The following is a 57,671-nucleotide window of genomic DNA, read 5'->3' as shown; positions in this document are numbered from 1 at the left end:
CAAAATCTTTGCCGAACCTGGTGAATCCGATGGTTGGATGTACGCTTTTGGTTTTGAAGATTTGGACGGGCACCGATGGAGCATGTTGTATATGGACATGGAAAAAATGCCCGGGTAAATTGTAAAAAATGATACAACAAAAGTTTAAAATAACAATCAACGCCCCGACCGATAAGGTGTGGCGAATACTATGGAATGATGACACCTATTGTGAATGGACAGCAGTTTTCTCCGAAGGGTCTTATGCCAAAACAGACTGGAAAGAAGGAAGCAGGGCTTATTTTTTAACTCAAGATGGAAGAGGAATGGTAAGTAGTATAAGACAAAATGTTCCTGATAAATACATGTCCATAGAGCATTTGGGAATTATTACGAACGGAGTAGAAGATTATAAGAGCACAGAAGCAAAACAGTGGGCAGGGGCCATGGAAGATTACATCCTCGAACATATTAATGACAAAACTCTATTACATATAGAAATGGATGTTGTTGAGGGATACAAAAACTTCTTTTTGGATACTTGGCCCAAAGCCTTGGAAAAAATAAAAGCGTTGGCGGAAAAACAATCATAAAATCACACATAAACATTAATACTATAAACCTGTTGTACATTTTGAAGGTTTCATATGCCAAAAGCCGTCAATTCGAGTGAAATTCAAAAGGAATTTTGTATCGAGAATCGGGTTTTGACTTGAAATTCTGGTTTTCGATACGATTTTTCGGAAGAAAAATCACTCAAACTGACGAATTTCAATCATAATGGACAACGGGTTACTAAAGATCAAAAACAATGAAAGTAAACACGTATTTAAATTTTGACGGAAAAGCAGAAGAAGCATTCAACTTTTACAAAGGGGTATTTGGCGGGGATTTTATAGCAAATATGAAAATGGGAGATGCCCCTGATGCCGAGAAACTATCTGAAGAAGAGAAAAATCGCACCATGCATATCTCATTGCCGCTATCAAACGATACTATTTTAATGGCATCGGACATTGTTCCCTCCATGGGACATTCCCTAAAAAAAGGCAATAACTCCTACATTTCCATTCATCCGGAGAGCAAGGAAGAGGCAGACCGTTTGTTCAATGGTCTATCAAAAGGAGGAGAAATTGAAATGCCAATGGCCAATCAATTTTGGGGCGATTATTTCGGGAGTTTTGTTGACAAGTTCGGTATTCACTGGATGGTAAACTATAATCCACAAAGCTAGTAACCCCATCAATTTTATAAACCGCAATATGGGCAACAGTTTCAATGGACAACAAACAACAATTGTAGAGGTGTTTTGTACCTCGGTAACCACTATTGAAAAAGCGGAATTCCTTTTGGGCAAACTCCAAAAGGAATTTCCTTCTTGTGAAATTAATTTTGATTTGGAAGATTGTGACAATATACTTCGGGTAGCCACAGCAGGAAGTACAATGGACACTGCTCCGATTATTAAGTTGGTAAAAAAATATCAAGAGGATATACAAATCTTACCCGATGAAATCCCTGTAAAGGGCACTGATACCCCCAATGGAACATCTAATTTCCATGACCATTACAATACAATTGCTTAAAATTGACTACTGGTAACAGCAATAATCCATCAAAAGTGAAATTGAATATAAAGCCCGACTGTGGAAATGCCCCAAAAAGAGAGTTGGTTAAACGCCTTAGCTGCTATTTTGCCTCCAACGATATCGAAAAGGCCATGGAGTTTTTGGATACCCATATCACATGGACCTTAGTCGGCAATAAAACCATAAATGGAAAAGAACATTTTAGAACAGCATTACAGGAAATGCGTCAAAATAAAGTGCGCGAGTTAACAATTCACAGCATAATCACCCACGGAAAGGAAGCCGCCATAAATGGTGAAATGTTATTGGAAGATGGAAGTGTATTCGGTTTTTCCGATTTCTACGAATTTACAAGTGCCAAAGGAACCCGTGTCAAGACCATTGTTTCCTATCTGATTGAGAAAAACTAACCTAAATACTGACAGTACCAAGGAATCCAATCCCCATTCCTCCTAATCAAAAATTAAAAAGGAGATTTTGTCTTTGAAGACTCTTGATGGAGTTAGGGTGTTCACACCATGTATTCCTTTAAAAACTCAATATTTGAAGATTTTCTTAAGCGCGACAAAGCCTTTACCTTTATTTGTCGAACTCTTTCCTCGCTCAGTTTTAACGCTAAAGCAATTTGTTGAATTCCCATGGATTCGCTGTTGCCAACGCCAAAATACATTTTGATCACAAAAGCTTCCCGATAATCCAACATGTTCAAAATACCATCTATTTCGGCATGTAACGATTGGCCGATCATGTTATGTTCAGGACTTTCCAACTGGTTTGATGGAATAATGTCGTACAGATTTAGCTCCCCATCCCCGACTTGCAATGATTCGTCCATTGAAATAGGCCATGAAGCATGCTGCATACAAACTTGGATCTCGGATAATGAGAAATCAATAAGTTCCGATACTTCCTCTGCGGTGGGCGGTCTTTGGTGCAATTGTTCAAAATGGGAAGAAGCTTTCTTTATTTTATTTATGACATTTATTTTGTTCAGGGGCAATCTAACCATCCTCGATTTTTCGGAAAGTGCCTGAATAATGCCTTGCCGTATCCACCAAACCGCGTAGGAAATAAATTTGAAGCCACGGGTCTCGTCAAATTTTGTGGCCGCTTTGACCAATCCGAGATTGCCCTCGTTGATAAGATCATGGAGGTTAAGCCCTCTTGATTGGTATTGTTTGGCGACGGATACTACAAACCTCAAATTGGCGGACACCAATTTTTCCATGGCCCAAGTGTCCCCATGTCTTATTCGTACAGCTAGAGCCACCTCCTCGTCTTCCGTAATCATCGGGATACGGGCTATGTCGTTTAGGTATCGCGTAAGCGATGGGGTATCCCTGTTTGTTATCAGTTTTGATATTGAAAGTGGTCTCATAGCTTATCTGTCTCATTAGGACTTCGTCCTCACGTAAATCAAGTTTCCATTGCCCTTTGGATTTTTTCTGGAGCCAATTTCAATTTGGTCTAGGGATTTGACCAAAGGGGTCAGTTTTCGGAACCCGTAGTTCCTGGCATCAAAATTGGGTTGCTTTTTTTGCAAGAGTGTGCCAACTTCGCCTAAAAAGGCCCACCCCTCCTCATCCTCCACATCTGCAATGGTAGTTAGGATAAGGTCTATCACCTTGGGAGTGATCTTATCTATTTTACTCTTGTTGTTTTTTTCCGTGTCGTTGGCATCGCCTACTGGGGCTTTATGTAATATTTCAAGGTATATGAACTTATCACAGGACACTATAAAAGGATCTGGGGTCTTTCGTTCTCCAATTCCAAAAACTGTCATACCGGCCTCTCTTAATCGTATTGCCAAACGCGTAAAATCACTGTCGCTCGACACCAGGGCAAAACCATTTACCTTTCCGGTATACAAGATGTCCATCGCATCTATGATCATCGCGCTGTCCGTAGCGTTTTTGCCGGTGGTGTATCCGTATTGTTGAACAGGTGTTATCGCATTTTTAAGAAGGACATCCTTCCATTTTACCAAACTTGGCTTGGTCCAGTCTCCGTAGATTCTTTTTATGCTGGGGTTTCCATATTTTGCAATTTCCTCCAGCATTTCTTTGACATATTTGGAGGGAATGTTATCGCCATCTATTAGTACGGCAAGGCTTAAATCTTTATCCATAATAAATATTACTCCTCGTTTCTTTTTAAATATTCATTCTTATAGACGGCCTTTGCAAGTTCTTCCCTTTTCTCTTTGGATTTTTTGGTAAACCTTTGGTTTTCCCTAATATGTTTTAACTGTTGGGTGTTCCGCACCTTGTTCCTATATCTTTTCAAGGCTCTTTCAATATTTTCACCGGGAACTATTTTAATTTTTAGCATATGTTTTGTGCTTTAAGGGTTCATGTAATTACAGGCAATCTAAAACATAGGCCTGTTGTCCAAGGATATGTTTGATCCTTGGAAATGCATATAGGGACTTTAGCCATGCAAGCATCAAAAAGATGAATATTCAAACAAAAAACAACCTAAGAAATAGCCTCTTCTGAACTAGGAATCAATAGGGAGAGAGCTGTCTTGATATTTAAGGATTGGAGTACTGATTGTCCATTATCCGCAATGCACAATAAAGGAAAGGATTTAAATTGGATTTAAGCCGCTTTTGTCCTTTTATTTTAATTCCGGTGGAAGGTTCTTTTGCATTTGTGCCGGTTAAAATCCCAACAAGGGTTATGCTATACAGCCAAAGATGCGGAAGAAGTCCAAAATTTGGCTGAGGAACCATCCTATCAAAAAAAGAAAGAACAACTAAAAACAAATCCTGCTGCATAAGATATTTTAACTGATTAAGTTGATTTTAAAAACATATCAAAAAGAGTGTACATAACGGAGCTCAAAAAAAAAAATGTCGAACAGAGCTATACCAGAGGCGACGACGTAGATGATAAACCTGACCGTCCTATCCACTTAGCACTGTATTGGAACTAAGTTTTATGTGGCACCGATTTTCCGTAAAATTCTTATATTTAAGACCATATCCCCCAGAGACTTATTGAATTACAGAAATGCCTTGCTTTGCATTAAAAACAGAAGACTTGGGCATAGCCAACCTATTTGGTGTTGTATGCAAAAGAAAGTTGGGCAAATAAACAAGTTGAGCCACATAGAACCAATAATTATGATATGAATAAATTGCTAATTTTCAGCCTAATCGCTTTAATTCTGATGGGCTGTAACGAACCGCCCAAGTATGATTTAGTCATTGAAAAAGTTAATTTATTTGATGGCCATGAAGACCTAGGCACTGTGAATGTGGCTATAAATGATGATACAATAGCCGCAATAACCGCAAACAAATTACATGCAGGTTCAACTATAGATGGGTCAGGTAAATTCATGATTCCTGGACTAGTCAATGCCATGTACATGCCAATAGTTTGGAAGATTTACAAGAAGGCTACCCTTTAGGTATTTTGACTCTTTTGAATATGCATACCGGATTGGAAGAAAGGGAACTTGGCTGGAAAACAATGACAAAAGATTCAATCGGTTTTTCCACTCTTTATGGAGCTGGTCATGCAGCCACAGTACCAGGTGGGCATCCTACTCAATTCAGCCCAGATATGGAAACAATTAATGATTCGCTTTCTGTTGAGGACTGGATAAATCATCGAATCTCCAAAAAGGTTGATTACATAAAAATAGTTCACACTTTAGGTGGATGGATGGATGAGCCAGCAGCCCCAACTTTAGACTATGATAAAATTAAGAAGCTTATAGGACTCGCACATAGTAATGGATTCAAAGCTGTGGTGCATGTCGGGGAAGTTGAAGAAATGGAAACCATTGCAAAATTTAAACCCGATGGTTTTGTGCATATGCTGAGCATGAAAAAAGATATTCCAGTCCCGGACAGCTATTACACCACAATTTCGTCTAGCGGTACTTTTGTTGTACCTACTGCAGGTATTAATTTAAAACCGATGGATGGACTTCCTCCGTTTATGCGGGAATGGATTTCAAATAATCTATTGGACGCAAAAGAAAGTGCCGAAATAATAAAAAAAATGCATGAAGCTGGGATATTGATCGTGGCAGGTACTGATGCACAAGAAGGTCAAATGAATTTTGGGGAAGATTACTTTTTGGAACTAGAGCTATACAAAATGGCAGGCTTGTCCAACCTTGAAGTACTTAAAACAGCTACAGGAAATGCAGCCAAGGCTTTTGATTTACCTATTGGAGAAATTAAAAAAGGAAGTAAGGCAACTTTTGTCCTTCTCAATGCAAACCCCTTAAATGACCTTGCAAACCTTAGAAAAGTTGAACAGGTTTGGAAAAATGGTAAGACCAATTAATAAGTACTGAAACAACACCTAACCCATGCTGGAATTTAATGGGCATGGTAAAACCACTTATAAGTTACTGTATATGTCAACTAGATTATAATTAAAGTGGCTAATATTAGGTTCTCGGTATCCGGGCGATCCATTTCTGGTAAAGAAAATTACGGTGAAAGTGTGTTTTGATTTCATTTTTCATGACTTTGGTTAAACAATAAATTGTAAAGACGAAAGTCAAATCGTACTCTAAAGTCCTTTCAAGTTAGTACATTCCGGATTAATCGCTGTACACCGAATTGCACACCTTTTATTTGGTTTTAAATGAAATCAGATGAATGCATAAAAAACAAAAGGCACTGTCAATCAGTCAGTTGACAGTGCTTTGATACCACCTATTTAGTGGTTCGTCGGGGTGGCAGAAACCACACCCGATTTATATATATTTGAAAATCAATGTATTGACACCTTAATCTTAAGGGCACTCCCGTTCAGAACACGGAAAGCAAAAAACAACTTTTGAACACATTTTTCATGTGTTTAATCCGTAGCAAAAATAATAACATTTCGTGTACACAACAATTCTGAGTTAACTATTTTCCTACCCCTTTAAAATCTTTGATTATCATATCCGCTGTAAAATCATTTTAAACATTAAAATGAACATCTCTAAATTTCTTGCGGTTAATTTCTCAAGTATAGGATTCAAATTTAGTCATACAAAAAGATGGCCCATTGTGGGCCATCTCAAATTAACTAAATCAAAAATCAACTATTCTTGAGTTTCTCTTAAACTGTAATAACCTTATTCAAATTCCAAAAAATAGTCCTTGAACTCAGGTGAATTGAACATTCCGTTGCCATCATGGGCCACATTGGGCACAATTATTTTTCTGTGGTTATGATCGTTCGGATAAAAGCTTTCCATGTATTGAAATATATTCTCACCTCGATTAAATCGATTGGATCCCAACAAAGTTGCTTGACAGTCCGTAGTGTTGAGAGTTCCTTCTGTTGATGTATCATCACTTCCCAAAAAGTAAACCGTATTTCGGGAAACCTGCTGTTGGGTCAAAGTGGATGCATCAACGCCATCCAAATAAGGTACTGCAAACTCATATCCATAGGGCCAATAATCATAGCCCGCGCAATCCATAGGTTCATAGAAGCTCGAAGTATCCTCATTGTAGCGCTGGCCATCAGGATAATAGAAATATTGATTGTTTGCCACTACGTACTGAAAATCAATGGTTTCTATTGTGGCCTGAACTTTATTGGCCAAGGCATAATGTTGGGTATAAGCGGCGCCGGATGAATGCCCAGCAATAAAAACAGTTTCTAGGTTAGGAAACTTCTCTTGGTTTGAAAAACGATTGACCAAGCTATCCAATACGGTAAAGGAACTTATTCCTGAGTTATTGTTTCCTGCGTTTGCTCCTTCACGCCATCTGGAATCGTTCCATATCAGTCCATTTGCAGGGGCTGTACCATTATCTTGAAAGTATGGTGCAATAATAAGCGTGTTCCTTTCCATCTTCATACTTTGCAACGAATTGACCATATAATTGTAATAATTATCTGCATCTCGATTAGCTCCGTGGACTACCACAACAACCTTCTCTATAAAGTCCCATACAAACTCGGTGTCTTCGATAAAATCATAATTTGAATAAACATCAAAGGATAAAGATTGTTCGGAATCATCCAAAAACTCCAATCGTTGCATACAATCTTCAGATGCCGACAGGCATGGGGTCTTTGCATTCGTTTCCGCATTTTCTGTTGTAAAAGAATAGGAAACCGACTGTTGGAGCATTTTTCCCTCGACACCAATTCGACCAGAATCAATATTAATTGTATAGGCCGTATTGGGTACCATGTCGTCCAAACCAATCAGCACCTTAGTGGATTGGTTAAGGTATTGCGCCATATAGGTCACATTCTCCTGCCCTGCACTTATATACACCGCATTTTCAAATGCATCGGGTTCCACTACGGACGAAAAAACAATCTCAAAAGTACTGTTCAATGGAACACCCTGCATATCATCGGTAAATACCGTGTCGTTCAATTTAACGGAAATCACGTTTAACGAGCCCGCCGTAGCATCATCATCTTCACTACAAGCGGTGAACCAAAGCACAACCATGCCCATAAGTACACGTTGAAGGTTCTTGACTATATTTTTATTCATCTTATTCTTTTAATAAATTAATTACATGCCGGATAGGTACAGGCCGACTCTTGTGTTGTGGTGGAACCAGCTGCGCAATCCACACCACCTGTCATCCAAGTTGTACCCTCCTTATAGGCCCAAGATCCCGAATATTCCCAGGCTGCTCCTGTTCCATCCACATCAACATCACCAAAGGTTTCAACCACGGTATTCCCATTGAACAGTTCTATGGCATCATCACCGTTTTGGTTCATGGACTCCGTCTCAATAATGTGTTCAAATGAATCTATGCAGCCACCAAAATAGGCCGCTATTGTTGCTTGCTCGCGAGCCAGAAGAATATCGTCCCCCTCCTCAACGGCAATAGCAGGCAATGTAAATTCGATACCGTCGGTACCTCCTCCATTGTTGGCAACACCGATACTATAGATGCTCAAATCGGGGATGTTTTTATTAACCTTTAAGTGTACGGCCTTTCCTCCGTTGGTTCCGCTGCCGTCCCACGATAGGGCCAACACTCCTTTTAAAGAAAGAGCTTCGTTACAAATAGGGTAAGGACAGTTGGAATCAGCAGAAGTTGTGGAGCCGATGGAGCAATCAAGTCCTCCCGTGGTCCAGAAACCATCAAATTTATAGGCCCAAGAACCAGAATATTCCCATGCTTCTCCCGTACCATCCACATTAACGTCCCCATAGGTTTCGATAACGATATCTCCTTGGAACAGTTCAATGGCATCATCCCCATTTTGGTTGATGGCGGATTCAGCTTGGAGTACATATTCAAACTCATCGGTACATCCTCCAAGATATGTGGACAACAAAGCTGTTTCCCTTGCCACCAGAATATCATCCCCTGCAGCAACAGAAATCGCAGGTAAGGTAAACTCTTTACCATCTGTTCCCCCTCCATTGTTCGCTGTTCCCAAACCATAAAGGCTTAAGTCAGCAATATCCTGATTGGCCACAAGATGAACGGCTTTACCATCATTAGTCCCGGAACCATCCCATGTAAGGGCCATAATCCCCTTTAATGATAAGGCAGGTAATTGTTCAATAATCGCCATGGTTATGCCTTCTGAGCCACTTGAGGCATTGGTTACTTCTCCCAATGAAATATCAATCACCTCATTGCCTTCATTTTCGCCATCCAATACCGTGGTAATCTCAAAAGAAACGGATAGGGAGCCTTGAGGAACAATGATTGTTTCCTCCTCAGAAACAGTATAGTCCACGTCTTTGGTGGCACTTCCATCAAAAATGATGGTAGCGGTCACATCATCATTTGCGACTTTATTCAAAGTTGCCGTGATCGTAGCCGTTTCACCATCTTCCTGTAATTCGGAAACATCACTAGACAAGGTCAAGGTCGGTGGCACAAAAGCTGCAGTAGTGAAATTAATGGTAAATGGGTTGTCCAAGGATTCTCCTTCAACACCATACGTTCCCTCTGGCAATGTTACCGTATAACTTGTTTCATAGTCCAACTCACTTGGAATCAAACTAACATTTGAGTCGGTGTTTGAAAATTCAATTTCGTAATCCACGTTTCCGGAGCCTGAAGTAAATTCCAAGGCCGATACCATAGCGTCGGTATTTAAACTATGGGAAAAAATCAAATCGACAGAGGTGTTCACCGGAACATTTTCGACACTGGTTCCAAAATTTGTTTCGGTTATATTGGTGGTCAATACTCTCAAGGAGCCATCATCTAAAATAGTTCCTTCTTCGTCATCGTTACAACCAATAAATAAAAACACCATAAAAAAGGCTATGTGCAATATTGGGTTTTTATAAGTTTTCATGTTTAGTAATTTTTAGTTTGTCATTTGGTAATCTTTTCTGAAATAAATGCACTGAACTCCCTTGGATGAAAATCCCATATAAATGGTAACAGATAGTACACCATAAGAGACAGGAACACAATGGAAACAATATTCATCCATATCCCACTTTTGGCCATATCGGATATTTTTAAATATCCCGACCCAAAAACAACCGCATTGGGCGGCGTTGCCACTGGAAGCATAAAAGCACAGGAAGCAGCTACTGTGGTAGCAACCATCAATATGTAAGGGTTGATGTCGAGTCCTATGGCAATTGGCGCCAAAATAGGAAGTAACATGGCGGTCGTAGCCAAGTTTGAGGTCACCTCGGTGATAAAGTTTACGGAGGCAACAATCACTACAACCAATACAACAAGGGCCAATCCTTGCAACAGACTCATTTGACTGCCCAGCCATTCTGCCAATCCAGTCGTTTCAAAACCAGAGGCCAAGGCCATTCCCCCTCCAAACAGTAATATAATTCCCCAAGGAAGCTTTACAGCGTCTTCCCAATTGATCAAAGGCTCTTTTTTGTTGTCACTTTTAATCGTAAACAGCAAAATGCCAGCGCACATGGCTATTATGGTATCATCGATGGCCGGCAACAAGGGTTGAAGCACAAAAGAGCGGGTTATCCATGCAAAAGCGGTAAGGACAAAGATGCCCAAGACTATTTTTTCTTCCTTCTTCATGGGCCCCAGCTCCTTTATCAATGAATTGATTTCCTCCCTTCCACCCGGAAACTCTTTCTGTTTAAAGGTAAAGGCAAATTTGGTCAGGTAGATCCAAGCGATGACCAAAAGTGGTATAGCTATGGGCAATCCCCACTTGGCCCATTGCCAAAAAGTAATCTCTATCCCATAGACCTCTTCTACATAACCGGCGAAGACCAAATTCGGAGGTGTTCCAATCAAGGTGGCCACCCCTCCAATGGAAGCACTGTAGGCTATTCCGAGCATAAGTGCCTTCCCAAAAATCAAGTTTTCGTCTTCCCGGGTAGCAGGGTTGTCCTTTAGTTGTGTTACAATGGACATGGCTATGGGCAACATCATTACGGAAGTGGCCGTGTTGGAAATCCACATGGACAAGAATGCTGTTGCCACCATAAAGCCCAGAATAATCTTGGAGACATTGGTCCCTATGATACGAATAACCTGCAAAGCAATCCGTTTATGCAGATTCCATTTTTCTATGGCAATGGCCAACATAAAGCCGCCCATGTATAAAAAAATGTACTTGTGTCCGTATGAAGCAGTGGTACTCGATAAGTCCACAGCTCCCGTCAATGGAAATAAAATAATGGGCAAAAGTGCGGTCACCCCTATTGGGATAGCCTCGGTCACCCACCATATGGCCATCCAGAGTGTAATTCCCAACATGCTAAAAGCACTCTCTGGCATACCGGAAGGAGGGTCAAAGGTTTGCAGTATCAAAAAGACCAATGGCCCCAGTACCAAAAAAATATTTCTTTTTACCAAACTCATTTTTGGGTCTTGTACGGTTCAAAATTCATTTCATCTACCAATTGTCTCAAAAAGTTACCTGTTGTTGGCAAGACAAACGATAGATATAATTTTTCGTCGTTCGCATCCTTAGTGATCAAACGGTCTGGGACCTCAAGAATGGATTTGTCCGTAAGCAATTTGGTAATGGTCAAAGCAATCAAATATGTACCATCTGAAGAAGGGTGTTTGTCATCAAAATAGAATTCCAAATCAGGCCTCGCAGTTCTGGCCTTCATGTACACCGGCCCCACGGGCAACACTTTTGCCTTTAGCGATGTGGCCAGATCCATGTACTCTTTGGTAATGGTCTCTTGCATCAATGGATTGGATTTATAGGCCCAGGTCATATAGAAAATGGGCTCCGCTCCTTTGGAACGGACCAATTCAGCAAACTTGCTTCCATATTCCTTAAAACGTTCCGGGGTGTCTATGGTACTAAGGCTATGGTCTCCGAACACAACATAGTCCCATTCTTTCTCTTCAAGCAGTTGGCGGGTAACCGTTCCTTTTTCACTTTTCCAGTGCTGCTCCAAATTACTGCCTCCCACAGTGGATTGATGTGCAGAAATATCAACCCCCTGTGTTTCGGCCATGGCGTCCACCAATTGGGGCATATTCCAAAAGTAGGTAAAGCTATTTCCAACAAACAATATTTTGATGGGACCTTCCTTTTCTTGGGCACTTAACTGAACCGGAATGGTCAGCACCAGTGCAACAATCCATATACTCAGATTCTTGATATGCTTATTTCTCATAATTTGATAATGCAATTCTTTATTATTTATTGATTGACCTTGGTTTCATCAAAGAAGTCGGGGATAGGGTTGGGAACATTATCGTTCCTGTCTATTTCGGATTGTGGATACAAAAAACGTTGCGGTAACTGATTGCCCGTGTTCGGGGTAATAGGCACCCTGACCACTGTTTCTCCCTCAGTTCTTCTGGTATCGTTGAATGTCTCTATTTGACCGAACAAGGTAATGTAACGTTCTTCCAGGATTTCGCGAAGTAGCGCATTTTCTGGACTGATACCATCCGTGTTTTCCATACCTCCCGCTTCAAAGTCAGCAGGCACATAAGGTTCATAATTTACTTGGGATGGGTCTACATTTCTCAGGTACCCTCCGGTATCCATAAATGCCCTATACTCGTTCAGGTTGGATAGACCTGTCCCAAAACCATTGACTCGTAAGCCTGCCTCAGCCAAAATAAGTAGGTTTTCCTCATAAGTCACCAAAGGTGCGGGAGCATCTTGTGCAGCAAAACCTTCCTCTATATTGGGTTGTATCCCTGTACTATTTATGGTAAAAAGAAAACCAAATCGTCCTGTTTCATCCGTCTTGGCATTTCCCCTATAATTGGAAGGTATCGGATTGCCTGCGCTTGGATCCACAAGGCTTGCCATAAAATCGGATACTATGAGATCGGACTGGCGTACTTCTATGGCAAAAAACTGATAATTGAGATTGGAGTTTTCCGCCGCAGTTCCATGCGGTCCGTACATACTGTTCGCCATGGAGCTAATTCCGTTGCCCGCGGCATTCAATGCAGCTTGATAGTTCTTGGTATGCATGTAAAAACGTGCCTTAAGCGTATAAGCTGCCTCTATCCATGCATTGGCGTCTCCATCAAAATAAATATCGGAACCGGCACTTGGTCTTCCCGTTCCTTGGCCCAACAATGAAATTGCGGCATCCAAGCTGTTCTGTATTTTTCCATAAACCGAGGTTTGGCTTTCAAACACAGGGTCTGTGATCGCAACATTCCCGGCTTCATCAAAAGGGATGTCGCCATATAAGGATGCGATAGAACCTGCAACCTGAGCCTGTAAAACCAAGGTTATTCCCTGAGCAATCGGTCCAATTTCATCTTTGAGAGAGGTCTCTTCTGCAATCAAAGCGTTTCTATAGCCATTCACAAAGGCATCGTTCCAAAGGGCGTCAAAATCACTGGTAGTCACGGAATAATTATAGAACCCTTCATGCTGTCTATCTATTCCTCTATATTGACCTGCAAAAATAGCTGCTCGACGAGCTGATTCCCCACTCTGGAACAATAGGTTTCCGACTTCGGCACCTGTAAGAACCGAACCAAAAGAACTCTCCGTAAGATTATTGGGGTCGTTGTTCAAATCATCGACCAAGTCACTACAGGATATCAGTAGTGCGCAAAGTATTACGATTGATATATAGCGTTTCATTATAATAGTTTTTTTGATTAGAAGTTAAGTGTTAGGCTAAACAAGTAGGATTTCGTGCTTGGGTTGTTGAAATAATCTATCCCCCTAGCTGCACTTACCCCCGAAAGATTGGTATCGGGGTCGTTTCCTTCAAATGGGGCCCATAAGAACAGGTTTCTTCCGGTCACTGAAAATTCAGCGGATTGAATTCCCATGGAATCCGCCATCCATTCATTTTTTAAGCGATAAGAAAGGCTCAATTCCCTTAAACGGGTCCATGAACCATCTTCAATATACAGTTCATCGTTCCCATTGCTGAAAAACCCTCCATCTCCATTGTACCATGCTTCAGTAAGTGCGACCGGGCCTGCGCCAAAATCCTGTACATTACCCCTGAAGGTTTCTCCGATATTGATAATGTTACCGTCCGCAGTAAAGTAATTTCGTGTCGCCGTGACCTCATTGGCCGTATCGTACCAGGTTCCCAAATCCCGCATCACGGATTTGGTTCCAGCATAAATATCGGCACCTTGATAGGTCTCTAACAGGGCCGTCAATCTAAAATTTTTATAGGAAATATTGGTGGCCAATGACCCTTGCCAATCTGGGTTGGGGTCACCGATCACACCTTCCACTTGGTCTTGCTCGGGGAATCCGTATTCATCATAAACAATGGAACCATCCTCGTTCCGGAGGGTTCTGGAGCCCCACAAAACACCCAAAGGCTCTCCTTCTACCGCACGGGAACTAACTGCAGAAAGGCCTCCTAGGTTCAAGGATTCGATTCCTGCCAAATCGGTCACTTTATTACGAACCTGTGTGAAATTCGCATCCATCGACCAGCTAAAATCTCCCGTATCTATGATACGATAGCCCAAATCCAGTTCGTACCCTTTATTTTCGATTTCCGCACCATTGGTATATACGGATGTGTAGCCAGTTGAATTGGCCTGTGGAAACTCCAACAACACATCTTCCGTAACATTGGAAAAGTAAGTACCACTGATGGAAAGCTTGTTTCTAAAAAAGCGTAGGTCCAAACCTAACTCCATTTCCTTTTTCCTTTCCGGTTTCAAATTGGTATTTCCACGACTGGCACTCGGTACAAAAGCTCCATTACCGAACAACCCTAGATTCAACCCTCCTCCGTATGAATCTCCAAATGTGGGGGAAACATATACATTTGAGGTGTTGTATCGGGCGGGCTGTACACCGACCTCACCATAGGAAGCCCGTAATTTTCCAAAAGAAAAGAAGGTACTTTCCATAAAAGGTTCCAACTCGGAAAACTGCCAAGCCACAGAAGTAGATGGAAAAATGAAAGCCTTGTTGTCCATATCCCCAAAAGTAGATGCGGTCTCGCCCCTGACCGTGGCATTTACATACAACATCTCATACAATGCAAATGATGCCGACGAATATACCCCCACGGTACGTTCCTGTCCTTGCGAACTATTGGTCACTATATTTTCGGGCAGTATGTTATCCGAATCCCTTATACCACTGTCCACATCGAGGAACTGAACAAAGTTGGTCCCGACATATCCATTTACCGCTCTTGATTTATCGTTATAATTGAATCCCAACAAAAAATCACCACTGACATCGTCCGTTAGGTCAAAATTGGTCTTGGCGATGTAATCCATATTAAAAATGGTATTGGTAGCCAACTCCTGACTTATAAAACCAGATCTGTAGGATCCTGACGCTGATCCTGGTGTAAAAAATTGATTTCTTTTCTCACTATAATGATCAAGCCCCACTCTACCGATCAAGGTCAACCAAGAGTTGGGCGTAGCGGTCAACTCCACATTGGTGATAAAACGATCTACCTTGGCCAAATTTTCCTGCTCGTTTATGGTCCACAATGGGTTATTGTATGTAGGTGTACCGTCCGCCCCCAAGGGTTCCCTGTATGATCGATGTCTGTCAGATACCGGAGTCGCATTACCATTTGCATAATAGTCACCCCGATAACCCGATATATCAAAATCCACTGGGTTCCTCAGCAATCCGAGATATAGTCCTGAACTGTTAGCTCCTTTTAAAATTCTATTGGACTTGGTACGGGAATAGGATGAGCTGATCTTCAAACTAATTGCATCGGTAAAGTTTTGTCTGGCATTAAAGCGCATGGTCGTTCTATTATAATCGGAATTGTTCCTGATGATACCTTGTTGGTCCAGATTTCCCAAGCTAAAGAACATGGAACCTTTTTGATTGCCTCCACTAACGCTCAAGTTGTTTTCCAAAAAGTGGCCATTATTAAAAATCTTATCAAAATTGGAATCATGGAAGGTCTGCCTTGAGTTTTTGTTCAAAATAGGATAATATACATTCCGTTTTGATCCAAATAAAATTCCCCCGAGGTATCCAACTCGTCCAGGCCACCAGAGCGTTCGGAAAGTTTATCGCCCCAAGAATCCCTTGCCCTTTGATCATATACCCCATTGTCACCCTGTCCATATTCATCCTGTTGTGGATATCTACGATTGATTTCATCGTAGGAATAGGTGTTCTTTAAACTTACAGAAAGTCGACTGTTGAACTTACCGGTTTTGGTGGTAATATTGATGACACCGCCCAACGCCTGGGTACCCCATAGAGCCGCTGCCGATGCTCCTTTGAGTACGGTAATGCTCTCGATATCGTTCGGATTGATATCGTTCAGCCTTGATTCTTGGTTCACTCCACCGCTATCGCTGTTTCCTCGCACATCGTTACTAATGGGAACGCCGTCCACAATAATAAGCGGTTGACTGTTTCGGGTGATGGAAGACACCCCCCTGATCTGAATGTAGGAACCTGCCCCCGGATCGCTCGAGTTCCGTGAAATACGTACCCCGGAGGATTTACCCGATAAACTATTGAGTACATTGGTCTCCCCTGCCTCGGCCACCTTGTTCCCAGAAACCGTGGAACTGGCATAACCCAAATCGTCTTTCTGTTCCTTAAACCCCAAAGAAGTTACGACAACCTCATCAAGGGCCTCTGCACTCTCTTCCATTACAATATTTAAGGTAGCACCGCTCCCCACCGTTTTGGTTACCGTGGTAAACCCAATATAACTGAATAGAACTTGTGAGGATTCATCGCGTACCGTAATGGCGTAATTACCATCAAAGTCTGAAGTTGTTCCATTGGTTGTCTCTCGCTCAAGTATAGAAACCCCTGGCAATGGCTGTCCATTTTCGTCAGTTACTTTTCCGGAAATTTGTTTTTGAGAAGATACAATTTGAAAGGAAAGGACCCCAAGAAGCAAAAATGCATGCTTAAGTCTGAATTTCATTTTAAATGTTTTAAGTTTGATTAGTTTAGAGTAAAAACTACCAAAAAAACAAAAGTTGTTGTTTTGATATTATTGTGCTTATGTGATTGACAATTATATAAATAATCATCATTTATATTGTCACTTTAATAACTTTTATCAATTTTTATCAATTTTTAACCGACTTACATGCATACAGAAGACGAGATAAATAAAATTCATGCGGAATTTATCTCAAAACTAGAACGCCATTATGGCAAATACGATCCGAACACGAACAAATTCGAATCCACAAGCAATTCAAAGATTGCACGTGACCTATTTTATAGTGATTCACAATTCTCTAGATTAATAAACAATACAGCATCGGAAGGTGAGCTTACCCGGGCCCTACGAAATGTTCAGCGTCTCTTGGACGTAAATGAGCTTCGCGGTAAGGTGAAGAAGTTAGGTGAAAAGCCTAGCGATTCCTCTTTCAGCAATAAAAAGTACCTTTTTGGTATCGGGCTTTTACTATTAGGTTGTATCCTGACCACCTACATGATAACACGTTCAAACGAAACAATTGACCAAACCGAGGAACTATCCGAGGAGACCCGATACGAAATGTTGCGATGGGGTTTTGAAAATAACTACGTAAAACCCTATGTTCGACTAAAGGAACTACCTGAAGATTGTTACTACCCCTGTTACAAGTACCAAGGTAAATGGAAGCTCAAAGAAGAATATAAAATTCCTTTTTTTAGGGAAAGAAACGGATTTCATTATGTAGCAAAAGAAGTGGTCATGTATGCCAGGTGCATGGATGAACGGGATGATCGCGGAGAATCTTTCGAAGGATATGAATACCAAAAACATGAGATTTGGTATGATAAACGCGAGGTTCCCATCGATTCATTTCTAACTAAGGACGCCAATCCCAAATTGATTTCATCCTACATGAACTCCAACTTTGAAGATGACCCCAATTATGTGAAAATTGCTTATGTGCATACCTTTTTCAAAACCGAGTTCAGTATTGATGGTGAACAGATACAGCGATCCGGCAAGGCCATTGGACGTGACATTGAGTTTGTCCCTCAAGAAGTTCTGGAAAAAGAGGCCGTATCTGCAAAGTTATTGAACGAACTAAAAAGCGAGACCAACTCCATAGCCAAAAATCTATTGGAGGACTTTTCAAAACCCATTACGTGTAATCCGACGATGGCTCCCAATGTGGATTTTAACCAAATCAAAAAGGGGGATGTCTTAAGTTTTGACTGCCAGTTCAGCACCGGGAGATTTCTTGTTGACTATAACAAATCTTACATTTTCACAGATCAATACATCAGTACCTTCTGTAGATAGACCAAAGATTTAGAATGCGTACCGTTGTGGTCCTCCCCTCCGGATTTCCTCACTGGCATGCTCCTCGAACTTTTTAAAGTTCTCCCTAAAGGCATTGGTAAGCTTAAAGGCCGTTTTGTAGTAGGCATCGTCATTGTCCCATGTGGCCCTTGGGCTCAGCACCTTGGTCGGAACTCCAGGACATTCCCTCGGTTGGGCCACCCCGAACACGGAGTGGATGTGGTACTTCTCATAATTGTACAGTCCCAGCTCCCCGTTCAATGCGGCGCTGATCATTGCCCTGGTGTACTTCAGCTCCATGCGCGTGCCCACTCCGTAGGGACCGCCCGTCCAGCCCGTGTTGACCAACCATACGTCCACACCGGACTCCTTCATCTTCTTGCTCAGCATCTCCGCATACCTGGCCGGGTGCAAAGGCATGAACGGCGCCCCGAAGCATGCCGAAAAGGATGGCTGTGGCTCCACAACGCCGGCTTCCGTTCCCGCTACCTTGGCCGTATAGCCCGATATAAAGTGATAGGCGGCCTGTGCAGGGGTCAGTTTCGAAATGGGGGGCAATACCCCGAAAGCGTCCGCCGTAAGGAAAAAGATGTTCTTTACGTTTTTCCCTATTGATGGCCACTGTATGTTATCGATATGATGGATGGGATAGCTTACCCTAGTGTTCTGGGTGATCGAGGTATCGCTGAAATCGACCTCGCCGTTGTCGTCCATCACCACGTTTTCCAATATCGCCCCTTTTTTGATGGCCCCGTAGATTTCCGGTTCCTTTTCTTTAGATAGGTCGATGACCTTGGCATAACAGCCGCCCTCAAAATTGAATACCGTATTGTCCGGCGTCCAACCATGCTCGTCGTCGCCGATGAGCCTTCTGTCCGGGTCCGTGGACAAGGTCGTCTTTCCAGTTCCCGACAGGCCGAAGAATATCGCCGTGTCCCCAGATTCCCCCACATTGGCGGAACAGTGCATGGGAAGAGTGCCCTTGTAAACGGGAAGGATAAAGTTTAGCGCGGAGAAAATCCCTTTCTTGATCTCCCCGGTATAACCAGTGCCCCCGATAAGGGCAATCTTTCTGCCAAAGTTCAGTATCGCAAAGTTGTGCTGTCTGGTGCCGTCCTCCTTTGGGTCGGCCATAAAGCCAGGTACGTTCACAACGGTCCACTCGGGGTCAAAGTCCCCCAATTCTTCCTCAGTGGGCCTTAGGAACATATTGTACGTGAACATATTGGACCATGGGTACTCGTTGATTACACGGATGTTCAAGCGGTAGTCATGATCGGCACAGGCGTACGCATCTCGGACATATAGCTCTTTGGTGTTCAGGTAGGCGATTACCTTGTCGTACAGCTCATCGAACTTTTCGCTGTCGAAGGGGATGTTGATGTCTCCCCACCAGATCTTGTCCTTGGTGATATCATCCTTCACAATGAAGCGGTCCTTTGGGGACCGTCCCGTGAACTCCCCGGTATTGACTGCCAAGGTACCGGAGGAGGCCTCTTCGCCCATTCCATTGTCGACCGTTATTCCCTGGAGCTCTTCCGGGGACAGTTGGTAATGGATGTTGTTGGAGTTAAGGTTTAATTTTTCAAGCGACACAATAACGTCGGCGGAAGGTGATAAGGACATGATTTGTTGTTCTTTTGATTTATATATGCCTTCAAGAATATCAAAAAAATGGAAGGTTAAAAAGCTTTAACAACGTTTACTGAATTTTATCGACTTTAATGTCAATTGGAGTCGCTCCTTTCTACTATGATCTCATATTAATAATTTTCAATTACGTTCTGCTTAAAAGAAATGAAGTTAAGGTATTTACTAAATTCCAAAATAAGAATCCCCAAATCTTACCCCAACTTTTGCGCTTGGATCCTATCGGGTTTTTGTAGCGTTCCGGTAGATAAGCGTGAAGCAAAAACCCGGTAGGGCGCAACCTACTTTTTGGATCTCAGTAGCCCATGTCCTCACCTGTACCCCTAGCCTTATCAATGCCCCTTCCAAGTGCCTTGATGATCTTAGCGGCAATCTGTACTTTATTGGTCGGTATGCTTGGAGCCTTTACCCCCATCGTTTTAAGTAGCTTAAAGGCCATGTCCTTTTCCTTGGTGGGCAATCCCATCACCTTGGCAAAGAACTTCCCCGGTTCCTTGGCATGGGCCTTTCTCCCAATATAGGATTCCACATAGTTCCTTTTGAAGCCCGTTGTCCTGTCAAAGGTCTTTTCTGCTGCTTGGTAAAAACTGTCCCTATCAAAACCTCTCTTTATGGTCTTTCCGTTCAGTTCCACTTCGGATGCCTTATGTTTTGCCATTGGTGAAAGGGTGTAGGTGTTCGTTACATCCCTTCTACTGACAATGATATGGATATGGGTCTGTGGCCCCTCCTTTTGCATTCCGGCTGCCACCAATTGCCCGTTCTGTTTATTTGGGGCCAATCTTTCTTGCTCTTTGATTCTTTTTTCAAGCTCATTGACATTCCCGATGGATTCGCCCCGTTCCACTTTCCGTATCTCGTTCCTTAGCCTTGCTATTTCCCCTCGGAAAGGCGCATTCTCCTGTACCTGTCTGTCAAATCCCCGATAGGTGCGTTCATGCTCGATCTTGGCATAGTATTTCAAGTTCTCTGCTTTGACCTCTTGGTTGCGATGGAAACTCTTTGCATAGTCCTCCATGAGCTTCCTTGTGTATTCTCTTAGCATGTTGGGATCGTTGCCGAGGGCCTTAAGCTCCCTTTGGTTGGGACTTACCACTATGGAATAGAATTTTGGGTCTTTCTGCCTTAGTTTGGCCGTGTTGGCATCTATTTCATCGATGACCATTTGGGGGCTTACGCTGTCGTTTTCTTGGTCAAAGAATTCCTCCCTTTGTTCGGGCGACCTGTCCTCGTTTTCCTTTTCCAGATAGTCCACGTAGTTCCCTACACTAGAGTTGTAGGTACTGCCCATTTTCTGTGCCGAGATGGTAAGGTACATGAACGTTATTTTAATTGGTATTTAAGGCTTTCAAAATCCCCGATGCCCATATTGATTTTGAGATATGGCTTTCCCATCATGGGTTCCACCTTCTCAACATTTTGAAGCATTTCATTGCAATGCTTTTTATAGCTTTCAAATTCTTTTAGCATTCTGTCGTGCTCTACTTTCGGAACGGTGTTTCTAGGCTCCAAAAAAACCATTCGCTCTTCCCGTATCTTGACGGGTTCACGTTTAGGTCTCCTCCCATCCTTTACATAGCCTTCGTAAAGAATGAGCATCATTTCATAGGTGGGCGGGATACTGGTCTTTTCCATGTTCTTGATAATGGCGATGAGCCTATCGAATTTTTTCATCATCTGACGCTCCAACTTTTTGATACTGTCAAGGACAATCTTTGTTCCCTCTCCAAAAGGGTCAAGGTTGTTCTCCTTGAAGTATTGTATCATCCCGTCCAGTACCTCACTATGCGATTTGCTGAACCTTTTGGAATAGCTCCGAAAACGAGTGGCCGTTTCCTTCTTTACCATGATATTGGAATAACCACCGGTTCCTTTCTTTGTTCTGCCATTTGTGGATTGCTTTTCCATAGGTGCGATTTTGTTTTTTTAGTGAAATTGCGTCAATTTTTTCGTCAAAAATTTCCAGTGTTTACAGGGCTTCCCAAAGGGTTTACTGTAGATTTCGGAAAATTCTACTGTAGCCCCTGTTTTTGTACGGTATTCCAAAATCGTCTCAATCATCTGGTTTTCAACTTGTTGAAGACCCAAAAACAAACGTGATGGCGCATTCTGCGCATCACCCTCTTGCTATTCCCTACGTCCCGCAAGCGGGACCGAATAAATACATCCTTATCATCCTTCGGCTGCTTTTTTGATCTGCATATGTTCGATAAGGTTTTGCATGTCCTCCCCTATCTTGTGTTCCAATACCCTAGCATAGATTTGTGTGGTGGACAGTTTTGAATGGCCGAGCATTTTGGAAACGGTTTCTATCGGGACTCCATTGGAAAGGGTTACTGTGGTTGCAAAAGTGTGCCTTGCTGTGTGGAATGTGACCCTTTTTCGGATTCCACAGGCTTTACTGATTTCCTTTAGATAGAAGTTTACCTTCTGGTTACTGAAAACGGGTAAAAGGATATTGTTGATTTTCCTTTCAGAAGATCCTTCATATTTCTTGATGATATCCCTTGCCTGAGGCAGCAATGGTATTTTGAGTCTTTCATCGGTCTTCGTCCTTGTGGTAAACAACCAATCATTGCCGTCTATACCTTTGATAAGATTGTCGGGACTAAGTGTTTTTACATCAATATAGGATAGGCCTGTATAACAGGAGAACAGGAATACATCCTTCGTCTTTTCTACGCCTTGTTTTGTAAAACTGGTTTCTTCTATGAGTCCAAGTTCCCTTTTCGTCAAATGTTCTCTTTGGGCTTTGACAAAGTGCAGTTTATAGTTCTCAAAGGGATCCTTTGAAAGCCATTCCATCCTTACCGCTAATCTTGACATTTTCTTTAGGCGTTCCATGTGCTTCATGGCCCCGTTATTGGTACACTTGGTTCGTGTAGATGGCCTGTACTTTCTCAGATACTGTTCAAAGTCGGACATAAAACGGTAATTCAATTTTTTGAGCTTTATGTCCTCTACCCCATATTCCTCTTTTAAAAAGAGGTTTATGCACCGTTCGGTAATATGGTAGTTCTTTCTGGTTCCGGGGCGCAATGAAGTATGCATGGTTCCATTATGGTAGGCAATTAATTGTTTCAATGTTTTGCCTCCCTCATCTTCCCCAAAGAATCTTGCTTTTATAGCCAATGGAGTAATTACCTTATCTTCTGCCATCAATAGCCTATGGGCCTCATGTAAGCCTGTATATATTTGGTCAAGATACTTGTTAAGGGAAATGACATAACTGGAAAATCCCTTGCCCCTTTTACGGCTATTGTCCCATAAATTGGTTTTGATTTCCCGATTTATGCTAAAATCGGTGCGCTCACCGTCAATGGTGATCCTACAATAGACAATCCGGTTCTCGGATTTCACCTTGTGCTTCCTTGTAAAGAAATTGATTGTTAAACGATTGTTTTTCTGCATGTTGTAACCTTTTAGAGTGTGAATACTGTGAAAGTCAAAACACAAGAAAAATGGTTCTAAAAGTCATTTAAAGTTACAACAAGAAGTGTAAGTGTTTGCTCCCGATGGGAACACGCTTGATATGATTTTAGATGGTTTTAAATGAATTCAAACGATATGTCTAAAAACACAAAACACTGAAAATCATAAGATTAACAGTGTTTTGATTTCACTTAAATAAGTTAAGTCGGGGTGGCAGAGCCTGAACCCATGACCTTAACCCCATATAAACCAGATGTTTATGTCTTGTTTTCCAAAATAGGACATCCTATAGGACATCTTCGTGTGAGAGTTGAGTCTTTCACGGATATAAATATACCAAATGGTTTTAATTCAATACAAACAAAAACAAATAATTTCAAATTTAAATACCCTGCATATTCTCAAAAACAATTAAAATACAGATTATGTGTAAACTTGGATTATAGCATTTGGGAACCTTCTATATAGAAAACTCAAAAGTTTAGGGAATTATATTGCGGTGATTTTATACAAGCTTTCCAATTCGATTTTGGTGGTCTGTACCAACGGATGTAACGGTCTAGCCAATAGAATCAAGTGATAAAATAGGAGTTATTAAAGGGTCTGTTTTTGCATTTCAGCAAAAAAATTAAATCAATTAAGAATTATGTACACTTGGTCACAACCATCAGACTTTTGCCACAGGTGTACCTTTCAAACCTTCACCGACCAGCCATCCCATGAACTTTGCAAATGGTCCGATGTCCTCTTTCACACTGGCCGATTCCAAGGCTTTCATATATGTTTCACGTTCTTCCACAGGTATTACGGTCCAAGGGTAGCCGCCTGAGGCCAACATTACATTCATCAGAAATCGCCCCATTCGTCCATTGCCATCCATATATGGGTGAATGAACACAAATATAAAGTGCCCCAATACGGCCCTTACCGCTGCATTTTCTTCTTTCTGCAACAGTTCGAACAATTCGGGCATGGCATCCCGTATTGCATCCTTGTTCAAAGGAACGTGCATCGACCCTCCTATATATACCTGGTCATTTCGATATCCTGCCAGATCGGAGGCTTTTAGGATACCCGAGGTCACGCTGGGCGCAAAAAGTTCCCGGTACCAATCCCCATGGTCATTGTCCACCACTTTTCCGGAATTCTCCCCTTGTAGAATACTTTTGATGCTTTCACGCACGCGCTGGGAAGCCAACCAATATCCACGGGCCGCCATGGCATCGCGATGCCTTCTGTCCGCCTCATTATCTTTGGGGTCCCATTTGCCGCTCCTTACCCGTTCAATCAGTTCCACGGTAACCCTATAGCGTTCTATGGATAAGGAATGATATGCATCGGTTACGTACATATCCTCAACTTCCTTCATATATTTATCATGATCTTGTGGAATGCCCGGGGCTTCTGGAAAATGTGAGATCACCCCATTGCGCATTTTGTGCCACAGTAAACGAATCCTGTTCACATAGGGAGATTTATCCCTTATGGAGAGGGCAACCGGGGGTTTATCCCCAAATGGATCGTTTTCTCGAACATCGTAACCAGCCTTTTGCATTGTCTTGACGATTTCATCCGCTAGTGCATCACGCCCAATATTTCTAAAAGCTCCTGCCAATCTCCCGGCAATGGTGGAATGTCCCCCGTCCAACAATAAACCAAGTATTTCGGATGCATCCGGTACCATGGCCAATATGGTGCGCACATCCGTGGTGTTTCCTTTGAACATCCCCGGTGAACAATTTACCAGGGCCGAAGCCAAAGTCAACATTCTGATACCTTCCCACACCATAATCTCCGCTTTTGCGGGCAATGTGGATTTCATGGTGAACATAGAGGTGCCATGCAGCAGTTCCGTGTTGGAATTCGTGCCATTGATCGCACGGATGATCAATTGCTTGGGAACAGTTTGGTTGCCGGCATGAAGCAATAGGGATTGTTCCGCTGAAATACAATAGGAATCCCCATATCGTTCGGCCAGGTACCGGGCACAGAAACTCCAATAATTGGCATACCATGAGGTACTATCCCCCTGTTGTTCATCGGGAGGTACGATAATGTACCAACCTTGTATAATCTGTCGGATAAAGCCATTCCCGCTCAACCGTTCCCGATGGACACGACTGAGTTCAGAAGTTTTGATTGCGGTGATACCTTGATCTTGCAATGTTTTTAAAGCTTCAAGGGCATGGGCCAATTTTTCTTGAGGTGTTGCCATTTTTCTGTACCAATCTTATTGGGCAAACATTATATTTCTATGCTGTTTTGTTATTATATATTTATGATGTGCTGAAATTATACATTTATGACGTATAAATATTATGTTTTTATGTTAAAAATACAGGGAGAGCCAATTAAAACAGAAATCCATATCTAATATGCTTGATTTAAGGTGCAAAAAACGGCGTCATCTATGATCTTCGACAGAAAAAATGAGCATAGCAAAGAACACCCATAAGACACTGACCACGGTCCACTACATTAAAATATTGGATTGGTCTTATTTTACCGTTTTTAGTGGTCCCATTATCCCAAGGTTTAGTTCATGGTTTTGTGAATTATAAAAATTCCCAATGGTGTGAATCCAAGGCCGTGATTGCCCAAATGTCATAAATAAGCGGGTCGATATCAAGAATGAGGGGGCATTACGGGTCCCTGAGCAAAACTTTTCTGCTCCCTTTCCCTTCATGTAGTTCCATTTCCAAATATTCATCCTTTCCCAGCACAAATTTGGGCAGCACATATACAAACATTTTTGAATTCCCTACACTAATTTTACTGGGCACTTGGTATTTGTATATGGGAACCATTTCCAGTCTTTGGTGGGATGCCTTCTTCGTTTTGTTCCCGGTAACGCTATAGACTTTTAGATAGTCCACCTCAAAATCGATTTCCGAGTTGTTGGAAATTTCCATTACCAAGTACGTCCCATTTCCATGGTAGGCCATTTTCTGTAACTGAAATTTAATGCCACCCTTTCGCTTGGTGGCCAACCTTTCGTTCTTGGCCTTAAAAAGGTAATTGCAATAGCTCTCAAAGTATTCCCTGCGCTTGGCTTAACATCCGATTGGACACCCTATCGAACAAATCCCACTTGTATGGGACGGGCCCATACGATAAAATGAAGGGGGAAATCACCATTGTGAATGGCAGCCCCTATTATGCCTCGGCATTTGTGGAGGGTGAATATCGAATTGGCCAAAGTTGGAACCTCCGTTCGCCTTTCTTTGTATATGCCAATGTGCCGGAATGGGAGGTGTTCGAATTACGGGGACCGATAAACAGTGTTGGGGATATACAACAAAAAGTGGCCGTCCTGGCCAAGGAACAGGGATATGACCTCGATCTTCCCTTTGCCTTCAGGGTAACCGGAACGTTTGAGAGTTTGACCGCACACATTGTCACCCCCAGAATCCCGGATGTGGAGGGTTACCGGGAAGGTATAAAATCCCAGAAATTTGCCTTTGACCATGTTGCAGGGGAAATTGTAGGCTTTTATTCGGAAAGCCATCAGGGTATTTTTACCGGTTCGAACAGTTTTGTCCATGTACACTTTCTAAAAGAGGACAGAATCTTCATGGGACATTTGGACGACATCGGCTCTGGAAACGGTCCGTTCAAACTCTACCTTCCTAAAAAGAAGACCAAGATAGGTACGGAAATCCGTGTCAATGACACCGATTTTTCAAAGGGGCGTTTGGGGCATACCCAAGATATTGACCTCGATGATCTGGCCAAGTTCCACGGACATCTTTGTGACGGTCTAGTGGTCGGTCATCTTGGGCTGCAACAGGCATTACAGGCACTTTATCCCGATGGTGTTGTGGACCGAACCAATACCCGTATCGTGAGCAAATCCTCACCTTGCTTGGCCGATGCATCCACCTATTTGACCGGGGCAAGGTATCAATACGGCACATTCTTTGTCTCGGACCACATAGATGGCCTGTTCATTGTGCAGCGAATCGATAATGGCCAAACCTTCTCCGTGCATTTAAACAAGGGTGTAAAACCGGGAATCATAGACAAAATGGGATCTAGGGCGATAAAAGGGGAACTGGATGGTTGTGAACTGGACAGGTTAAAGACACTGGAAGATGATTTTTCAAAAACCTTACTTGCCTCAGACCCAAAAAATATTTTTACCGTTGTCGAATTGGGTAATTTCAAATGGAACCCAATTCTGGAGAACAATTTTACAAAAACAGATATCCTAAATAAGCACATGAAGCCGTGTAAATAGTAAAATTTTTATGAAAGGAAGGATACCAAATAAACAATGGACAAGTGGACATCCCTATTGAGAACCATCCAAAGGAAATTTCGAAGAAGTTGAACATAGTGCCACTAGCGGCGTCACAACAAAACAAAGGCTATGAAAAAGGAATGTTGCGATATTAATGAGCTTATTGAAGATTTCTACAACTATTTAAAACACTTCACCTTAAAAAAGGTCCGGGATGAAACCATTGCGGAAGATATAGTGCAAGAGGTGATGATGAAACTGGTCGAGTCCCATCAAAAAAACACCGATATTGAAAATATCAAGGCCTGGCTGTTTCAAGTTGCCCGAAATACCATTTATGACCATTTTAAAAAAAACAGCCCTGTTGTTGACCTAGATGATGTTACGGCCCTTACAGCAAATGAATCGACCGATCTGGAGCTATCGGTGTACGACTACATGGTGCCCATGATCCAGTTCCTTCCCAAAAAATATGCCGAGCCATTGCAATGGAGCGACATCGACAATCTACCCCAAAAGGACATAGCCAAAAAACTGAACCTCGGGTATTCGGCCGCAAAAATGCGAGTACAAAGGGCAAGAACAAAGCTGCGGGATCTATTTGTGGAATGCTGTGATATCGAGTATGGTGCCAATGGCAACTTCGTCAGTTGCACCGTTAAGGAATCGTGCACCCCGTTAAAAAACCACTTGGTTGATTTTCAAGCATCCACAAAACATCAATAGCTGGTTCCAATTTTTTTTTTTAGAATAATGTGTCTTTTGACACCCCATTTCAGACTACATAGTAAAGTCTAATCCAAAACACGGAACTATGAGTACTGAAATCAAAATTTTGCATTCCTCATGCTGTGCCACAGAATCTCCCATAAAGGCACGAATCGAAAAAATTGCCCAGGAAAACAATCTGGACGTAAGCATCACAGAGCTATCGGATCTCAAGGACACCATGCGCTATGGTGCCTTGTCCTTTCCCTCATTGGCCATCAAGGGGAAAGTTTACGACTATAAGAAGGTCAGTAGCGACGAGGCATTATTGTCAATTCTTTAAAACAATTTCAAAATGGAAGCCTTGACAGATCTGCTTACCCGATTGGCAGACTATATTGTCCATGTCCTTTTGGGCATCGATAATTCGGACACATTCGGCACTGCACTGCACTATTTCATCATTGCCTTTGGCACAATTTCCATATTGGTCGTCCTTGTGACCTATGTGATGGGTACGGTAACGAGCTATTTGCCCATGGAAAAAATCCGGGATTTTTTGGAAAAGCACAAAAGGTCGGGCCTTGGAAATGTTGCTGCATCCAGTCTGGGTGCAGTGACCCCCTTTTGCTCCTGCTCTTCCATTCCATTGTTTGTGGGCATGATGCAAGCAAGGATCCCATTGGGAATATCGCTTTCCTTCCTTATCACCTCGCCTTTGGTGAACGAAATCGCCATTGCCATTTTCTGGGTGGGTTATGGTTGGAAAGTAACGGTAGCGTACCTGCTTTCTGGAATCGCCTTGGGGGTGATCGGTGGAATCATCCTGGAAAAAATGGGCATGGCCAAATACGTGGCAGAATGGCTCAAGGACATTGATGGCGCAGCGCGTTCAGGGGAAAAGGATACCAGAGGCCTGCTGAAACGATTTCCCGAAATTCATCTGGAAGCCATCAGGACACTAAAAAAACTCGTTCCCTATATTTTTATAGGAATAGCGGTAGGGTCATTTATCCATGGCTATGTCCCCGAATCATTTTTTGGGGCCTATATTTCAAGATCCAACCCTCTTGCGGTCCCAATAGCCGTGTTGGTATCGATTCCCCTGTACATTGATGCAGTCGGAATCCTCCCCATATTGGATTCGCTCGTTGGCAAAGGAGTCCCATTGGGAACGGCCATCGCCTTTATGATGGGGTCGATTGGCCTGTCCATACCCGAAGGCCTGCTGCTCAAAAAAGTGATGCAAAAGCAATTGATCATCGCTTTCTTTTCTACCATTGCCATTGGCATGATCCTTTCCGGCTATTTGTTCAATTTCCTTTTTTAACTGCCTATACTTATGAAATGTGACATCTTCAACATTTGGGAAGCCCATCGGAATGATTTAAGGAACTATGTGGGCAAACGCATTTCCAATGCGGATGATGCTGATGATATTATGCAATCGGTCCTTGTCAAGATCACGAAGTATTGTGAGACAAAAAATGATGTAAGGCACATTAAGGCCTGGATCTATAGAATCGCACAACATACGATAATTGACTTCTACAAGAAGTCGAAACGGGTCACCAATGCCAACATGGAACAGCTGCACTTGCACGATTCCCATGATTACGATGAACAAATGTATGTCTGGCTCGATCACTTTATAGACGGCCTACCGACCGAGTACTCCGTACCCTTGCGGCTTTCGGACATAGAAGGCAGACCACAGAAAAAAATTGCCGAACATCTTGACCTGACATTGGCGGCCACCAAATCAAGGATCCAAAGGGCAAGGAAAAAGGTAAGGGCAAAATTTGATGAATGTGGTTTAGTTGAACGCTCTGAAAACCATATATGGATATATACCATAACAAAACCCTGTTGCCTATCCTAATTTTTAAAAAAAGTCTGCATCTTTTCCGCATCTTCCAAGTCTTAGGGGCAAACTTTAATCATTAAAAATTCAAGACAATGGAAGTACAAACAAAAAATACATTGAGGGTAGTGCTTTACCAAGTGGAAATGCCAACAACAGGCAGCAATTCCTGTTCAGCCTGTGACTCTGTTCAGGGCACGTTGATATCTGCGATTCAAGAGGTCCAAAAACTCTTTGTTCATTTGGGCTACGAAATCTTGTTCAGGTCAACAACGGTACAAACGATCGAAGAAGCTGAAAATGCCCAAATTGTTGCTTCACCTACAATAAGGGTTGGCAATCTCGATTTTTATCCTGACCATCGGGAAGATGGCCCAGAAGCACGGGAATGGACCTGGAACGGATCCACCGTGGCCGAACCCAACAAGGAAACCTTGATGGAAGTATTGCTCAAAGGGTATTTTGAACCCAAAAAAGCACGAGGAAAATTGGAGTTGTCCCCGTACATCCTAAACCACTTAAAGGAAAGTGGGATGACAAAACCCAACTGTGGATGTGATTGATAAATTGTACTCGCCACTTCCTGGCCTGACCACTCTGGCTGGGCATTCACTTAAAAAAATCATAAAAGCTCATCGACAAAGATGAGCTTTTTTGCATTTTATTGCTCCACGCCTTCTTTGCAGACCAGGAAACAACTCGAAATGGCACACCTTCATCTCGGCTCAGAAGCCGACCGCTGTATCATCGCCACGCTTATCCGCCCCACCTTCCAATTTGCCATTCTCCAAGATGCGAATGGCATCCACTTTGCCAATGATCCGTGACCTACCTTCATTGATGTTATATCCTTTGAATTTTAATTCTTCGATTGCCTCCGAAGGGAAACCGTCAGGTTCAAAAATCACCACATCGGGCAACCACTGGTGATGAAACCTGGGAGCGTTTACAGCATCCTGCATGCTTAGATTGAACTCATATACATTGAGAATGGTCTGTGCCACTGCCGTGATAATAGTGGAACCGCCAGGGGTTCCCACAACCATGTACAACTCCCCGTCCTTTTCAACTATAGTGGGCGTCATACTGCTCAGCATTCGCTTTTCCGGTGCAATGCTGTTGGCTTCGGTCCCAATCAAACCAAACATATTGGGCACTCCTGGTTTGGAACTGAAATCATCCATTTCATTGTTCATGAAGAAGCCCAATTCTTCAATATACAGTTTGGAACCATATCCCCCGTTCAGGGTGGTGGTTGCGGAAATAGCGTTTCCCTCGCTGTCCACAATGGAGTAATGGGTCGTTTCCATACTCTCATAAATTGCAATATCACCTTGACCGACATCGGATGAGGGTGTGGCCCTGTCAAAAGTGAAATTGGCCATCCTTACTTGAAGATATTTGTCGTTCAACAGCATGCCATAAGGGATGTCCACAAAATCGGGGTCTCCCAAAAAATAATTTCTGTCAGCATAGGCACGTCTGGCCGCTTCCGTGAACAACTGGATGGTCTTGGTGGAATTATGTCCAAATTTTGTGACATCATAGGGTTCCATGATTTTGAATATCTGGTTGATGGTCATCCCTCCGCTGCTTGGCGGCCCCATGGATATGATGTGTAGATCCTTGTAGTCGAACACAATGGGATCTCTCCACTTGGCCTCATATTTGGCAAGGTCCTCTTCTGTGATGAAACCGCCATTTTCTTGGATGTAGGCAGCCAGTTTCTGGGCAACCTCGCCTTTGTAGAAGCCGTCCTTGCCCTTTTTCATGATGATTTCCAAGGTAGTGGCCAGTTCAGGATATTTAATGGTATCACCTTCTTTGAACGGCCCGGCAAATTTTGTACTGTCTCCATTGACCTCAATGAACCGGTCGCGGGTCCGCTCCAAGCGATTCGCCTGTTTTTTGGTTACCACTACTCCCCTTCTTGCCAGGGAAATTATGGGTTCCATAATTTCTTTCAGGGAAAGGTTTCCAAATTTTTCATGTACCGCCAAGACACCGGCCACCGTTCCCGGAACACCGGATGCCGTTGCTCCAGAAGTACTCATGCCAGGGATGACATTGCCCAGGGAATCCAAATACATATCCTTATGTGCAGATAAAGGGGCTTTCTCCCTATAGTCGATACTGCCCACTTCGCCATTGTTCTTGCGATAAACCATAAAACCACCACCGCCAAGGTTTCCTGCAAAGGGGTAGGCCACGGCAAGGGATAGTTCTGTGGCTACCATGGCATCAAAGGCATTGCCCCCCTTTTTCATGATCTCCACCCCAATTTTGGAGGCCTCCTCCCGCGCTGAGACAACCATGGCATGATCGGCCACCAGTCCCGTAGGCTTAGGAGGTACCTTGCGGGTACAGTTTGCAAAAAGGAATAGGATGGGAAGGAGGTAAAGGAGTTTTTTCATTTGGTTTTGTTTTTGAATACTATGTACTAAAAATATTGGTTGTAGGTACGGGAACGGGCGTGGCTTTCCTTTTCAGATTAATGATCCCCGACCATTTCTAAACTAAACAGGTTGGACTAGTCCTTGATACGCTCCAACATGATCCGCATGAGCTCACTGGCACCCTTGTTGGCTTTTTCCTTTAAAAAATCCTTGGGTGTATTATCCCCGACCTCAAAGACCAACGCTTCCGCTCCATGCTCCACAAAGAAATAGTTACGGGACACTGTGGTTGGGACCAATTGGTCATTGGGCTTTATATTGGGGTCATATCCATCGATTTTCTCTTTTAGACTGTCCAACCAGGTCGATACCAGATTGGGCATGTTCCCCTTTAATTTGGGGTCCACAGTATAATAGATATCATCCCAGGTCGAATGAAAATCGATTCCGAAATAAAATTTTCCTTGGGTCTGTTTTACTTTTTCTTCCATGAACTTTTTTACAGCCCGAGTTTCCGGTTGGTTGAAGTTTGACCAGTCCCTGTTCAAATCAATTCCTCCTGTATTATGTCTCCAGAAGCCATTGTCAACCCCATCCGGGTTCATCAATGGAACCACATATATCCCAAATTTCTTTCGAAACCTTTTGGCCAATTTTGAATTGGACGTGATGGTCTCCACAAAGGATTTCATTGCCAAGTACCCCGTCACTTCAGGGGGATGCTGTCTAGAAATGATCATGACCATTCTCTTGGAATCCGTTTTCCCTATCCAGAGCATATTGAGGTCTCTGCCCTCCCTACTTTTGCCGATGGTGCTTTTGGAAACGAATTTACTTTGGGCCAAACTGTCCATCCATGAATTGACTATGATGGAATTTTGCAATTCTTGCCCGGCCACCCATAAGGTATCGGGTCCTACTTCCAACCGTAACCGTACCTTCTCGGGCAAAGACCCTGGTCCAAAAGCCCTTTCCCCCTTTTCAAATTCCTGATATCGTAAGGAGTCCAGTGCCGACCAATTGATACCATCCCTGCTCAACTTGGGGTAATACCTGTGCTTTGCAGTGGCTTGATAGGTCAACATCACATCAATGGAACCCTTTGTCCTGCCCCAGACCTTGAACGCATACCATGGGCTGATGTTGACGGGTGTATTTTCAGAGGTTATCAAGGCTGTATAGGTACTGTCACTGTTCTGGACAATACCATTCAATCTGGCACCTTCAAATTCATTTGAAAATGTGATGCCCTGATTTGGAAATTCAAACTGACCCTTCCATTGTTTTTGAACGGGTCGTGAATCCGTGGGTACGGCATTGACTGGGGGTTGTCCTTGAAACTTTTGCTCTTGGCCATACGAAAGGGGCATCGCCATTAGGTACAGAAGTATTAAAACTTTCTTCATGGTAAACTTGTTAAATAAATTGATTTTTTAATGGAAGTTTCTTGAAATATGTGATTGTGGCCACGTTCACCTTAGGAGCCAACAATATTGTGGACACCATAGTGGGAATGGACATTAGGGCAAAGCTTATGTCGATGACTCCGACCACACCTGAGAGCGAGGAGACGGCACCGATAAAAACCCCCACAACATATATATAGTTGTAGGTATTTCTGTATTTGCCCCCAAAAAGGAAAACAACGCATTTTGACCCGTAATAGGAATAGGTGAACAATGAAGTCAATGCAAACACGCACACTATAAAAACCAATAGGGGGGCTCCATAACCGGGCATGGTCTGCACAAAGGCCTCCAAGGTAATGGCTACACCATTAAGGTCTGCATGCTGCCAACTGTCCGTAACCAAAATGGCAAGAGCGGTCAGGGTACATACCACAATAGTATCTATGAACGGTCCAAGCATGGCCACCAATCCCTCCTTGATCGGTTCGGTGTTCCTCGATGCTCCATGTGCCAAGGGAGCCGTACCGATACCTGCTTCATTCGAGAATGCTGCCCTTCGGACCCCCATGATGATGATAGCACCCAAACTTCCACCTAGAACAGCTTCGCCGGTCATTGCATCAACCAACACCTCCCTTAGGGCTGGGATGATACTGGAATAGTTCTGTATTAGAATATAACTGACCGAAAGAAAATATAAGGTTACCATAAAGGGCACCAATTTGCTTGCTAGATTAGCTATTCTCCCAATTCCACCAAATACCACAAATCCTACCAAGACACTAATTGCAATGGCAATGAGGATCAAGAGTTGGTTTGGATGCTGTCCCATTACTGAGGACGGGGTTACACTGATGATGACCTGGGTCAATTGATTGGCCGTAAAAATGGGCAGAGAACCAAAAATGCCCGCTATTGAAAAGAATATGGCCAATGGTTTCCAAGTTTTCCCCAGTCCTTCCATAATAACGTACATAGGCCCACCTTGGATTTCGCCTGAATCGTCCTTCCCCCGATACATCACGGCCAATGAACATGAATAATATTTGGTGGCCATTCCAATAAGGGCACTAGCCCACATCCAAAAAAGCGCACCGGGACCACCCATGGAAATTGCAATGGCCACCCCCGATATGTTCCCCATTCCCAAGGTGGATGACAATGCAGTGGTCAAGGCCTTGAACGCACTTATTTGTCCCACATTGGATGCGGTTTCATATTTACCCCTTATCACGGCCAGGGCATGCCAGAAATGTCTGAACGGCAAAAGTTTTGAATAGATCAATAAATAAGTTCCCCCGCCTACGAGCAGAATCAACAGGGGTATACCCCAGATCCAGTCACTGATGACGGTAATCGTTTTTTCCATTAGTTCCAATGGCCTATTTTTTGTGTCCGTATTTTAGCGAATAGCGTTCGTAGTCCTTTTGCTGTGGCCCTTCCAAATCTATGTTCTTCCCTTTGATGAATGCCATCATCAAGGCATTTGTCTGGACATCCAATGCATCCCCCTTGGAAACAAAAAGACTTGCGTCCTTTCCAACCTCGATAGAGCCCAACTTGTCATCAACACCCAGGATTTTTGCCGGATTCAATGAAATCATTTTCAACGCCTCTTCCTTTTCCATCCCAAAAGCCACGGCTGTGCCGGCATAAAAAGGCAAATTCATCGAGTTTGAAAGTGACCCTACGTGGTACATGGCCACTTCAATGCCCTTGCTGTGCAACAGTTGTGGCAATCCATAAAATGCATCATACCCCATGTCGTCATGCCTGGGGAGATTATAGGTTGGGGGCACTATTACCGGCACTTCGTTCTCCTTTAAGAAATCAATGACACCAAGTGTGGCATGGGAGGCTATAAGTGACACTTCTTTGATACCAAAGGATTTTGCAAAAGTGATGCCTTCCACAATTTCCTTGGGTTCATCCGCATGAATGACCAAGACCCGTTCACCATGGAACAAATCTTTTATGGCTTCCAATTTCAGGTTGGTTTGGGCCGGTGCCGATTGTTCGTATTGCTTTGCATCCGAGAACAACTTTTGAAGTTCGGCCGTTACAGTTTCGTAAGAATCATTGGGCCTTAGCATCCGACTATTGGTTTTCTCATCATAATAGTTGGAAAGTGAAGAAGGCCAATCTATGTGAATTGCGGCAGCCCTCTCAAAAACCGCGTCCTCCCAGTTCCAACCATCCAGGGACATGACGGATGACGTACCTGGAATAATACCATTGGACCGATTCGATTCAATATGCAAAATACCATTGAACCGCAAAGGGGGAATAAATGTGGAGCTCATATCAAAGGCATAGACCGTTTGTAAATTCGGAAGGTATTCTCCCTCTTCCACCGTATCATTCGAGTGGGGGACGGCATTGATCTCATTGATACCGATAACAGAATTCAGAAGGATAAAGCCAGGATATACCTGTTGTCCACTTATGTCGATAATCGTATAATCCAGACCCTGTGGATCAAGATCTGATGGTTTCCCCAAAAAGGTAATGGTTCCCTTGTCAAAACCTACCGCTGTGTCCTCCAAAACCTGTCCATTGCCTGTATGAACGGTTCCCCCTACCAGTAATATGGGGGCGTCCTGCTCTTTTGCCGCCAATGGCAACATCTGTGCGGTCAGTCCCTCGGTAAGGGCTGTAAGGAGTAGGATAATAATCAATAACGAAAAATATGTGCTGTTCTTCATGGTCTTCTTTTTTTAGTTCTGTGTCTCCAAGGACTCGCAATGGAATTCCACCCGTTCCACGGATATTCTGGTTGATATGTTTTCGGTACCCTCAAGACCCTCCATTTTTTTGAGAATCCGAGATCTTTCTTTCTGATTCTCCCGACGAAGGTGTTGGTCTTTGGCCAAATCAAAGTAAATGGCCCCTTCAATGATGGTCTTTTCAGGTTTGGAATAAAGGGACAATGGATTACCTGTCCAAAGGACGACATCCGCTGATTTGCCCACCTTGATGCTTCCCATGGTATCATCCAGGTGCAAGAGTCTTGCTGGGTTCAATGTGACCATTTTTAAGGCGTCCTCAGGACTGACCCCTCCATATCTTACCATTTTTGCAGCCTCATGGTTCAGGTGTCTCATCGTTTCACCACTATCGGAGTTTAAGGCAGTGACCACCCCTTCGCTGTCCATGATGGGGGCATTGTAGGGAGTACCGTTCCTAGCTTCCCACTTATAGTTCCACCTGTCGGAAAATGTACTCCCCCCAACACCATGTTCCTTCATCCGATCCGCAATCCGATAGCCTTCCAAGGCATGTGTGAATGTGTTAAGAGCAAAACCAAACCGCTCAGCCACCTCCATCAGCATAAGCATCTCTTTTTGTTGGTAGGAGTGGGCTGTGATAAAACGTTTTTCTTCCAAAATCTCCAGCATGGCCTCATGCACCAAATTCTTTCGAGGTTCAACCGCAGCACGTTTTTCTTTTTTGTAGAGACTTTGGTATGCGTCCCAACTTTCCTTATAATGCAATGCTTCCGTGAATGCGTTGGTATAAAACTGTTCCAGGCCCATAAGGCTTCGTGGAAAACGAATGGAAAGCTGGCTTCTCGACCGCTTCACGTTCTCTCCCAAGGCAAACTTTATGAATGGGGCCGCATCTTGGATCAAAAGATCGTTCGGCCCAGAGCCCCATTTCAATTTTATCAGGGCAGATTGTCCGCCAATGGGATCGGAGGAACCATGCAATAGCTGGGCTGCAACGACACCTCCTGCCAAGGCTCGGTATATCGCTGGATCATAAGGATCGATCACATCCTGCATTCTGACCATTCCCGAGTTAGGGGCAATTTCATTGATGCCACCCAAAGCGATATGGGAGTGTTCATCGATGATGCCCGGGGTCAGGTGTTTACCCGTACCGTCAACGACCAGTGCATTGTTGGAATCGATATTGTTCCCTATTTTGGCAATCTTTCCGTTTTCCAAAAGCACATCAACACCAGAGACAATACCTTCCTGTTCATTGGTCCAAACCGTTACATTGGTAATGAGAATGGATTGGGGTTTGATTTTTTCTGCACTGCCAAAGGCCAAAAATGGATAAAACACTTCACCAAGTTCCCCTGGTACTTCCGACTTTTCACCACGGGAATCTTTCTGGCTTGCCTTTTCCTTCATAATGGCCGTCCAACTAAGGTCCTTTTCAAAATTGGAAGTTCCCGTGCCTGCCAATAGGGTCTTCCCGTTTTCAGTTTTGGTCCATCCTTTCAGGTTGTATTGATTTCCATTTGCTGTAAACTTTAACAAGGGCAGGTCACCATCCATTTTTAGATCGACCTTTTCTTCCGTCCCATCATCCAATACCAAATTGGCCTTGAACTTGGATTTTTCATTTTCAATTTCTACGATCAAATCAGCCTTTAGGCCTCCCACCTGTATACTGTATGTTCCTGCGATATCCTTGGAAATTGGGTCATTGACCAAATAGGGTTCCCCCTTTATCCAGTTTTCTAAAATCATGGTCCCCTGTTCAAAAAGATCACCATCCGTGATGATGAAATTGGCCACCTTACCTTCCTGTAAGGTCCCTAAGATATTCTCCACCTTTAATAGTTTGGCAGGAACCGTGGTAACACTGGAGAGTGCAACTGATTTGCTCAGGCCATAAGTCACGGACTTTCTTAAGTTTTTCAAGAAATCTGCCGTGTTTTCCGGTGGAAAGGAGGTAATCGCGAAAGGAACCTTGTTTTTCTCCAGATACGCTGGATTGGAAGGGGCCAGTTCCCAATGCTTTAAATCGCCCAAAGTAATCTTTTCGGTGATATGGGGATCGTTCACATCATAAGCTTGGGGGAAATCTATCGGGATGATCATTGGGGAGTTCATTTGCTTTACCTCTTTCATCCGCTGATATTCGTCCCCGCCTCCCTTGATGATGAATTTGAAACTGAACTCTTCAGCTATTTTGTCTGCACGCAGAGCGGTCAACCAACCTTCGGCCTCCATGATCTTGGGCAAATCCTTATTGGCTATCAGGGCATCCAATGACAGGTCCGAAAATTGTTTGTTCCTATTGGTCTGGTACCATTTGGCATCGTAAAAGGTCTGGCGCAAAAGGGAAATGGTTCCCATCGGGGAAATGGGATAATCCTGTGTTGAGCTGCCCTTGTCAAACGAAAAATGATCGGCCACCTTGGATTTGATGACCATTTGGTTTTCAGTCCCCTCACCAAGGGCAACCAGTGCTGCGGTTCCCCTTGCGATCCCATCCCGTCTGAGTGCGGCGACCGAACCAAATCCCTGGGCCCTTAATTTGACCGCTTGTTTCTTGTCCACGGTAAAGTGCTCGGAGCTGTTGTAATGTGATTTTATGGCTTCGTTGGCATTGTAGGGTCCCTTGGTACTGGATTGTATCTGTTCCCTACTCACAAAAGGACTCCTGAATGGGGGACGCTTTACCTCTGGCTGTCCATATTCACTGAACATTTCAATGAACGATGGATAGACATACCGACCCTTAAGATCAATTTCCCTATACCCTATTGGCACTTCATTTTTTGGATTGACAGACACAACCTTTCCATTGTCGATCAATAGCGTAGCGTTCTCCATGATTTGGGATGGATCGACCACAACCGTGGCATTTGTAAATGCCACCGCCGTAGGCCTTTCATCTAGGACATCATTTTTAGGAAATGTTTCTTGTGCATAGGAGCTTGTGGTAAAAAATATGATACACATAATCAATATGTACCTTGAGTTTTCTTTGGTTTTCATATTTTAAAATTGTCATTTGAATTATGTAAATGGTAGTCCTTATCTTTATTTATACTTTCTTTTTAAAAAGAAAAACGCTGCGGGCCTCCCCTTCGGATGTCCTCACTGGCGTAGGCTTCAAACTTTTTGAAATTCTCCCGAAATGCGTTTGTAAGCTTGAATGCGGTCTTGTAATAGGCCTCATCATTGTTCCATGTGGCCCTGGGACTCAGCACACGGCTTGGAACCCCGGGGCATTCCCTGGGCTGGGCAACCCCAAATACGGAATGGATATGATACTTGTCATAGCTGTAGAGCCCCAATTCACCACTAAGGGCAGCACTGATCATGGCACGTGTATACTTTAGCTTCATACGGGTGCCCACACCATAGGGACCTCCGGTCCATCCCGTATTGATAAGCCAAACATCCACTCTTGACTCCACCATTTTTTTGCTCAACTTTTCGGCGTATTCGGCGGGATGTAAAGGCATGAATGGGGCACCGAAGCATGCGGAGAACGACGGTTGGGGCTCAACAACACCAGCCTCTGTCCCAGCCACTTTGGCCGTATAGCCCGAAATAAAATGATAGGCGGCCTGTGCCGGTGTTAACTTGGAAATAGGAGGGAGTACCCCAAAAGCATCAGCGGTAAGAAAAAAAATGTTCTTTACATTTTCACCTATCGATGGTTGTTGGATGTTCTCAATATGGTAAATGGGATAGCTGACCCTTGTATTCTGTGTAATGGTAGTATCTGTAAAGTCCACGTCCCCTTTATCGTCCATCACCACATTTTCCAAAATGGCCCCTTTCTTGATGGCCCCATAAATCTCCGGCTCATTATCTTTGGAAAGGTCGATCACCTTGGCATAGCAGCCCCCTTCAAAATTGAACACGGCATTGTCGGGCGTCCAGCCGTGCTCGTCGTCGCCGATCAGTTTTCGGTTCGGGTCTGTGGACAGTGTGGTCTTCCCGGTTCCCGATAGACCGAAGAAAATGGCTGTATCGCCTGATTCCCCAACGTTGGCCGAACAATGCATGGGCAGGATGTTCCTATAAACGGGCAAAATAAAGTTCAATGCCGAAAATATTCCTTTTTTCATCTCCCCCGTATAGCCCGTTCCCCCGATAAGGGCGATCTTTCTACTAAAGTTGAGGATGGCAAAGTTGTGCTGCCGCGTACCGTCCACTCTGGGGTCCGCCATAAACCCAGGGGCATTGACAACCGTCCATTCCGGGTCAAAACCCTCCAGATCGTCCTCGGTGGGGCGAAGGAACATGTTGTGGGCGAACATATTGGACCAAGGGTATTCATTGATGACCCTAATGTTGAGTTTGTAGTTGTTATCCGCGCAAGCGTATGAGTCCCGAACAAAAAGTTCTTTTTTATTAAGATAGGCGATCACCTTATCATAGAGCCTATCAAACTGCCCACTTTCAAAGGGAATGTTGATGTTTCCCCACCACACTTTATCCTTGGTGATAGCATCCTTCACAATAAAACGATCTTTGGGCGACCTCCCGGTAAACTCCCCTGTATTTACCGTCAAAACACCGGACGATGTTTCTTGTCCCATGCCTTTTTCCAAGGTAATGTCGTGCAACTCATCAGAAGAAAGTTGGTACTGAAAATTGTTGTGCTCAATGCCATAAGGCTTCAATGAAAACGTTTTTCCTTTGAGGTTTGTTTTATTCATACTGAATTGATTTTAAATAGCATAGCTCGGTGATTCGTTCACATAAGAAGACAATTGAGCAAGTGTTATATTTCGAACCATTGTTCCAATTTCTCTCTTGTTTTTTTTTCAGATTTGTGATGAAATTCATTGTTCGCTGAATTATAAACGTAATCCTTGCCCATTGTAAGCCCATTTTCAGAAATTTCTGTGATGGCGCAAATAATATAGTCCAGTTCGTAGTCCGTCATGGTGGGGTGGAGCGACAACCGTACCCAACCAGGTTTGTCCTTTAGATTTCCATGTTCGATCTGATCGGTAATATGTTTGGAATTTTCCCGGGAGACCTCCAACAATATATGTCCATAGGTGCCGGCACAGGAACAGCCACCTCTGACCTGGATCCCATAATGATCGTTCAGCAACCGGACCACTAAATTGTAATGGAGATGTTCCACATAAAAGGAAAACACACCTAAGCGGTACCTGACCTCTGGTGCAAATACATGGATGCCCTTGATTTTAGGGAGTTCCTCAAAACATTTTCGAGTAAGTTCATTCTCTCTTTGACGGATTTTATCCACTCCCATTTTTTCCTTTAGCCCTATGGACAGTGCCGTTCTGATGGTCTGTAAGAATCCGGGGGTCCCCCCATCCTCCCTGGCCTCGATGCTGTCAAAAAAGCTGTGCCCTCCCCAAGGGTTGGTCCATTTCACGGTACCGCCACCGGGATTGTCCGGAATCCGGTTTTTGTAGAGTTCTTTATCAAAGACCAATACCCCGGAACTTCCCGGGCCTCCCAAAAACTTGTGCGGGGAAAAAAAGATGGCATCCAATTTTCTCTCTTTTTGGGTCGGGTGCATATCCATTTGCACATAAGGAGCGGATGCTGCGAAATCCACAAAACAGTACCCTCCGTATTCGTGCATGATCTCTGCCAGTTCATAATAGGGGGTGCCAATGCCGGTCACATTGGAGCAGGCCGTGAACGATCCGATCTTCAACTTTCTGTCACTATATTTTTCCAGTTCTTTTCTTAATTGGCCGGCATCTACGAACAGGTCATCAGTAGGCTTTAGCAGTACAACATCGGCAATGGTTTCCAGCCAGGTGGTCTGGTTGGAATGGTGTTCCATATGGGTGAGGAATACGACCGGCCTTTCCTTTTCGGGGATGGCGAGCGATTTTTGGAACTTTTCAGGCACCTTCAGGCCCAAGATCCGTTGAAATTTGCATAGGACTCCGGTCATACCGGTATCCGTTGTAATAATGACATCATCCATGGAAGCATTGACATGATGCTTGATCCGATTCTTGGCCTCTTCATAAAGGTGGGTCATTAACTTGCCCGTATAGGTAGTTTCAGAATGGGTATTTCCCACATAGGGCCCAATTTTATCCGTGATAGTATCCTCAATAGGACCGTACAACCTACCACTGGCGATCCAATCCGCATAGACCAACTTTTTAGATCCAAAGGGAGTCTCGATCATTTGGTCGATGCCTATGATATTTTTCCTGAAGGAGCCAAAATATGACTCCAATGTCATCTTTTCTTGTTTTGACATTGACAATAGTTTTTTAAGGCTGCCCTTCACCGATGGAATATCTTAGTGACTAACTCAAATAACTTTAGCAAATGACTTTCCAAAACCCCTGAGTGGAAGCATGTACATTTCTAAAATTGTATTCAATCAACAAGGACAGCCTTTAAGTGTATCTTATTTAAAGTAGATTTATTTTTTCCTTGGAAAACCAATTCCACACGTGCAACATGGTTAACGGCATAAAGTACCGATGTTCCATTCCCTTGGTCAAAGAACTAGTACTCCCAGTTCGACTCAATAAAGGTCAGATAATCGTTCACCGATCGGGCGAATGCATTGGCAAACTTGATACGGTTTTCTTGCGAATCCCTCACACCTTGAAAATTTGCTTCTATCTGCATGCCGAATACTTTGGGATGATCGGAAGCGGTATATCTCCTTGTATTGTAGCCTCCAGTAAAGTATGGCTCTCCCTCCTTTGGGTGTGGGTCATCAAGGCTTGGAACTGCCGGAAAACCGGATTTTTCCATCAAAGTACCAAAGGCGTTTTCTCCTGTCAACAAATCCTTAAGAATCAACTTCGGGTTGTTTTCCAGCAGGTTTTGTACGGATGTTCTTGTCCCAATTTCTGAATCGTTTCCGGTACTTTCATAGTTTTTCTGTAATGCCGGGGCCCTTAAAAGGTACCCCAGTTCCAATCGTTTTACGGGATGACTTTGGCCATGTAGATCGATGTACATGGCATAACCAAACTCCTTAATGGCAGCATCTATGGCTTCTTCGATATACTTGTGGTATTGTTTCCACGTATATTCCATTTGAGGATTTCCGCATGTCGCTTGTTCAAGGTCCCGGTTAAAATCGACTTTGGTCCTTGCCAATCGGGCCACGATCAAATAGGGTTTCTTGCCCAATTGTCCAAAAGCATTTTCGATTTCGAAGGCCAGTTCTGCCGTATTGTTGTCCATCACCTTGGTCCCGCAGTCCCTGTCCCCAATCGCATCAGGAGAAATAGTGCCTCCATGGGGGGCACTGATGATTAATGGCATGTTGCCCGTAACGGTTTCCAACCAGTCATCATCAAAAAAAGCTTGTCTTTTCGACAGTTCACTTTCCTTATGGGATGGTTCCGTTATGTTTTTGCTGCCAGAGCACTGCACTTGAAAAAGTGCAGTGATACTTAGCAAGCAAAGAATCATACTCTTTCTGACCAAAGTTTGAAAAATAAAATCCTTACGCATTTCTTGGTTTGATTTTGATTTTACAAACATCTATTGGTTCACCCGGGTAGGTGCATACAGCCCTGGATCTGATGGTGCCAACGGATTGGACAAAACCTCATCCTGTGGATACAGCATACGTTCCACATTCTGGGTGCTGGTCGGCACATTCAATGGGAAAGGAACAGCAATATCCGAATCCTCTTTTTTCAACCTACGTGCATCATCAAAAGGCATGAAAGTTGTAAAGCCTGTCACATATCTCTCTTCCACGATTTCACGTAACAATGCTCTTTCAGGATCGATATTGTCCATATTCTCCATGCCGCCGGCATCAAAATCCGCACTGACATAGGGTTCGTACACATAAGGTTCAGCCATAAAATTGGCATTCAAAAAACCTCCAGTATCCAAGAAATCCCGTAATTCGTTCAAATGTCCCAAGCCCACATTGAACCCCTGTGTCCTTGTTCCCGACTCGGCCAAGATGAGCAGGTTCTCCTGATAGGTGATCATGGGCTGCGGTTCCAGTTCCTGTGCCACGCCTAGATTTCCATCTGCATCCGATTGGTCAATAATATAATACTGGTGCCTGGCCGTTTCATCGGTCTTGGCATTGTTACGAGAAATACCGCTTGTCCCGTCCAAGAGCTGCATCAGATAACTGTCGCCTGTACCCACATTAGGCCCGCCGGCCAAAACAATGTAGTACTTGTTTTTGGTGGCATTTTGCCCCGTTACATCAAGTGGGTCGAACATCATATTGTTTTCGTCGGAGGAAATCCCGTTCAAAGCGGCGCTGTATGCCAATGCATATTCTTTGGTGTGCATATAATAGCGCGCTTTCAGCGTCCATGCGGATTCCAGCCACTTAATTCGGTTTCCTTGGAAAATGTAATCTTCCAGTACGCCAAAACCTTGGGCAACCTCAAGATTGGCAATGGCTTCGTCCAATAAAATCTGTAATTGCTCAAAAACAAGGGTTTGATCATCAAATTGCGGGTTTTCAATTTCGCCCAAGGCTTCCGAATAGGGGATGTCCCCGAAAAGCGACGCATAGGTGCCGACCAAATGGGCCTCGATCACCTTGGAGATGCCCAACAACAAAGGGTTGTCCGTGGTTCTTTCCTGTATCTCCCTCAAGGGGGTCAACACACTCTGATACCCATCCCAGTCAAAAGTGTTGTTGGCAACATTGTACTGGAAACGTTCCAGTTCCACCTGTTCAAAACCGATCAACTGACCGGACCAATAACCGGCCATTCTACTATAAGGCCCAAGTTGTATGGCAATGTTTGACAGTTCCGCCCCGTTTACAAAAAGCCCGGGGTCGATGTCATTCAAAGTCAATTGATTGGGGTTTTCATTTAGGTCATCGACTAATTTTTCACAACTCAAAAAAGCGAAAGCGGTGAAAATCAATAGAAATTTTATATATGTTGATTTCATGATAGTTTCAGTTTTAGAAATTGGCTTGGACATTGAACAGAATAGATCTGGTACCAGGGTTGTTGAAATAATTCATACCAAATGCATTGCTCACTCCATAATTATTGGTCTCGGGATCAACATCCTTGATGCCCGTCCATAAGATAAGGTCACGTCCGGTCACAGATATCCGAAAGGAATCCAATGCGAGTTTTTTGGTCACTTTAAGGTCAGAGAAGGTATAGCCAAGGGTAACATTTCGAAGTTTCGTCCATGTGGCGTCCTCTATGAATAAATCGTTGGTCTTGTTGAAACCAAGCCCCCCACCTATGCCGCGGTACCACGATTCGTCAAGCAATACATTGCCTTCCCCAAAGTTGGCAATATTGCCCCGAACCGTTGTCCCGGCAGGGAAAACATCCCCATTGACATTGACAAGGTCCTCGGAAAGGGTAATCTCTTGGGCCACATCCTCGTGGACCCCAAATCCATATAGGACAACCCTGGTCCTATTGATGTAGTCGCCCCCATGGGAATGTTCAAACAAGAAACTAAAATCAAGGTCCTTCCATTGCAGCTGCATCCCTATTCCGCCCCGCCAATCCGGGTTGGGGTCTCCCAATACGCGGCTTTCGGTGTCCAATTGGGGAAAGCCATTGGCATCCAATGCCAAGCTATTGTCCTCATTTCGTAGGGTCCCCGGTAGAAAGAATGAGCTCATGGGATAGCCTTTAACCGCTTTGGAGGTCCCTCCAATATCCACGGTTTCCGCTCCCGCAATATCCACCACCATGTTCTCATTATTGTTATAGTTGGTATTTATAGAAAGATTGAAATCGTCCGATTCAATCAGCTTGCCCGTTAAATCGATTTCAAGACCTTTGTTTTCAATGACAGCTGCATTTTTGTAATTGAAATTGAACCCAGAACTGGGATTGGCCTTTACGGCGAACAGGATATCTTTGGTTTCATTCCTATAGTAGGTTACACCCAATCCCACCCTATCTTTGAAGAATCGTAGGTCACTTCCTATTTCCCATTCGGTTTTGATCTCCGGTTTTAGGTTGGGGTTGCCCTTTTCGGAATCCACCATAAAACTTCCACCAAACGTGGAAAAACCAGTGGTTGCCAAGGTCTCAAACTTATAGGGGGCTGGTTGGATACCTACCTTTCCCCAAGCGGCCCTGAGTTTTCCGAAGCTCAAGAAATCGGAGTCCATAAGGTCGCTGAATTGCCAGGCCATGTCCACAGAAGGATAGAAAAAGCTTCCCTTTATGGTGGAAGAAGCTTCCAAGGCCCCTGAAAAGTTGACAAACAATTGATTGTAAAGGCTCACCCCCAATATACCATAACCTCGGTTGGAACGAATGTGTTGAAGCGTCCTGTCCCAAGCGGTGGCCGCTTGATCTGGGTTAAGATCAGTTGTGAGCAACCGTGAATCAACGGCAAAAGGGCTTATGGTGTTTTCATTTATTGCTCTTTTTCTATCATTGAAGTTAACGCCAAGGGTAGCGGAGACCCCAAACTCATTGCTGAAATCATGCGTGGCAATAACAATCCCATCCAAATTGAATTCCTTACTGTTGATGTCTGTCTGGCTCCAATACCCTCCGCTTCTAAGACCACTGGCGGATCCCATCGGATAAAATTGGCTTCTTGAGTCCGTATAGTAGTCCAACCCTCCCCTAAGGATGACCTTTAGCCAATTTGCAGGGTCAATGGTCAGTTCGGGGTTTATGATGAACCTGTTGACGTCATTGGGTGCTTTCTGCTCGTTGAGGGTCCATAAGGGATTGTTGTAGATCGGGTTTTCAGATTCCCCAAGGTGCCTTCTGTACGAACGTTGGCGATTTGCGAAGATGTCCCCGTTGGATGCGGTATATGTACCGATATAATCCGTGATGTCAAAATCCGGGGCAGCCCGTAAAAGTCCCAATAGAATCCCGTTTGTGGTTTCCCCTGCCTGTTCAATACGATTGGATTTGGTATTGGTATAGGAGACCCTATTGTTCCAGGTCAACCAGTCGGTAACCTGGAACTTTGTGTTCAACCTTACATTTTGTCTTTTATAGTCATAATTTTCAATGATCCCCTTTTGGTCCAAGTTTTCATAACTGAAAAAGTAGGAGGCTTTTTCCCCTCCACCGCTTACCGATACATTGTGTTGGGAAAAGGTTCCTATCCGAAAAACCTTGTCATAATTGCTGTCACTATAGGTTTCCCTGGAATTTTTAGTAATGACAGGATAGTATCTTTCCCCTGAGGTGTTTGAGACAAAAAAGGCCCCTGAGGTATCCACTTCGTCCGCCCCACCGGAACGATCTGCTATTTTGTCCCCCCAGGATTCTGCGAATGAGGCACTATATACCCCGTTGCGTCCCTGCCCATAGGAATCTTGAAGCGGTGTTCGGACGTTGATATAATCATAGGATTGTGAAAAGGAATATTGTACGGATGGTTTCTTGCCCAATTGCCCGCTCTTGGTGGTGATGACAATGACCCCGTTGGCCGCTCGGGAACCCCAGAGCGCAGCAGCGGATGCGCCTTTCAAAATTTGTACCGAGGCTATATCCTTGGGATTGATGTCGTCCAATCGGGACTGTTGGCTCAGGGTAACACCCCCGATGTTGTCATTGCTTACAGGGATCCCATCCAGGATGATCAGGGGTTGGCTTGCCCCTTGAATGGTATTGGCACCACGTATTTGTATTGATGAACCTGCACCCGGATCCCCATTGGACTTACCGATACGAACACCGGAGGCCTTCCCTGCCAGGGAATTGATCAGACCTGCTTCACCAGCCTTTTCTATATTGTCCGATTGGATAGAGGAACTTGTGGAACCTGATTCGTCTTTTAGTTGCTTGGTTCCAATTGCCGTTACCACCACTTCTTCCAGATTACTGACACTGGGCACCATGGCAACATTGATGGTCGCTTCATCACCAACTGTAATTTCAGTGGTCTGGTAACCTATGTAGGAATATATCAGGACATCGCCTTTGGACGCTTCGATGGTATATTTCCCATCAAAATCGGAAGAAACCCCTTTGGTGGTCCCCTTTAAAACAATGCTTACACCAGGCAATGGGGCATTGTTCTCATCGGTGATGGTACCGGTCACCATTATACTTTGCTGCGGTTTCACCAGAGTGTTTGGATAATCATTTTCAGCGATTGGTTCTTTTTCCAATAGCACAATGAGTTTCCTCCTTACTTCAAAAGCAATATTGCTATCTTTCAAGATTAGGTCCATTAGGGTCCCGATTTTCACTTTCTTGACATCGATCGTGATCCTTCTATTGACATCAAGGGCTGAGTTTTTATACAAAATGTTGTAATCCGTATTCTTTTCAATTTCATTGAATATTGATGCTATGGTAGCATTTTCCAATTTCATGGAAATAAACTTCTGTGAATAGGAACTGTTGGCCTGCAGTTGGAACAGTGCAGCCAACAAAAACAATGCTGAAATTTTCATTTTCAAATCTATTTTAAGCGTAAAATAGCTTTTGCATAGTGCGTTTTTCATATTTTTGATAAGGTTTAAAATTGGTCATTCAGTTTTTAAATCTGTTTGGAATCCAGGGATTGTTCCAGCAATTCCTGGTTCTTTTTAAAGTTTAGTTCATTGGCTATTCGGTTTTTTGGGTTAGTATTAATTTTTTGTTGGATAGATTGTAGTCAAAACCCTTGATCCTTTGGAAGCCTTGGAGCACCTCTTCAATGGTCTCCGTTTCAAACCTTCCGGTATATCGTTCTTTTTTCAAAAGATCATCATGGATCTCAATTTCAATATTGTAATGCCTTTCCAGCTTTTTTGTGATATGGTAAAAATCCTCGTTCTTGAACAAGAGTACACCATCCTTCCATGCAATGTGGCTGCTCACATCGACATTGTCCACGACCATCTCTTTAGTTGAATCGGAGTATGATGCGATTTGGTTAGGTTTTAGAAGAACAGGGGCAGATTCTTCCGAGCCATCATCATGCCCTACGGAAAGACTGCCTTCCACCAAAACCACTTTGATGTGTTCGTCATCCGTATAACTCGAAACGTTGAACTGGGTACCCAGCACCTTGGTTTCCACTATGCCCGTACTTACGATAAAAGGCCTCAGAGAATCTGATTTTACCGTGAAATAAGCTTCCCCCCTCAGAACAACATTCCTTGTTCCCTCTTCAAAAAAGGCCACGGGATACGTCAGTGATGAACCGGAATTAAGGAACACCTCGGAGCCATCCGATAAAACCACTTCGAATTTTTTACCATAGGGCACTTCCAAGGTGTTATAGACCAGTTGTTGGTCATCACCCTTGTTTTCAACACTCACTTTGTCATAAACAATCTTTGACCCTTCCTGTCTGGCAACAAAGTTGCTCGATCGGGACACTATTCCAGTAGTGTTCTCTTTCAAGGTTTCCTTGGTTTGCCCATTCCCCAAGGTAATGGTGACCTCCTTTGGCAAGGTCTCTTCCGTCCTGCCACTGCTCAGGTAGAAATAAAGGGAAATGGAAAAAACACCGATAAATATCGCTGCATATTTGAGCCATTCAAGGCGTTGCTTCCTTTTATTTGTTTTGATCAGAAGATCGAACTTTGCAAAAAGCTCACTTTTAAGATGTTCGGCCTTCTCTTTTTCTTGCGATTTTGTGAGCAAGTAATGAAGTTCCGTAGCATCCTTGAAGGAAGCAGGATTATCCTTGACCCATTTGGCCAGTTGTTCAATCTCTTCGGGGCTGGATTCATTTTCAAAGAAATTGAAGATGATTTTTTTGATATGCTTATTTTTCATTATTGTTAAATGCAGATTACCAAAATGTTATTAGTTAAACGATTTGATTTTGACAAACCCTTGGTTTTAATCAATAAATATTGATAATATTGAGGGGACTTTGAAAATAGGCGCTATGGATTCCCAAGGCCATAAAGAAAATATTGATATAGTCGCAATCCGAAAAGGAGACCGGAAAGTGTTCAAAGAGGTCATTGGACTGTACTATGACGAACTATATTATTATGCCAAAAGTTTATCCAGGGATGAACTCTTGGCCAAGGATTTGGTCCAAGAAGCCTTCTTCGGGCTATGGCAGAAAAAAGAACTGCTCAATGTTAATACCGTTCTGAAGGGTTGGTTATATAAAACCCTTAAAAATAAATATCTGGACCATATCAAAAAGTATCGCAAAGAAACCTATTTCTTTGAAAGGACCTTTTCTGAAACGTTGGATTCAATAGTAAAGGAAGAATATCAGGATAATCTGAACCAAAAACTTGAATTGTTGGACAAGGAAATCCAAAACTTGCCCAAAAAATGTAAACAGGTCTTGATCATGAGCAAAAAAGAGGGATTGACCAATATGGAGATTTCGGATTATCTTGGAATATCCATAAAAACGGTTGAAGGCCACCTTTCCAATGCCTACAAGATCTTGAAGGAAAAATTGAACGAAAAGTTCCAAATATTGTTCACTTTGATCTGTTTTCGAAAAAAAGGTGCCACCAATGGATCGTAAGGCAAGTGCGAACTTTTGATTTTTGTCAAAATTAAGAGTTTTCCATTTTGGCTGTCCTTACTATAGGCTTTACTGTTTTGCGGTCAATAGGATTTTATGGCATTTGACCTTAAAATAGCAATGTAAGTCCTGATACCAACAATAAAAGGAGTATTGATTTTTCATATAGGGGCTCATTTGTCTTCTTAAAGGCCTGTTTACCCAGAAATTGTGCCAGCAGAAAAACAGGGAATACGATCAGAGTCATTTTCAAATGATTGAAGGTCAAAATTCCGCCGATTGCGAGGGCGGGAATTCTTGTCAGGGTCACCAGTCCCAATACCCCGATCATTGTAGCACGTATCGATTTAATGCTGTTTGTCTGGTTTTCGATACACATCACATAAAGAGGACCTCCTGTCGAAAACACCCCCGAAAAAAATCCCGCAAGTACCCCGAGACCAATCACACCTCCTTTTTTCAATTGTAGTTTTCTTTTTCCCAGAATGCCATAAGCCACGTACAGCAGAATAAAGATACCTAGGAATTTTTTCAGAATTAGCGGCTTTGAGTTCGCAAGAACCAGAATGCCCAACACTACCCCTACTATCGAGGTTAAGGCAAGTCGGAACAACATATTTCTATCAATATTGTTCCATTCCTTGGCAATAAGAAAAACACTTGAATACAGGTAAAATATAGAAATGTACGCAACTGCATCGGGAAGTTGAATGCTGAACAACAATATGGGCAAAGCAATCAAAGCACCTGCAAAACCAATTGCGGTCTGAACAAAAAAACCAGCAAAAATTCCCAATGCCAGAACCAAGATCACCTCTGTCTGCATTTTTTTCAGTTTACTATTTACGGCTAAACTAATTGAAGATCTCATAATGGTAAAATGGAATTATTGGTCATATTGTAATTTTTCCATTGAAAAATATATATTTATCAAAATATACAATTGAAAACATGGTAGATGAATTAGATAAACATATAATCGATTTATTGAAAAAGAATTCTAGGTGTTCCTTTGCTGAAATGGGAAGGATAGTATCGCTTTCCGCATCGTCCGTAAGAGAGCGGGTCCAAAAATTGGAAGATTTGGGAATAATTGAGTCCTATAATGTTAAGATTGACAAATCACGGCTGGGATTCGGAATGGAGGTCTTTATCTTGTTAAAGATATTTGACGGTAAGCTATCTTTAATTTTGAAAGAAATCAATGCCTTTCAAGAGGTGGAAGAAGCCTATAGAATAACTGGTCCCTATAACATTCATATTAAAGCAGCGCTCAGAAATCAGAAACATCTTCAAGAATTTGTTGATCAATTGATCAAATATGGCAACCCAACCACACATTTAATCCTTTCTGAAATTCATTAAAGGGTACCAACCCCTATTACGATGGGACCACATATATAACCATAGATACTTTTAAGCCATTTGCCCCGCCGTCCGATCATTTGAAAATAGATCGGACTTCCGAATGGATCTTTTGGTAGTTGGCCTCCAGATTGGATGGTGACAAGGGCATGGGAGTTGGCAATGCCCGTTGGATATTGGGTCGTTTGAACCGGACCTTTCGGTCCCTGCCATCGGCAAAGACTACGAACTCCCCCTGTTTCAGCCCATAGAAGGTCGAGGCCCGTCGTTTGGCCACCTCCTTCTCCCCTTTGGTGATCCGAGTCTCCAAGGTCAGTCCACTGCTCTTGCTCACGCTCCGTGTGGGAATCTTGACGATCTCAAAAAAGCGCTCATAGTATTTGGCGGTATCGGGATCATTGGCCTTGCCGAAAAACTGGTAGGACAGATTGCTCAGAATGGCCTTGCTCGCCCGGTCCCCGTACATCATATCGTTCTGGACCTTGTCCTGGAGCACGTATAAGGTAACGATATCATAGCTCCGCAGGGTGGCCGGGATACGGTGCATGTTGAGCAGCCTAAGGGTCGAGGCTTCCTCCAACAGCATGAAGGAGGGATTACGGCCCCGTTCGCTCATCTGCTTGGAGATGGTATGGATCGTCGTGGCGATGACCGGGGACAGGGAGGCGTCCTTCTTGGGATTGTTGACCACACAGAGCACCGAGGGGTTCTGGGGATTGTTGATATCCAAACGGATATCATCGGAGGACAGTGCCATGAACAGTTTTTTGGTACTGATCTTTTTGAAGGCATTGGCCAAGGTGCTCTTGACCCCAGCTGTTTGTCGCTCCGACCCTACCCCACTGATAAAGGCATCCGCCATCGCCCGGGCGGTCAGGTTCAGTTTCAGGAACTTGATCAGCCCCTTGGTGTCCACCTGTTGGTACAGGGCAATGAGATGGGGAATGGTGCAATAATCGGGATAGTCCTCCTTCAACCGCCAGATCATCCCACTGACCAGTCCCTCCACGGCATCCTTAAAAAACCGTGAGGTACTGTTCTCATCCTCGGCCTTCAGTTCCAAAAGGTTTTCCAAGAGCACCCGTGAGATCTCGTACACGCTTTCCTCATCGGGCAAATACCGTGGGGCTATGGGATTGACCCGTTCGTGGATGGGATCGAAGGACACGATATGGAACGGCACCCCATTGTTCTGGAACATGGGATAGGCCATTTCGGTGATCTCAAAATCCTTGTAGTCATGGATGACTCCACAGAACTGTTGGGCCTTGAAGTGCCCCAAAAAATTATGGATGACACTCTCGGTCTTCCCGCTACCCGCTGAGGCGATGACCGATACGCCCCTACGGATGTTCTCCAGCACAAACCGCCTTCCCCTGACGTTCATCCGCACACGGTAAATTTTCAGGTTCTTGGTATCCGTTTCATCGGGCATAAGGGCAAAGAGGACCACATGGATAAAGGATAGCGGTAACAGATATACGAGGGATATCCGCAGGAAGAGTTCTTGGCCCCAGCCCATCCAAAGGGCCATGGCCACTCCCAGTATCACCGCCAATAGGATGTAAAACCCAAATTTCAGGAAGCGGTTGGCAGCAAAGGACACCAGCCCCCCGATTAGAAGGGCGATCAAAATGGTATGTATTTCAAAATTCAACATAACAGTGTTTTTGGATTATATGCCAATGGAACCGGAGTCCATCGCCTTGCCGATGCCCCGTTTGAGCTTCATCAGGGCCTTGTATGCCACCTGTGCCTGGTTCACGGGTATGGTCGGGATCTTGGCCCCTGCTTTATTAAGCAACTGGAAGGCCGCTTGCCGCTCGTTGGCCGGCAGTCCCGCCAACATCGCAAAGAACTTTTTGGGATCCTTGTCCAAGAGGTTTCGGGAGGTATAGCGCTCCACGAAATTGCGCCTATATCCGAACTTTTTGTCAAAGGTGGCCTCGGCAGCTTTGTAGAATTTCTCACGGTGGAAGCCCTGTTTCTGAGCCTTTCCGTTCAATATGGTTTCATTGGCCCTGAAAGGGGTGAGCGGGGACAGGCTATGGCTATTGGATCTGTCCTTTCGGCTCACGATGATATGGATATGGCTCTGGTGGCCTTCCTTGGCCATGTCAGGTACGATGCGCCTACCGTTCTGTTGGTGCGGGGCCTCACGTTCCAGGTCCCTGATGCGTTGTTGCAGGCGTTGGATGTTGCCCGTGGCCTCGCCCCGCTCGATACGCCGTATCTCGTTTTTGTGTTCCAGTATCTTGGAGGCAAAGGGCTGGTTCTCCTTGACCTTGCGGTCGGTCTCCGAATAGGTGCGCTCCCGCTCCAGCTTGGCATAGTACTTAAGATCGTCCACGGTCACCTTCCAATCCCTATGGAAGGCATTGGCATAGGCCTTCATCACCTCACGGGTGTACTGTCTTAGTTTTTCGGGATCGTTCCCGATATGCTTCAGCTCCCCTTGGGAAGGACTGACCACCAGGGAATAGAACTTGGGATCCTTTTTTCCAAGCTTAGAGGTATTGCCATCGATCTCGGCAATGACCGTTTCAGGATCGATACTGCTTTCGTACTGGTCAAAGTATTTTTCTTGCTGTTCCGGGGCACGGTCCTCGTTCTCCTTCTCCAGATAATTGACAAAATCGCGGACACTGCCGCTGAAATTGCCGCCCATATGTTGTTTGCTGATGGCGATGTACATGCTCTTATGAATTTTCTATGTTGCGTCTGTATTTTTCCACCTCGGCCATGGTCAGTTCCAATTTGAGGTATTCCTTTCCAAAAGAGGGTTTGACCACCCTGACCCGATCCAGGACATGGGAAAAGTCCGCCTTAAGGGCGGCCATCCGCTCCTCCAAGCGGTCGTACCGCACCCTGGGCACGGTGGTCTCTTCGTCCCAAGTCTCATCGGGCGGGCCGTCCTCAAATTTGCGCTCGATGAATTCCATGACCTCTTCCCCAAATCCATCGGCTTCGCCCTGCAAATGCTGCTCAAATAGGGACTGCAACATGGCCACTGTCGGCTTGGTCTGCTCCTTTTCAATACTCCGCACGATGGCGACCAGGGCATTGAACCGCCGTTTCATCTGGTATTTCAGGCTCGCAATGGTCTCATCCAACCTATCGTCCGGGGACACGCCATTGGCCTCGAAATAGTTTACCATGGCCAGCAAGGCCATCGATTGTGACCGTCCCTGTGTCCTGCAAAACCTCCGATACTTCTTCGCGATCGAGACCTTGATGCTCAGACAGGTAAACCGTTCTTTTTCGTATCCTTTGTCCATTTTTCCATTAAAAATTCCTTGGTTTTACTGGGCTGGCGGCATTTTTCCATTAAAAACCTAATGTTTGCTTTTTTCACCAATCTCCCGAACACACCATAAACAGGGGCTTTGCGGAGCAAACCGATGACGTAGCGCTGCGCCAGCACGCTACCCTCTTGCTTCTCCGATTTGTCCCGCAGGGACAAAATCGTATCGCACAACCTGTCTTGAAAAGACAGTTGTACCCAATCTCTGTGCAATTGATTGTACGGACTGTGGGAAAGTCAAATCAGAATCGAATGCCGTACACCGTAAATATATTGGGTTTTGGGTGAAACAAAAAACGTGGATTGCTGCCAATTGGTTCGGTTTTGCACCAAATCGTATGGAACGGGCGTTTTGGAAAAATTTGGGCGTCAGATTGGGGACGGCACGACAAAAAAACAAGGCTCTTTTTCAAGAGCCTTTGGTGTCAATTGGTGGTCTGTGCATCGGTGGGCAATTGCTCCCTGCGGTACTCAAACCTGAAAATCCAAAGATTGATTACCAGTAGGAAGGATTTTTCAGCGGGCGTTTTTTTCTCAATGGTTTCCTTTTGGTGTTTCCGTGCCGGGATTTCCAACGACTTTTTTACTGTTGTTTTCATAAGCTTTGATTTTAAATTATCGATTATTTGATGGCATCCCCGCCCTTCCCAAAAATTTCAGCTCAAAAGGAAGCGGAATAAAAAGTGAGCCTGCGAACGGCTTTATGCCGAACGCTTTTGATGGGAATATTTTTGAAGGGCTATCTTGCGGTCAAATAAGGGATAGGTGTTGTTCGGGGCTGGACTGTCCTTTATAAAGTGGCACAACCCGTATTGGTTTTTGTGGGTTCGATACGCACGAAAACCAAACTGTGAAAAAAAAGACCCCATGGGCTTGGGGTCTTGGTCAATCGGCACACTTCAAATCTTGAAACTGTACCTGTAATTGTACAGGTTGCGGATGGCTTCCTGTTCCAATAGTTCGTCGTAGTTGCTGAATTGGGTCTTGGCATAGCTGCGCAACTGTTTCCCGAATTTTGCCTCCACGTCCTTTTTGGATAGGGCTATCAACCGTTGTTGTGCCGTGTCGTCAAGGTCGTTGAAATTTATCTGTATCATTTCCATGGGATTGGACTGTTATCGTTATAAATCGTATAGGTCGGGGTCGAGACCCTCGGGATAGTCCCTTGGGTCTTGGGTCTCTTCCAACCACTTTTCAAATGCCGTCATTTCGGTATCTGTATCTTTCATGGCACATAGTTTAAAGGTCTCCATTGTCGGAAAAGCTGTAGTAACTGCCATCGGGTGCCAATATGATATGGTCGAGGATCCGCACGTCAAAGAGTTCCCCCGCCCGTTGGATTTTTTGGGTCAGCTTCCTGTCCGCTTCACTGGGTTTCAATTGCCCAGAAGGGTGGCAATGGACAAGGATCATCCCCACACTTAGGGTTTTCAGTACAATGGCGAACAATATCCGCAAATCCACCAACGTCCCCGTGATGCCCCCTTGTGACAGGGGATAGATGCCCTTGACCTTGTTGGCATTGTTCAAGAGCAGTACCTTAAAGGTCTCGTGCATCCCAATGGTCTTTTTGTCCCAGTTTTTGTAGAGCAACTGCGCCACAGCTTGCGAGTTGGTAATCGAATCGGACTTAATCGTGCTCAATTTTTCTCGGTAGCTTACCTGTATTTCGTTAACTTTGTCTGTCATAATTCTTTTTTTAGAATGTGAATGTGAATTAAAAAGAGGGTGCATCTTGTGGAGAGAATTGCACCCTCTTTTGGTCTCTAATCGTTACCGCCCAACAATAGGATTTCGTTGGCTACCACTTCGGTTACAAAGCGTTTGTTCCCCTCCTTGTCGTCATAGGAACGGGAGGTCAGTTTTCCCTCAATGGCAAGTTCCTTGCCCTTGCCCACGTACTTTTCGATGATGTCGGCGGTCTTGCCCCAAGCGGTCACGTTGTGCCATTCGGTGTTGGTCACCTTTTCGCCCTTGTTGTTCTTGTAATGCTCGTTGGTCGCCAAGGATAGGCGGGCTACTTTCTTGTCGTTG

The 57,671-nt window shown here is 43.9% G+C and carries 51 protein-coding genes and 1 pseudogene (2 of these 52 running past the window's edge); 16 read left to right on the top strand and 36 right to left on the bottom strand.

What is annotated here, in order from left to right; translation table 11 throughout:
- The 5 genes from AC13CS_RS08400 to AC13CS_RS08380 form a co-directional block, all read left to right on the top strand.
- Positions 1 to 118, top strand: the 3' end of a protein-coding gene (locus AC13CS_RS08400) for a VOC family protein (RefSeq protein ID WP_293164383.1). It extends 293 nt beyond the left edge of the window; only the last 118 of its 411 coding nucleotides appear in the window; its start codon lies off the left edge, out of view; its stop codon occupies positions 116 to 118.
- A 10-nt stretch (positions 119 to 128) separates the two neighbouring features.
- A complete protein-coding gene (locus AC13CS_RS08395) occupies positions 129 to 572 on the top strand; it encodes an SRPBCC family protein (protein WP_293164386.1) in 444 nt (147 codons plus the stop codon).
- A 218-nt stretch (positions 573 to 790) separates the two neighbouring features.
- Positions 791 to 1,213, top strand: a complete 423-nt coding sequence (locus tag AC13CS_RS08390) for a VOC family protein (RefSeq protein ID WP_293164389.1) — start codon at positions 791 to 793, stop codon at positions 1,211 to 1,213.
- Positions 1,214 to 1,241: 28 nt separating this feature from the next.
- Positions 1,242 to 1,565: a hypothetical protein gene (locus tag AC13CS_RS08385; protein WP_293164392.1), complete on the top strand. Its 324-nt coding sequence runs from the start codon at positions 1,242 to 1,244 to the stop codon at positions 1,563 to 1,565.
- Positions 1,566 to 1,600: 35 nt separating this feature from the next.
- Positions 1,601 to 1,978 carry a nuclear transport factor 2 family protein gene (locus AC13CS_RS08380; protein ID WP_293164395.1) on the top strand — a complete coding sequence of 126 codons (378 nt, stop codon included), beginning with the start codon at positions 1,601 to 1,603 and terminating at the stop codon, positions 1,976 to 1,978.
- Positions 1,979 to 2,079: 101 nt separating this feature from the next.
- Here AC13CS_RS08380 and AC13CS_RS08375 read toward each other — a convergent pair whose 3' ends face one another.
- From AC13CS_RS08375 to AC13CS_RS08365, 3 genes are read right to left on the bottom strand one after another with little or no spacing between them, the layout of a single operon-like run.
- Entirely contained in the window at positions 2,080 to 2,946 is an 867-nt protein-coding gene (locus tag AC13CS_RS08375) for a sigma-70 family RNA polymerase sigma factor (protein WP_293164398.1), read from the bottom strand.
- A 15-nt stretch (positions 2,947 to 2,961) separates the two neighbouring features.
- On the bottom strand, positions 2,962 to 3,696 hold the full coding sequence (locus tag AC13CS_RS08370; protein WP_293164401.1) for an NYN domain-containing protein: 735 nt from the start codon (positions 3,694 to 3,696) through the stop codon (positions 2,962 to 2,964).
- An 8-nt stretch (positions 3,697 to 3,704) separates the two neighbouring features.
- Positions 3,705 to 3,899, bottom strand: coding sequence for a small ribosomal subunit protein bS21 (locus tag AC13CS_RS08365; protein WP_014031530.1), 195 nt, complete (start codon positions 3,897 to 3,899; stop codon positions 3,705 to 3,707).
- 738 nt (positions 3,900 to 4,637) lie between these two features.
- Here AC13CS_RS08365 and AC13CS_RS08360 point away from each other — a divergent pair.
- Complete coding sequence (locus AC13CS_RS08360) at positions 4,638 to 4,985, top strand: hypothetical protein (protein ID WP_482888722.1); 348 nt, start codon at positions 4,638 to 4,640, stop codon at positions 4,983 to 4,985.
- The gene (locus tag AC13CS_RS08355) at positions 4,955 to 5,875 is read left to right on the top strand and encodes an amidohydrolase family protein (protein ID WP_293164409.1); all 921 of its coding nucleotides are present in this window, start codon (positions 4,955 to 4,957) and stop codon (positions 5,873 to 5,875) included. Before AC13CS_RS08360 ends, AC13CS_RS08355 begins: the two co-directional genes overlap by 31 nt.
- A 787-nt stretch (positions 5,876 to 6,662) precedes the next feature.
- On the opposite strand, the gene AC13CS_RS08350 is transcribed toward AC13CS_RS08355, so the two are convergent.
- From AC13CS_RS08350 to AC13CS_RS08320, 7 genes are read right to left on the bottom strand one after another with little or no spacing between them, the layout of a single operon-like run.
- Complete coding sequence (locus AC13CS_RS08350; protein WP_293164412.1) at positions 6,663 to 8,051, bottom strand: Ig-like domain-containing domain; 1,389 nt, start codon at positions 8,049 to 8,051, stop codon at positions 6,663 to 6,665.
- 17 nt (positions 8,052 to 8,068) lie between these two features.
- Complete coding sequence (locus AC13CS_RS08345; RefSeq protein ID WP_293164415.1) at positions 8,069 to 9,835, bottom strand: Ig-like domain-containing domain; 1,767 nt, start codon at positions 9,833 to 9,835, stop codon at positions 8,069 to 8,071.
- A gap of 20 nt (positions 9,836 to 9,855) precedes the next feature.
- Entirely contained in the window at positions 9,856 to 11,340 is a 1,485-nt protein-coding gene (locus tag AC13CS_RS08340) for a DASS family sodium-coupled anion symporter (protein WP_293164418.1), read from the bottom strand.
- Positions 11,337 to 12,116, bottom strand: coding sequence for an SGNH/GDSL hydrolase family protein (locus AC13CS_RS08335; protein ID WP_293164421.1), 780 nt, complete (start codon positions 12,114 to 12,116; stop codon positions 11,337 to 11,339). Before AC13CS_RS08335 ends, AC13CS_RS08340 begins: the two co-directional genes overlap by 4 nt.
- A 26-nt stretch (positions 12,117 to 12,142) precedes the next feature.
- Entirely contained in the window at positions 12,143 to 13,561 is a 1,419-nt protein-coding gene (locus AC13CS_RS08330; RefSeq protein WP_293164424.1) for a SusD/RagB family nutrient-binding outer membrane lipoprotein, read from the bottom strand.
- 17 nt (positions 13,562 to 13,578) lie between these two features.
- Positions 13,579 to 15,861 (bottom strand): SusC/RagA family TonB-linked outer membrane protein, encoded by a 2,283-nt coding sequence (locus tag AC13CS_RS08325; RefSeq protein ID WP_293164427.1) that lies wholly within the window; start codon positions 15,859 to 15,861, stop codon positions 13,579 to 13,581.
- Entirely contained in the window at positions 15,858 to 16,829 is a 972-nt protein-coding gene (locus AC13CS_RS08320) for a TonB-dependent receptor plug domain-containing protein (protein ID WP_293164430.1), read from the bottom strand. The genes AC13CS_RS08325 and AC13CS_RS08320 overlap by 4 nt, the downstream gene beginning before the upstream one ends.
- 168 nt (positions 16,830 to 16,997) lie before the next feature.
- Here AC13CS_RS08320 and AC13CS_RS08315 point away from each other — a divergent pair, with 168 nt between their 5' ends.
- The gene (locus AC13CS_RS08315) at positions 16,998 to 18,155 is read left to right on the top strand and encodes a hypothetical protein (protein WP_293164433.1); all 1,158 of its coding nucleotides are present in this window, start codon (positions 16,998 to 17,000) and stop codon (positions 18,153 to 18,155) included.
- Between the two features lie 9 nt (positions 18,156 to 18,164).
- On the opposite strand, the gene pckA (AC13CS_RS08310) is transcribed toward AC13CS_RS08315, so the two are convergent.
- From pckA (AC13CS_RS08310) to AC13CS_RS08285, 6 genes and pseudogenes are all read right to left on the bottom strand, one after another.
- Entirely contained in the window at positions 18,165 to 19,781 is a 1,617-nt protein-coding gene (pckA, locus tag AC13CS_RS08310; RefSeq protein ID WP_293164436.1) for a phosphoenolpyruvate carboxykinase (ATP), read from the bottom strand.
- Between the two features lie 319 nt (positions 19,782 to 20,100).
- Positions 20,101 to 21,123 (bottom strand): MobB family relaxase, encoded by a 1,023-nt coding sequence (mobB, locus tag AC13CS_RS08305; protein ID WP_293164439.1) that lies wholly within the window; start codon positions 21,121 to 21,123, stop codon positions 20,101 to 20,103.
- Between the two features lie 5 nt (positions 21,124 to 21,128).
- The gene (locus tag AC13CS_RS08300; RefSeq protein WP_482888718.1) at positions 21,129 to 21,713 is read right to left on the bottom strand and encodes a BfmA/BtgA family mobilization protein; all 585 of its coding nucleotides are present in this window, start codon (positions 21,711 to 21,713) and stop codon (positions 21,129 to 21,131) included.
- 264 nt (positions 21,714 to 21,977) lie between these two features.
- On the bottom strand, positions 21,978 to 23,216 hold the full coding sequence (locus AC13CS_RS08295; RefSeq protein ID WP_293164444.1) for a site-specific integrase: 1,239 nt from the start codon (positions 23,214 to 23,216) through the stop codon (positions 21,978 to 21,980).
- 688 nt (positions 23,217 to 23,904) lie between these two features.
- Complete coding sequence (locus tag AC13CS_RS08290; protein ID WP_293164447.1) at positions 23,905 to 25,452, bottom strand: Fic family protein; 1,548 nt, start codon at positions 25,450 to 25,452, stop codon at positions 23,905 to 23,907.
- A gap of 427 nt (positions 25,453 to 25,879) precedes the next feature.
- Positions 25,880 to 26,254 (bottom strand): annotated as a pseudogene (locus AC13CS_RS08285) (DUF4138 domain-containing protein); the annotation flags it as partial.
- A gap of 47 nt (positions 26,255 to 26,301) precedes the next feature.
- On the opposite strand from AC13CS_RS08285, the gene AC13CS_RS08280 reads away from it, so the two are divergent.
- The 6 genes from AC13CS_RS08280 to AC13CS_RS08255 all read left to right on the top strand — a co-directional run bounded on the left by AC13CS_RS08280 (position 26,302) and on the right by AC13CS_RS08255 (position 30,615).
- Positions 26,302 to 27,477, top strand: coding sequence for an FmdE family protein (locus AC13CS_RS08280; protein ID WP_482888717.1), 1,176 nt, complete (start codon positions 26,302 to 26,304; stop codon positions 27,475 to 27,477).
- Positions 27,478 to 27,609: 132 nt separating this feature from the next.
- Positions 27,610 to 28,206 carry a sigma-70 family RNA polymerase sigma factor gene (locus tag AC13CS_RS08275; protein ID WP_293164450.1) on the top strand — a complete coding sequence of 199 codons (597 nt, stop codon included), beginning with the start codon at positions 27,610 to 27,612 and terminating at the stop codon, positions 28,204 to 28,206.
- Between the two features lie 88 nt (positions 28,207 to 28,294).
- Complete coding sequence (locus AC13CS_RS08270) at positions 28,295 to 28,531, top strand: thioredoxin family protein (RefSeq protein WP_293164453.1); 237 nt, start codon at positions 28,295 to 28,297, stop codon at positions 28,529 to 28,531.
- A gap of 12 nt (positions 28,532 to 28,543) precedes the next feature.
- On the top strand, positions 28,544 to 29,518 hold the full coding sequence (locus AC13CS_RS08265) for a permease (RefSeq protein ID WP_293164456.1): 975 nt from the start codon (positions 28,544 to 28,546) through the stop codon (positions 29,516 to 29,518).
- A gap of 12 nt (positions 29,519 to 29,530) precedes the next feature.
- Positions 29,531 to 30,070, top strand: coding sequence for a sigma-70 family RNA polymerase sigma factor (locus AC13CS_RS08260; protein WP_293164459.1), 540 nt, complete (start codon positions 29,531 to 29,533; stop codon positions 30,068 to 30,070).
- 77 nt (positions 30,071 to 30,147) lie between these two features.
- Complete coding sequence (locus AC13CS_RS08255; RefSeq protein WP_293164462.1) at positions 30,148 to 30,615, top strand: DUF2703 domain-containing protein; 468 nt, start codon at positions 30,148 to 30,150, stop codon at positions 30,613 to 30,615.
- Between the two features lie 162 nt (positions 30,616 to 30,777).
- Here AC13CS_RS08255 and ggt read toward each other — a convergent pair whose 3' ends face one another.
- From ggt to AC13CS_RS08200, 11 genes are all read right to left on the bottom strand, one after another.
- Positions 30,778 to 32,466: a gamma-glutamyltransferase gene (gene ggt, locus AC13CS_RS08250; RefSeq protein WP_293164465.1), complete on the bottom strand. Its 1,689-nt coding sequence runs from the start codon at positions 32,464 to 32,466 to the stop codon at positions 30,778 to 30,780.
- Between the two features lie 116 nt (positions 32,467 to 32,582).
- Positions 32,583 to 33,854 carry a M14 family metallopeptidase gene (locus AC13CS_RS08245; protein WP_293164468.1) on the bottom strand — a complete coding sequence of 424 codons (1,272 nt, stop codon included), beginning with the start codon at positions 33,852 to 33,854 and terminating at the stop codon, positions 32,583 to 32,585.
- A 10-nt stretch (positions 33,855 to 33,864) separates the two neighbouring features.
- Positions 33,865 to 35,226: an amino acid carrier protein gene (locus AC13CS_RS08240; protein WP_293165250.1), complete on the bottom strand. Its 1,362-nt coding sequence runs from the start codon at positions 35,224 to 35,226 to the stop codon at positions 33,865 to 33,867.
- 13 nt (positions 35,227 to 35,239) lie between these two features.
- Positions 35,240 to 36,562, bottom strand: coding sequence for an amidohydrolase family protein (locus AC13CS_RS08235; RefSeq protein ID WP_293164471.1), 1,323 nt, complete (start codon positions 36,560 to 36,562; stop codon positions 35,240 to 35,242).
- 12 nt (positions 36,563 to 36,574) lie between these two features.
- Positions 36,575 to 39,598, bottom strand: a complete 3,024-nt coding sequence (locus AC13CS_RS08230; protein ID WP_293164474.1) for an amidohydrolase family protein — start codon at positions 39,596 to 39,598, stop codon at positions 36,575 to 36,577.
- 62 nt (positions 39,599 to 39,660) lie between these two features.
- Entirely contained in the window at positions 39,661 to 41,277 is a 1,617-nt protein-coding gene (gene pckA / locus AC13CS_RS08225) for a phosphoenolpyruvate carboxykinase (ATP) (RefSeq protein ID WP_293164476.1), read from the bottom strand.
- 65 nt (positions 41,278 to 41,342) lie between these two features.
- Positions 41,343 to 42,824, bottom strand: coding sequence for an aminotransferase class V-fold PLP-dependent enzyme (locus tag AC13CS_RS08220; protein WP_293164479.1), 1,482 nt, complete (start codon positions 42,822 to 42,824; stop codon positions 41,343 to 41,345).
- A gap of 254 nt (positions 42,825 to 43,078) precedes the next feature.
- Positions 43,079 to 44,044 carry an N-formylglutamate amidohydrolase gene (locus AC13CS_RS08215; protein ID WP_293164482.1) on the bottom strand — a complete coding sequence of 322 codons (966 nt, stop codon included), beginning with the start codon at positions 44,042 to 44,044 and terminating at the stop codon, positions 43,079 to 43,081.
- A 30-nt stretch (positions 44,045 to 44,074) separates the two neighbouring features.
- Complete coding sequence (locus tag AC13CS_RS08210; RefSeq protein ID WP_293164485.1) at positions 44,075 to 45,472, bottom strand: SusD/RagB family nutrient-binding outer membrane lipoprotein; 1,398 nt, start codon at positions 45,470 to 45,472, stop codon at positions 44,075 to 44,077.
- Between the two features lie 13 nt (positions 45,473 to 45,485).
- Entirely contained in the window at positions 45,486 to 48,932 is a 3,447-nt protein-coding gene (locus AC13CS_RS08205) for a SusC/RagA family TonB-linked outer membrane protein (protein WP_293164488.1), read from the bottom strand.
- A gap of 154 nt (positions 48,933 to 49,086) precedes the next feature.
- Positions 49,087 to 50,247 carry a FecR domain-containing protein gene (locus AC13CS_RS08200; RefSeq protein WP_293164491.1) on the bottom strand — a complete coding sequence of 387 codons (1,161 nt, stop codon included), beginning with the start codon at positions 50,245 to 50,247 and terminating at the stop codon, positions 49,087 to 49,089.
- A gap of 115 nt (positions 50,248 to 50,362) precedes the next feature.
- Between AC13CS_RS08200 and AC13CS_RS08195 the strand changes: the two genes are divergently transcribed.
- The gene (locus AC13CS_RS08195; protein WP_293164494.1) at positions 50,363 to 50,968 is read left to right on the top strand and encodes a sigma-70 family RNA polymerase sigma factor; all 606 of its coding nucleotides are present in this window, start codon (positions 50,363 to 50,365) and stop codon (positions 50,966 to 50,968) included.
- 109 nt (positions 50,969 to 51,077) lie between these two features.
- On the opposite strand, the gene AC13CS_RS08190 is transcribed toward AC13CS_RS08195, so the two are convergent.
- The gene (locus AC13CS_RS08190; RefSeq protein ID WP_293164497.1) at positions 51,078 to 51,794 is read right to left on the bottom strand and encodes a sulfite exporter TauE/SafE family protein; all 717 of its coding nucleotides are present in this window, start codon (positions 51,792 to 51,794) and stop codon (positions 51,078 to 51,080) included.
- 125 nt (positions 51,795 to 51,919) lie between these two features.
- Between AC13CS_RS08190 and AC13CS_RS08185 the strand changes: the two genes are divergently transcribed.
- The gene (locus tag AC13CS_RS08185) at positions 51,920 to 52,333 is read left to right on the top strand and encodes an Lrp/AsnC family transcriptional regulator (protein WP_293164500.1); all 414 of its coding nucleotides are present in this window, start codon (positions 51,920 to 51,922) and stop codon (positions 52,331 to 52,333) included.
- A gap of 76 nt (positions 52,334 to 52,409) precedes the next feature.
- Here AC13CS_RS08185 and AC13CS_RS08180 read toward each other — a convergent pair whose 3' ends face one another.
- The 8 genes from AC13CS_RS08180 to AC13CS_RS08145 form a co-directional block, all read right to left on the bottom strand.
- Complete coding sequence (locus AC13CS_RS08180; RefSeq protein WP_293164503.1) at positions 52,410 to 53,993, bottom strand: TraM recognition domain-containing protein; 1,584 nt, start codon at positions 53,991 to 53,993, stop codon at positions 52,410 to 52,412.
- A gap of 15 nt (positions 53,994 to 54,008) precedes the next feature.
- Entirely contained in the window at positions 54,009 to 55,028 is a 1,020-nt protein-coding gene (gene mobB, locus AC13CS_RS08175) for a MobB family relaxase (RefSeq protein ID WP_293164506.1), read from the bottom strand.
- A gap of 4 nt (positions 55,029 to 55,032) precedes the next feature.
- Entirely contained in the window at positions 55,033 to 55,611 is a 579-nt protein-coding gene (locus AC13CS_RS08170) for a BfmA/BtgA family mobilization protein (protein ID WP_293164508.1), read from the bottom strand.
- The gene (locus tag AC13CS_RS08165; RefSeq protein WP_293164511.1) at positions 55,572 to 55,850 is read right to left on the bottom strand and encodes a hypothetical protein; all 279 of its coding nucleotides are present in this window, start codon (positions 55,848 to 55,850) and stop codon (positions 55,572 to 55,574) included. Before AC13CS_RS08165 ends, AC13CS_RS08170 begins: the two co-directional genes overlap by 40 nt.
- 212 nt (positions 55,851 to 56,062) lie before the next feature.
- Positions 56,063 to 56,236 (bottom strand): hypothetical protein, encoded by a 174-nt coding sequence (locus tag AC13CS_RS08160; protein WP_293164514.1) that lies wholly within the window; start codon positions 56,234 to 56,236, stop codon positions 56,063 to 56,065.
- Positions 56,237 to 56,536: 300 nt separating this feature from the next.
- Entirely contained in the window at positions 56,537 to 56,734 is a 198-nt protein-coding gene (locus tag AC13CS_RS08155) for a hypothetical protein (RefSeq protein ID WP_293164517.1), read from the bottom strand.
- A 142-nt stretch (positions 56,735 to 56,876) separates the two neighbouring features.
- A complete protein-coding gene (locus AC13CS_RS08150; RefSeq protein ID WP_293164520.1) occupies positions 56,877 to 57,326 on the bottom strand; it encodes a JAB domain-containing protein in 450 nt (149 codons plus the stop codon).
- Positions 57,327 to 57,403: 77 nt separating this feature from the next.
- On the bottom strand, positions 57,404 to 57,671 hold the 3' portion of the coding sequence (locus AC13CS_RS08145) for a single-stranded DNA-binding protein (protein WP_293165252.1). The gene runs 71 nt beyond the window's last position; the window shows 268 of its 339 coding nt (coding positions 72–339); the start codon falls outside the window, past its right edge; the stop codon is at positions 57,404 to 57,406.

The organism is Flagellimonas sp. B-3 (genome assembly GCF_056857835.1).
Note: the sequence above shows the minus strand (reverse complement) of the source record. Positions and strands in the feature narration are given on the sequence as shown.

What these genes read in the sequence shown, in the direction of transcription:
- AC13CS_RS08205 (WP_293164488.1), bottom strand. Translation starts at nt 48,932, where the DNA reads ATGAAAATTTCAGCATTGTTTTTGTTGGCTGCACTGTTCCAACTGCAG.
- AC13CS_RS08215 (WP_293164482.1), bottom strand. Translation starts at nt 44,044, where the DNA reads ATGCGTAAGGATTTTATTTTTCAAACTTTGGTCAGAAAGAGTATGATT.
- AC13CS_RS08365 (WP_014031530.1), bottom strand. Translation starts at nt 3,899, where the DNA reads ATGCTAAAAATTAAAATAGTTCCCGGTGAAAATATTGAAAGAGCCTTG.
- AC13CS_RS08370 (WP_293164401.1), bottom strand. Translation starts at nt 3,696, where the DNA reads ATGGATAAAGATTTAAGCCTTGCCGTACTAATAGATGGCGATAACATT.
- AC13CS_RS08350 (WP_293164412.1), bottom strand. Translation starts at nt 8,051, where the DNA reads ATGAATAAAAATATAGTCAAGAACCTTCAACGTGTACTTATGGGCATG.
- AC13CS_RS08170 (WP_293164508.1), bottom strand. Translation starts at nt 55,611, where the DNA reads ATGGACAAAGGATACGAAAAAGAACGGTTTACCTGTCTGAGCATCAAG.
- AC13CS_RS08155 (WP_293164517.1), bottom strand. Translation starts at nt 56,734, where the DNA reads ATGATACAGATAAATTTCAACGACCTTGACGACACGGCACAACAACGG.
- AC13CS_RS08270 (WP_293164453.1), top strand. Translation starts at nt 28,295, where the DNA reads ATGAGTACTGAAATCAAAATTTTGCATTCCTCATGCTGTGCCACAGAA.
- AC13CS_RS08240 (WP_293165250.1), bottom strand. Translation starts at nt 35,226, where the DNA reads ATGGAAAAAACGATTACCGTCATCAGTGACTGGATCTGGGGTATACCC.
- AC13CS_RS08235 (WP_293164471.1), bottom strand. Translation starts at nt 36,562, where the DNA reads ATGAAGAACAGCACATATTTTTCGTTATTGATTATTATCCTACTCCTT.
- AC13CS_RS08390 (WP_293164389.1), top strand. Translation starts at nt 791, where the DNA reads ATGAAAGTAAACACGTATTTAAATTTTGACGGAAAAGCAGAAGAAGCA.
- AC13CS_RS08290 (WP_293164447.1), bottom strand. Translation starts at nt 25,452, where the DNA reads ATGGCAACACCTCAAGAAAAATTGGCCCATGCCCTTGAAGCTTTAAAA.
- AC13CS_RS08185 (WP_293164500.1), top strand. Translation starts at nt 51,920, where the DNA reads ATGGTAGATGAATTAGATAAACATATAATCGATTTATTGAAAAAGAAT.
- AC13CS_RS08265 (WP_293164456.1), top strand. Translation starts at nt 28,544, where the DNA reads ATGGAAGCCTTGACAGATCTGCTTACCCGATTGGCAGACTATATTGTC.
- AC13CS_RS08295 (WP_293164444.1), bottom strand. Translation starts at nt 23,216, where the DNA reads ATGCAGAAAAACAATCGTTTAACAATCAATTTCTTTACAAGGAAGCAC.
- AC13CS_RS08345 (WP_293164415.1), bottom strand. Translation starts at nt 9,835, where the DNA reads ATGAAAACTTATAAAAACCCAATATTGCACATAGCCTTTTTTATGGTG.
- AC13CS_RS08385 (WP_293164392.1), top strand. Translation starts at nt 1,242, where the DNA reads ATGGGCAACAGTTTCAATGGACAACAAACAACAATTGTAGAGGTGTTT.
- AC13CS_RS08210 (WP_293164485.1), bottom strand. Translation starts at nt 45,472, where the DNA reads ATGAAATCAACATATATAAAATTTCTATTGATTTTCACCGCTTTCGCT.
- AC13CS_RS08260 (WP_293164459.1), top strand. Translation starts at nt 29,531, where the DNA reads ATGAAATGTGACATCTTCAACATTTGGGAAGCCCATCGGAATGATTTA.
- AC13CS_RS08335 (WP_293164421.1), bottom strand. Translation starts at nt 12,116, where the DNA reads ATGAGAAATAAGCATATCAAGAATCTGAGTATATGGATTGTTGCACTG.
- AC13CS_RS08275 (WP_293164450.1), top strand. Translation starts at nt 27,610, where the DNA reads ATGAAAAAGGAATGTTGCGATATTAATGAGCTTATTGAAGATTTCTAC.
- AC13CS_RS08320 (WP_293164430.1), bottom strand. Translation starts at nt 16,829, where the DNA reads ATGAAATTCAGACTTAAGCATGCATTTTTGCTTCTTGGGGTCCTTTCC.
- pckA (WP_293164476.1), bottom strand. Translation starts at nt 41,277, where the DNA reads ATGAATAAAACAAACCTCAAAGGAAAAACGTTTTCATTGAAGCCTTAT.
- AC13CS_RS08340 (WP_293164418.1), bottom strand. Translation starts at nt 11,340, where the DNA reads ATGAGTTTGGTAAAAAGAAATATTTTTTTGGTACTGGGGCCATTGGTC.
- AC13CS_RS08245 (WP_293164468.1), bottom strand. Translation starts at nt 33,854, where the DNA reads ATGAAGAAAGTTTTAATACTTCTGTACCTAATGGCGATGCCCCTTTCG.
- AC13CS_RS08200 (WP_293164491.1), bottom strand. Translation starts at nt 50,247, where the DNA reads ATGAAAAATAAGCATATCAAAAAAATCATCTTCAATTTCTTTGAAAAT.
- AC13CS_RS08190 (WP_293164497.1), bottom strand. Translation starts at nt 51,794, where the DNA reads ATGCAGACAGAGGTGATCTTGGTTCTGGCATTGGGAATTTTTGCTGGT.
- AC13CS_RS08150 (WP_293164520.1), bottom strand. Translation starts at nt 57,326, where the DNA reads ATGACAGACAAAGTTAACGAAATACAGGTAAGCTACCGAGAAAAATTG.
- ggt (WP_293164465.1), bottom strand. Translation starts at nt 32,466, where the DNA reads ATGAAAAAACTCCTTTACCTCCTTCCCATCCTATTCCTTTTTGCAAAC.
- AC13CS_RS08255 (WP_293164462.1), top strand. Translation starts at nt 30,148, where the DNA reads ATGGAAGTACAAACAAAAAATACATTGAGGGTAGTGCTTTACCAAGTG.
- AC13CS_RS08220 (WP_293164479.1), bottom strand. Translation starts at nt 42,824, where the DNA reads ATGTCAAAACAAGAAAAGATGACATTGGAGTCATATTTTGGCTCCTTC.
- AC13CS_RS08230 (WP_293164474.1), bottom strand. Translation starts at nt 39,598, where the DNA reads ATGAAAACCAAAGAAAACTCAAGGTACATATTGATTATGTGTATCATA.
- AC13CS_RS08300 (WP_482888718.1), bottom strand. Translation starts at nt 21,713, where the DNA reads ATGGAAAAGCAATCCACAAATGGCAGAACAAAGAAAGGAACCGGTGGT.
- AC13CS_RS08160 (WP_293164514.1), bottom strand. Translation starts at nt 56,236, where the DNA reads ATGAAAACAACAGTAAAAAAGTCGTTGGAAATCCCGGCACGGAAACAC.
- AC13CS_RS08195 (WP_293164494.1), top strand. Translation starts at nt 50,363, where the DNA reads ATGGATTCCCAAGGCCATAAAGAAAATATTGATATAGTCGCAATCCGA.
- mobB (WP_293164439.1), bottom strand. Translation starts at nt 21,123, where the DNA reads ATGTACCTTACCATCTCGGCACAGAAAATGGGCAGTACCTACAACTCT.
- mobB (WP_293164506.1), bottom strand. Translation starts at nt 55,028, where the DNA reads ATGTACATCGCCATCAGCAAACAACATATGGGCGGCAATTTCAGCGGC.
- AC13CS_RS08330 (WP_293164424.1), bottom strand. Translation starts at nt 13,561, where the DNA reads ATGAAACGCTATATATCAATCGTAATACTTTGCGCACTACTGATATCC.
- AC13CS_RS08395 (WP_293164386.1), top strand. Translation starts at nt 129, where the DNA reads ATGATACAACAAAAGTTTAAAATAACAATCAACGCCCCGACCGATAAG.
- AC13CS_RS08375 (WP_293164398.1), bottom strand. Translation starts at nt 2,946, where the DNA reads ATGAGACCACTTTCAATATCAAAACTGATAACAAACAGGGATACCCCA.
- AC13CS_RS08315 (WP_293164433.1), top strand. Translation starts at nt 16,998, where the DNA reads ATGCATACAGAAGACGAGATAAATAAAATTCATGCGGAATTTATCTCA.
- AC13CS_RS08180 (WP_293164503.1), bottom strand. Translation starts at nt 53,993, where the DNA reads ATGTTGAATTTTGAAATACATACCATTTTGATCGCCCTTCTAATCGGG.
- pckA (WP_293164436.1), bottom strand. Translation starts at nt 19,781, where the DNA reads ATGTCCTTATCACCTTCCGCCGACGTTATTGTGTCGCTTGAAAAATTA.